This window comes from Corynebacterium sp. HFH0082, from assembly GCF_000411235.1.
In the GTDB taxonomy this organism is placed as follows: Bacteria; Actinomycetota; Actinomycetes; order Mycobacteriales; family Mycobacteriaceae; genus Corynebacterium; species Corynebacterium jeikeium_D.
This window is the reverse complement of record NZ_KE150404.1, coordinates 1,626,705-1,682,636: the sequence shown is the minus strand read 5'-3', so window position 1 is coordinate 1,682,636 and position 55,932 is coordinate 1,626,705. Positions and strand designations below refer to the sequence as shown.

55 protein-coding genes and 9 tRNA genes (2 of these 64 running past the window's edge) are annotated in these 55,932 nt (G+C 56.9%); 28 read left to right on the top strand and 36 right to left on the bottom strand.

Features of this window, described 5'->3' with window-relative positions:
• The 5 genes from secD to ruvC all read right to left on the bottom strand — a co-directional run.
• Positions 1-275, bottom strand: partial view of a protein translocase subunit SecD gene (secD, locus tag HMPREF1206_RS07310; RefSeq protein WP_016422685.1) — the 5' portion only. The gene continues 1,651 nt to the left of window position 1, outside the view; only the first 275 of its 1,926 coding nucleotides appear in the window; the start codon lies at positions 273-275; the stop codon falls past the left edge of the window.
• Between the two features lie 310 nt (positions 276-585).
• Positions 586-1,047 carry a preprotein translocase subunit YajC gene (gene yajC, locus HMPREF1206_RS07305; RefSeq protein ID WP_042388673.1) on the bottom strand — a complete coding sequence of 154 codons (462 nt, stop codon included), beginning with the start codon at positions 1,045-1,047 and terminating at the stop codon, positions 586-588.
• A gap of 68 nt (positions 1,048-1,115) precedes the next feature.
• Complete coding sequence (ruvB, locus tag HMPREF1206_RS07300; RefSeq protein ID WP_016422683.1) at positions 1,116-2,228, bottom strand: Holliday junction branch migration DNA helicase RuvB; 1,113 nt, start codon at positions 2,226-2,228, stop codon at positions 1,116-1,118.
• A gap of 66 nt (positions 2,229-2,294) precedes the next feature.
• On the bottom strand, positions 2,295-2,915 hold the full coding sequence (ruvA, locus tag HMPREF1206_RS07295) for a Holliday junction branch migration protein RuvA (protein WP_016422682.1): 621 nt from the start codon (positions 2,913-2,915) through the stop codon (positions 2,295-2,297).
• A gap of 82 nt (positions 2,916-2,997) precedes the next feature.
• Positions 2,998-3,555, bottom strand: coding sequence for a crossover junction endodeoxyribonuclease RuvC (gene ruvC / locus HMPREF1206_RS07290; protein WP_016422681.1), 558 nt, complete (start codon positions 3,553-3,555; stop codon positions 2,998-3,000).
• 115 nt (positions 3,556-3,670) lie between these two features.
• Between ruvC and HMPREF1206_RS07285 the strand changes: the two genes are divergently transcribed.
• The gene (locus tag HMPREF1206_RS07285) at positions 3,671-4,135 is read left to right on the top strand and encodes a DUF3817 domain-containing protein (protein ID WP_016422680.1); all 465 of its coding nucleotides are present in this window, start codon (positions 3,671-3,673) and stop codon (positions 4,133-4,135) included.
• A 154-nt stretch (positions 4,136-4,289) separates the two neighbouring features.
• Here HMPREF1206_RS07285 and HMPREF1206_RS07280 read toward each other — a convergent pair whose 3' ends face one another.
• The 14 genes from HMPREF1206_RS07280 to HMPREF1206_RS07215 form a co-directional block, all read right to left on the bottom strand.
• Positions 4,290-5,042, bottom strand: coding sequence for a YebC/PmpR family DNA-binding transcriptional regulator (locus tag HMPREF1206_RS07280; RefSeq protein WP_005511479.1), 753 nt, complete (start codon positions 5,040-5,042; stop codon positions 4,290-4,292).
• 79 nt (positions 5,043-5,121) lie between these two features.
• On the bottom strand, positions 5,122-5,742 hold the full coding sequence (gene pdxT / locus HMPREF1206_RS07275; RefSeq protein ID WP_016422679.1) for a pyridoxal 5'-phosphate synthase glutaminase subunit PdxT: 621 nt from the start codon (positions 5,740-5,742) through the stop codon (positions 5,122-5,124).
• Positions 5,742-6,620, bottom strand: a complete 879-nt coding sequence (locus HMPREF1206_RS07270; protein WP_016422678.1) for an acyl-CoA thioesterase II — start codon at positions 6,618-6,620, stop codon at positions 5,742-5,744. Before HMPREF1206_RS07270 ends, pdxT begins: the two co-directional genes overlap by 1 nt.
• Positions 6,621-6,622: 2 nt before the next feature.
• On the bottom strand, positions 6,623-7,525 hold the full coding sequence (gene pdxS / locus HMPREF1206_RS07265; RefSeq protein WP_005511452.1) for a pyridoxal 5'-phosphate synthase lyase subunit PdxS: 903 nt from the start codon (positions 7,523-7,525) through the stop codon (positions 6,623-6,625).
• A 139-nt stretch (positions 7,526-7,664) separates the two neighbouring features.
• A complete protein-coding gene (locus HMPREF1206_RS07260) occupies positions 7,665-8,168 on the bottom strand; it encodes a hypothetical protein (protein WP_016422677.1) in 504 nt (167 codons plus the stop codon).
• 53 nt (positions 8,169-8,221) lie between these two features.
• On the bottom strand, positions 8,222-9,364 hold the full coding sequence (locus tag HMPREF1206_RS07255) for a glycosyltransferase family 4 protein (protein ID WP_016422676.1): 1,143 nt from the start codon (positions 9,362-9,364) through the stop codon (positions 8,222-8,224).
• Between the two features lie 2 nt (positions 9,365-9,366).
• Positions 9,367-10,269: a phosphatidylinositol mannoside acyltransferase gene (locus tag HMPREF1206_RS07250; RefSeq protein ID WP_016422675.1), complete on the bottom strand. Its 903-nt coding sequence runs from the start codon at positions 10,267-10,269 to the stop codon at positions 9,367-9,369.
• A gap of 11 nt (positions 10,270-10,280) precedes the next feature.
• Positions 10,281-10,982, bottom strand: a complete 702-nt coding sequence (pgsA, locus tag HMPREF1206_RS07245; RefSeq protein WP_016422674.1) for a phosphatidylinositol phosphate synthase — start codon at positions 10,980-10,982, stop codon at positions 10,281-10,283.
• Positions 10,976-11,611, bottom strand: coding sequence for an HIT domain-containing protein (locus HMPREF1206_RS07240; protein ID WP_042388668.1), 636 nt, complete (start codon positions 11,609-11,611; stop codon positions 10,976-10,978). Before HMPREF1206_RS07240 ends, pgsA begins: the two co-directional genes overlap by 7 nt.
• A 150-nt stretch (positions 11,612-11,761) precedes the next feature.
• The gene (gene thrS, locus HMPREF1206_RS07235) at positions 11,762-13,756 is read right to left on the bottom strand and encodes a threonine--tRNA ligase (RefSeq protein ID WP_231367222.1); all 1,995 of its coding nucleotides are present in this window, start codon (positions 13,754-13,756) and stop codon (positions 11,762-11,764) included.
• A 159-nt stretch (positions 13,757-13,915) separates the two neighbouring features.
• The gene (locus HMPREF1206_RS07230) at positions 13,916-15,142 is read right to left on the bottom strand and encodes a Dyp-type peroxidase (RefSeq protein WP_016422671.1); all 1,227 of its coding nucleotides are present in this window, start codon (positions 15,140-15,142) and stop codon (positions 13,916-13,918) included.
• Between the two features lie 286 nt (positions 15,143-15,428).
• Complete coding sequence (locus HMPREF1206_RS07225) at positions 15,429-16,037, bottom strand: copper chaperone PCu(A)C (RefSeq protein WP_016422670.1); 609 nt, start codon at positions 16,035-16,037, stop codon at positions 15,429-15,431.
• Between the two features lie 4 nt (positions 16,038-16,041).
• Positions 16,042-16,632, bottom strand: a complete 591-nt coding sequence (locus HMPREF1206_RS07220) for a copper resistance CopC family protein (RefSeq protein ID WP_016422669.1) — start codon at positions 16,630-16,632, stop codon at positions 16,042-16,044.
• Positions 16,633-16,817: 185 nt separating this feature from the next.
• Positions 16,818-16,892: transfer RNA gene (locus HMPREF1206_RS07215), tRNA-Val, on the bottom strand.
• Positions 16,893-17,251: 359 nt separating this feature from the next.
• On the opposite strand from HMPREF1206_RS07215, the gene HMPREF1206_RS07210 reads away from it, so the two are divergent.
• The 8 genes from HMPREF1206_RS07210 to HMPREF1206_RS07175 all read left to right on the top strand — a co-directional run bounded on the left by HMPREF1206_RS07210 (position 17,252) and on the right by HMPREF1206_RS07175 (position 18,150).
• A tRNA-Gly gene (locus HMPREF1206_RS07210) sits at positions 17,252-17,324 on the top strand.
• A gap of 66 nt (positions 17,325-17,390) precedes the next feature.
• Positions 17,391-17,461, top strand: a tRNA-Cys gene (locus tag HMPREF1206_RS07205).
• A 32-nt stretch (positions 17,462-17,493) separates the two neighbouring features.
• Positions 17,494-17,568: transfer RNA gene (locus tag HMPREF1206_RS07200), tRNA-Val, on the top strand.
• Positions 17,569-17,595: 27 nt separating this feature from the next.
• Positions 17,596-17,668, top strand: a tRNA-Gly gene (locus HMPREF1206_RS07195).
• A gap of 66 nt (positions 17,669-17,734) precedes the next feature.
• A tRNA-Val gene (locus HMPREF1206_RS07190) sits at positions 17,735-17,809 on the top strand.
• 27 nt (positions 17,810-17,836) lie between these two features.
• Positions 17,837-17,909 (top strand) — tRNA-Gly (locus HMPREF1206_RS07185).
• Between the two features lie 66 nt (positions 17,910-17,975).
• Positions 17,976-18,050 (top strand) — tRNA-Val (locus HMPREF1206_RS07180).
• Positions 18,051-18,077: 27 nt separating this feature from the next.
• Positions 18,078-18,150: transfer RNA gene (locus tag HMPREF1206_RS07175), tRNA-Gly, on the top strand.
• 319 nt (positions 18,151-18,469) lie between these two features.
• Here HMPREF1206_RS07175 and HMPREF1206_RS07170 read toward each other — a convergent pair.
• A complete protein-coding gene (locus HMPREF1206_RS07170; protein ID WP_016422668.1) occupies positions 18,470-18,967 on the bottom strand; it encodes a ferritin in 498 nt (165 codons plus the stop codon).
• A 103-nt stretch (positions 18,968-19,070) separates the two neighbouring features.
• Between HMPREF1206_RS07170 and HMPREF1206_RS07165 the strand changes: the two genes are divergently transcribed.
• Genes HMPREF1206_RS07165 through msrB form a run of 3 tightly spaced genes read left to right on the top strand, consistent with a single transcriptional unit; the run spans position 19,071 to position 21,701 of the window.
• Positions 19,071-19,883 (top strand): dihydrofolate reductase family protein, encoded by an 813-nt coding sequence (locus HMPREF1206_RS07165; RefSeq protein ID WP_016422667.1) that lies wholly within the window; start codon positions 19,071-19,073, stop codon positions 19,881-19,883.
• Between the two features lie 11 nt (positions 19,884-19,894).
• A complete protein-coding gene (locus tag HMPREF1206_RS07160) occupies positions 19,895-21,283 on the top strand; it encodes a glycosyltransferase family 87 protein (protein WP_224792280.1) in 1,389 nt (462 codons plus the stop codon).
• A complete protein-coding gene (msrB, locus tag HMPREF1206_RS07155; protein ID WP_016422665.1) occupies positions 21,276-21,701 on the top strand; it encodes a peptide-methionine (R)-S-oxide reductase MsrB in 426 nt (141 codons plus the stop codon). Before HMPREF1206_RS07160 ends, msrB begins: the two co-directional genes overlap by 8 nt.
• Before the next feature lie 91 nt (positions 21,702-21,792).
• Here the strand turns inward: msrB and hemQ are convergent, their stop codons facing one another.
• From hemQ to hemE, 3 genes are all read right to left on the bottom strand, one after another.
• Positions 21,793-22,491, bottom strand: a complete 699-nt coding sequence (gene hemQ / locus HMPREF1206_RS07150; protein WP_016422664.1) for a hydrogen peroxide-dependent heme synthase — start codon at positions 22,489-22,491, stop codon at positions 21,793-21,795.
• 86 nt (positions 22,492-22,577) lie between these two features.
• Entirely contained in the window at positions 22,578-24,056 is a 1,479-nt protein-coding gene (gene hemG, locus HMPREF1206_RS07145; protein WP_016422663.1) for a protoporphyrinogen oxidase, read from the bottom strand.
• Positions 24,057-24,161: 105 nt separating this feature from the next.
• Positions 24,162-25,271: a uroporphyrinogen decarboxylase gene (gene hemE / locus HMPREF1206_RS07140; RefSeq protein ID WP_016422662.1), complete on the bottom strand. Its 1,110-nt coding sequence runs from the start codon at positions 25,269-25,271 to the stop codon at positions 24,162-24,164.
• A 170-nt stretch (positions 25,272-25,441) separates the two neighbouring features.
• Here hemE and HMPREF1206_RS07135 point away from each other — a divergent pair, with 170 nt between their 5' ends.
• Positions 25,442-25,996 (top strand): DUF3000 domain-containing protein, encoded by a 555-nt coding sequence (locus HMPREF1206_RS07135; protein WP_016422661.1) that lies wholly within the window; start codon positions 25,442-25,444, stop codon positions 25,994-25,996.
• Between the two features lie 40 nt (positions 25,997-26,036).
• Complete coding sequence (locus tag HMPREF1206_RS07130) at positions 26,037-27,338, top strand: HRDC domain-containing protein (protein ID WP_016422660.1); 1,302 nt, start codon at positions 26,037-26,039, stop codon at positions 27,336-27,338.
• Here HMPREF1206_RS07130 and HMPREF1206_RS07125 read toward each other — a convergent pair whose 3' ends face one another.
• From HMPREF1206_RS07125 to dut, 3 genes are all read right to left on the bottom strand, one after another.
• A complete protein-coding gene (locus HMPREF1206_RS07125) occupies positions 27,339-28,604 on the bottom strand; it encodes a class I SAM-dependent RNA methyltransferase (protein ID WP_016422659.1) in 1,266 nt (421 codons plus the stop codon).
• A gap of 134 nt (positions 28,605-28,738) precedes the next feature.
• Positions 28,739-29,518 carry a DUF3710 domain-containing protein gene (locus HMPREF1206_RS07120; protein WP_016422658.1) on the bottom strand — a complete coding sequence of 260 codons (780 nt, stop codon included), beginning with the start codon at positions 29,516-29,518 and terminating at the stop codon, positions 28,739-28,741.
• Between the two features lie 118 nt (positions 29,519-29,636).
• The gene (dut, locus tag HMPREF1206_RS07115) at positions 29,637-30,089 is read right to left on the bottom strand and encodes a dUTP diphosphatase (RefSeq protein WP_016422657.1); all 453 of its coding nucleotides are present in this window, start codon (positions 30,087-30,089) and stop codon (positions 29,637-29,639) included.
• Between the two features lie 166 nt (positions 30,090-30,255).
• On the opposite strand from dut, the gene HMPREF1206_RS07110 reads away from it, so the two are divergent.
• Complete coding sequence (locus tag HMPREF1206_RS07110) at positions 30,256-30,732, top strand: DUF3093 domain-containing protein (protein WP_016422656.1); 477 nt, start codon at positions 30,256-30,258, stop codon at positions 30,730-30,732.
• Positions 30,733-30,841: 109 nt separating this feature from the next.
• Here HMPREF1206_RS07110 and HMPREF1206_RS07105 read toward each other — a convergent pair whose 3' ends face one another.
• A complete protein-coding gene (locus HMPREF1206_RS07105) occupies positions 30,842-31,138 on the bottom strand; it encodes a DUF4193 family protein (RefSeq protein ID WP_016422655.1) in 297 nt (98 codons plus the stop codon).
• Between the two features lie 203 nt (positions 31,139-31,341).
• On the opposite strand from HMPREF1206_RS07105, the gene HMPREF1206_RS10980 reads away from it, so the two are divergent.
• Positions 31,342-31,950: a LytR C-terminal domain-containing protein gene (locus HMPREF1206_RS10980; RefSeq protein ID WP_160310020.1), complete on the top strand. Its 609-nt coding sequence runs from the start codon at positions 31,342-31,344 to the stop codon at positions 31,948-31,950.
• Positions 31,951-31,959: 9 nt separating this feature from the next.
• Here the strand turns inward: HMPREF1206_RS10980 and HMPREF1206_RS07095 are convergent, their stop codons facing one another.
• Complete coding sequence (locus HMPREF1206_RS07095; RefSeq protein ID WP_016422653.1) at positions 31,960-32,937, bottom strand: inositol monophosphatase family protein; 978 nt, start codon at positions 32,935-32,937, stop codon at positions 31,960-31,962.
• A gap of 34 nt (positions 32,938-32,971) precedes the next feature.
• Between HMPREF1206_RS07095 and ppgK the strand changes: the two genes are divergently transcribed.
• Both ppgK and HMPREF1206_RS07085 read left to right on the top strand, forming a co-directional pair.
• Entirely contained in the window at positions 32,972-33,727 is a 756-nt protein-coding gene (ppgK, locus tag HMPREF1206_RS07090; protein ID WP_042388657.1) for a polyphosphate--glucose phosphotransferase, read from the top strand.
• A 395-nt stretch (positions 33,728-34,122) separates the two neighbouring features.
• Positions 34,123-35,685: an RNA polymerase sigma factor gene (locus tag HMPREF1206_RS07085; RefSeq protein ID WP_016422651.1), complete on the top strand. Its 1,563-nt coding sequence runs from the start codon at positions 34,123-34,125 to the stop codon at positions 35,683-35,685.
• A 318-nt stretch (positions 35,686-36,003) separates the two neighbouring features.
• On the opposite strand, the gene HMPREF1206_RS07080 is transcribed toward HMPREF1206_RS07085, so the two are convergent.
• The 4 genes from HMPREF1206_RS07080 to HMPREF1206_RS07065 form a co-directional block, all read right to left on the bottom strand.
• Positions 36,004-37,611, bottom strand: a complete 1,608-nt coding sequence (locus HMPREF1206_RS07080) for a DASS family sodium-coupled anion symporter (protein ID WP_016422650.1) — start codon at positions 37,609-37,611, stop codon at positions 36,004-36,006.
• Between the two features lie 282 nt (positions 37,612-37,893).
• A complete protein-coding gene (locus tag HMPREF1206_RS07075) occupies positions 37,894-38,334 on the bottom strand; it encodes a hypothetical protein (protein ID WP_016422649.1) in 441 nt (146 codons plus the stop codon).
• A 39-nt stretch (positions 38,335-38,373) separates the two neighbouring features.
• Positions 38,374-40,119, bottom strand: coding sequence for a DEAD/DEAH box helicase (locus HMPREF1206_RS07070; protein ID WP_016422648.1), 1,746 nt, complete (start codon positions 40,117-40,119; stop codon positions 38,374-38,376).
• Positions 40,116-40,364, bottom strand: a complete 249-nt coding sequence (locus tag HMPREF1206_RS07065) for a DUF3039 domain-containing protein (RefSeq protein WP_005509477.1) — start codon at positions 40,362-40,364, stop codon at positions 40,116-40,118. Before HMPREF1206_RS07065 ends, HMPREF1206_RS07070 begins: the two co-directional genes overlap by 4 nt.
• Before the next feature lie 174 nt (positions 40,365-40,538).
• Between HMPREF1206_RS07065 and HMPREF1206_RS07060 the strand changes: the two genes are divergently transcribed.
• From HMPREF1206_RS07060 to galE, 6 genes are all read left to right on the top strand, one after another.
• Positions 40,539-41,078 carry a DUF3099 domain-containing protein gene (locus HMPREF1206_RS07060; protein ID WP_016422647.1) on the top strand — a complete coding sequence of 180 codons (540 nt, stop codon included), beginning with the start codon at positions 40,539-40,541 and terminating at the stop codon, positions 41,076-41,078.
• Positions 41,079-41,116: 38 nt separating this feature from the next.
• Positions 41,117-42,682 (top strand): methyltransferase, encoded by a 1,566-nt coding sequence (locus HMPREF1206_RS07055; RefSeq protein WP_016422646.1) that lies wholly within the window; start codon positions 41,117-41,119, stop codon positions 42,680-42,682.
• Positions 42,683-43,117, top strand: coding sequence for a D-aminoacyl-tRNA deacylase (gene dtd, locus HMPREF1206_RS07050; protein ID WP_016422645.1), 435 nt, complete (start codon positions 42,683-42,685; stop codon positions 43,115-43,117).
• Positions 43,118-43,253: 136 nt separating this feature from the next.
• On the top strand, positions 43,254-44,243 hold the full coding sequence (locus HMPREF1206_RS07045) for a sigma-70 family RNA polymerase sigma factor (RefSeq protein ID WP_016422644.1): 990 nt from the start codon (positions 43,254-43,256) through the stop codon (positions 44,241-44,243).
• Positions 44,244-44,546: 303 nt separating this feature from the next.
• Positions 44,547-45,227 carry a metal-dependent transcriptional regulator gene (locus HMPREF1206_RS07040; protein WP_016422643.1) on the top strand — a complete coding sequence of 227 codons (681 nt, stop codon included), beginning with the start codon at positions 44,547-44,549 and terminating at the stop codon, positions 45,225-45,227.
• Positions 45,224-46,207, top strand: a complete 984-nt coding sequence (galE, locus tag HMPREF1206_RS07035; protein WP_016422642.1) for a UDP-glucose 4-epimerase GalE — start codon at positions 45,224-45,226, stop codon at positions 46,205-46,207. Before HMPREF1206_RS07040 ends, galE begins: the two co-directional genes overlap by 4 nt.
• Positions 46,208-46,233: 26 nt before the next feature.
• Here galE and HMPREF1206_RS07030 read toward each other — a convergent pair whose 3' ends face one another.
• Entirely contained in the window at positions 46,234-47,346 is a 1,113-nt protein-coding gene (locus HMPREF1206_RS07030) for a DUF4192 domain-containing protein (RefSeq protein WP_105563755.1), read from the bottom strand.
• A 229-nt stretch (positions 47,347-47,575) separates the two neighbouring features.
• Here HMPREF1206_RS07030 and HMPREF1206_RS07025 point away from each other — a divergent pair, with 229 nt between their 5' ends.
• A complete protein-coding gene (locus tag HMPREF1206_RS07025) occupies positions 47,576-48,778 on the top strand; it encodes a PAC2 family protein (RefSeq protein ID WP_016422640.1) in 1,203 nt (400 codons plus the stop codon).
• 42 nt (positions 48,779-48,820) lie between these two features.
• Complete coding sequence (locus tag HMPREF1206_RS07020) at positions 48,821-51,340, top strand: RNA helicase (protein WP_105563753.1); 2,520 nt, start codon at positions 48,821-48,823, stop codon at positions 51,338-51,340.
• A 78-nt stretch (positions 51,341-51,418) separates the two neighbouring features.
• Here HMPREF1206_RS07020 and HMPREF1206_RS07015 read toward each other — a convergent pair whose 3' ends face one another.
• Complete coding sequence (locus tag HMPREF1206_RS07015) at positions 51,419-52,351, bottom strand: hydrogen peroxide-inducible genes activator (RefSeq protein ID WP_016422638.1); 933 nt, start codon at positions 52,349-52,351, stop codon at positions 51,419-51,421.
• A 105-nt stretch (positions 52,352-52,456) separates the two neighbouring features.
• Here HMPREF1206_RS07015 and HMPREF1206_RS07010 point away from each other — a divergent pair, with 105 nt between their 5' ends.
• Positions 52,457-53,053 (top strand): peroxiredoxin, encoded by a 597-nt coding sequence (locus HMPREF1206_RS07010; RefSeq protein ID WP_016422637.1) that lies wholly within the window; start codon positions 52,457-52,459, stop codon positions 53,051-53,053.
• A gap of 5 nt (positions 53,054-53,058) precedes the next feature.
• A complete protein-coding gene (locus HMPREF1206_RS07005) occupies positions 53,059-53,583 on the top strand; it encodes a carboxymuconolactone decarboxylase family protein (protein WP_016422636.1) in 525 nt (174 codons plus the stop codon).
• A 127-nt stretch (positions 53,584-53,710) separates the two neighbouring features.
• Here the strand turns inward: HMPREF1206_RS07005 and HMPREF1206_RS07000 are convergent, their stop codons facing one another.
• On the bottom strand, positions 53,711-54,928 hold the full coding sequence (locus tag HMPREF1206_RS07000; protein ID WP_016422635.1) for a hypothetical protein: 1,218 nt from the start codon (positions 54,926-54,928) through the stop codon (positions 53,711-53,713).
• Positions 54,929-55,070: 142 nt separating this feature from the next.
• Positions 55,071-55,932, bottom strand: partial view of a neutral/alkaline non-lysosomal ceramidase N-terminal domain-containing protein gene (locus HMPREF1206_RS06995; protein WP_016422634.1) — the 3' portion only. Its footprint extends 1,241 nt past the window's final position; 862 of the gene's 2,103 nt are visible here — the last part of the coding sequence; the start codon falls outside the window, past its right edge; it ends in the stop codon at positions 55,071-55,073.

Below are 55,932 nucleotides of genomic sequence, written 5' to 3'. Positions count from 1 at the left end.
ACTTGAGCGCCACTGACGCCCATGCCGTTTACGCGGTTCTCCAGAATCTTGCGAGCCTGGTCGAGCTGATCGCGGGTCGGCTTTTCGCCCTGCGGCACCAGGGTTACTCGGGTACCGCCCTGCAAATCGATACCCAACTTTGGCTTGGCCGATCCGCCGCCGGTGAAAAAGACGAGTGCGTACGTAAGGATAAGGAAGCTGACAAACAGCGCCAACAGCCACTGTGGCCAGTTCCTCTTGAATGTATTCGCACCAGATCTGGATTTGCTGTTCAAAGCAAAGTCTCCTGAATCGTGACGTTTAGGTACTTGAACGTTTCGGGTTGAAACGCGTGTCTATAACTGCACCGCGAACTCGCGCAATACCAGGCAGGGGCATTGCGGGCGTCGCTAAGCAAAGCTATAAACACCAACCGCTAGAGGATAACCGATTTAGCGGCCTGCGCCGGTTTTGACTTGTACCTGTTTAGTGAAAATCTTCCCACGCTTGCCGACGGCGAAACCTGGGTCGCGTCCTTCGCCCTGCGGCGCACGCTAGAGCTTGATGGCATGCAAACCAGCGGGGCGTGGACGTGCAAAACTGCTACTACTTTTCGGTAGAAGTCGAGCCATCTGTACCCGGGTTATCCGAATTGCTCGTTGTATCCGGGTTCGCGGCCTGCTCGTTGCTGTCCGAAGCCGCATTATCAGCCGGGCCGTGGCCGGTAATTTCTTGCACATCGCCAATGTGGTCGTCCGGCGCATCGGAAACTCTGCCACGCTGGTCGCGGTGAGCGTAGCTAGCTCCCGCGCCGGTAGTGAGGTTGCGGGCAATAGCGCCCTTCTCCCAACGGGTGACGATGCCGTCAGCGATGATTAGATCAACGGTTGTGTCGGTGGTATCAACGACCACGCCGTGCATGCCGGAACCGGTGATGACCTCCGCGCCAGGGGACAGCTTATCCTGCATTTCCCGGATGGTGCGCACCTGCTTGTTCTGCTTGACAATCTGCCAAATCGGCAGCGCCAGGAACAAGAAAATAAGTAGGAGGAGAATAGTTTGATCCATGTCTGCCGAGTTTAACGAATTGCCTGCTCGCAATTCCACACTGCCCTGGGACAGGATTAGGGGGAAAGCTATTCTCCGATAGTGCCCTCCGGGGGCTGTAGCCCCAAGTGCCGCCATGCTCGGGCAGTTGCCACGCGTCCACGGGATGTGCGCGCAATCATTCCTGCACGTACCAAGTAGGGTTCGCACACTTCTTCCACGGTCGAGGGCTCCTCACCCACTGCCAGTGCCAGCGAGTTTACCCCCACAGGCCCACCGCCGTGTCCCTTGACCAGAGCTGTCAGCACTGCCCGATCCAGACGGTCGAGCCCCAGCTCATCGACATCGAAGACAATCAATGCCGCCTTGGCCGCACCAAGATCAATAACGCCACCGGAGTGGACATCGGCGAAATCGCGGACGCGACGCAGCAGGCGGTTGGCAATTCGCGGTGTACCGCGCGAACGCGACGCAATCTCCACTGCAGCCTCCGGGCTGATGTCTACCCCGAGGATCCCAGCGGCACGGGTAACCACCTTTGTCAGATCTTCGACCTCATAGAACTCCATCTGCGCGGTAAAACCAAAGCGGTCACGCAGTGGGCCAGTCAGCATACCCGAGCGCGTCGTCGCACCGACCAACGTGAATGGTGGAATCTCGAGTGGAATCGACGTAGCTCCAGGCCCTTTGCCTACGATGACATCAATACGGAAATCTTCCATTGCCATGTACAGCATTTCTTCCACTGGCCTGGCAATGCGGTGAATCTCATCGATAAACAGGACATCGCCCTCGAGCAGGTTCGACAGCATTGCTGCCAAATCGCCAGCGCGAATAAGCGCCGGACCGGAGGTCATTCGCAGGGAGCTCCCCATCTCCTGCGCAATAATCATGGCCATGGTGGTCTTACCCAGCCCGGGAGGTCCCGACAACAGAATGTGGTCCGGAGTCACATTTCGCCCCCGTGCCCCGGAAAGCACTAAATCCAGCTGTTCGCGGACCTTGGGTTGGCCGATGAACTCCCCTAACGACTTTGGTCGCAGGTTCGATTCCGCATCGGCTTCCTCGACCTGAGCGCGGGCATCGACATCACGTTGTACACCATTTCCACCACCGCCAAAATGGTCGTTGGCTTCCCCACCTAAAGAGTCCCTGAAGGGATTGCCCGACACGTTAAACTCCGTGCGCTCGATATCGCTCATAGTCCCCTCATCCTAGTGCACTGCCAATTTTCATCATCAATGTAGCTGCAGGTCCTCGACCTGGATTTACTTCTCACCCAATGTCTTTAGCGCCGCCTTCAGCGCCATTGAAGTATCCAAGGTCGGATCAATCCGAACAACGGTCTCCGCTGCCTCATTCGCGTCAGCTTCCGGGAACCCAAGCCCGATCAAAGCACCAACGACCTGATCCAGATCTGCCTTCAAAACAAGGCCAGGTGCTGCTCCGTTTGCAGCTTCCTCCGGCGGCGATACCGCCCTGTCCGCGAAAACCTCGACTTTATCTTTCAATTCAACCAACAGGCGCTCCGCCAATCGCTTGCCGACGCCGTTAGCTGCTTGCAAGGCCTTCGCATTCTTTGAGGCGACCGCATTGGCAATCTCCGCCGGCGACAGTACCGAAAGAACAGACATCGCGACCTTTGGCCCCACCGTCGAGACAGTGCGCAGGAGCGCAAACATCTCACGTTCCTGTGAATTGGCAAAACCAAAGAGCGTAATCGCGTCTTCACGAACCGCCATTGTGGTCAACATAAAAGTCTGCTCATACCTCACCAACTGGGAAGCTAGCCTGCCTGTAATGGTGACCAAATGCCCGACACCACCGCACTCGATAACGCAATAGTCCGCACCGAGGTCGATAACTTCACCGCGAAGAGATGCAATCACTTCTCACAATTCCTTTCACTACGGCTTCCCTAAAGACACCGCGATAAACGCCAAACTCACAAGTGTTCTCTAGCAAGCTCCCCTACCGCGAGGGATTCTCACGGCGAGAAAGCTCCAACTCCCGCTCCTCGTGCTGCTTCGCAAGCGCAGCCAAGGTGTCGCGCTGGCGTTGCAGAACCGGACCACGCCAACAGTGGCAGATAGCGATAGCCAAAGCATCCGCTGCATCTGCAGGTTTTGGCGGAGTTTCCAACCCAAGGATTCTCGTCACCATCATGGTCATCTGCTTCTTATCAGCTCGACCGTTGCCGGTGAGCGCCTTCTTTACCTCCGATGGCGTGTACATATGCACTTCCAAGCCGCGTCTCGCCGCAGCGAGGACAAGGACACCAACCGCGTGCGCCGTCTGCATCACGGTGGACACGTTGCCGCGCTCGAATACCCGTTCCATCGCAACCACGTCCGGCTCGTACTCATCCATCCACTGCTCCACGGCATTGGAAAGCCGTAAAAGACGATCCTCCAACGACGCCGTGGTTGGTGTGCGGGCGACCCCCACAGCAATGGGAATGACTTTCCTGCCCTGAGTACCTTCCGCAATGGAGAGACCACAACGAGTAAGGCCAGGGTCGATGCCCATCACCCGCAGAGATCCAGCTCGATAATTCACTCCTCCACTAATATCATATTTCGAACAGCTGTTTGTATCGTAGCTAGAAGGAGTACCAACCGTTGGTTCTGATACGTTTAACACCATGAATTCACCGAAGAAGCTCTACGGCGTTCTCGCTGCAGCTGAAATGGTCACGTGGGCTCTGCTGCTTTTAGGCCTGGCGCTGAAGTACCTGTTCAAAGTCACTGACGCCGCCACCACTATCTTCGGCAGCATCCACGGCTTTACGTTCCTGTGCTACGTAGTCACCACCATCATGGTGTGGATCAACCAGCAGTGGAGCTTTGGCCGCGGTGTCATCGGCCTCGCCTCTTCTATCATTCCATTCGCAACCTATCCGTTTGAACGAAACACCCTGAAGGCAGGCCTTCTGGATCGGCCCTGGCGCTTTACCGACGAATCCGAGGAGCCACAGGGCATATTCGAGTGGGCACTCGCCATGATTATTCGTCGCCCCTTTATCTCGGCGTTCGTCATCTTGATTGTTCTCGCGGTGGTCTTCACACTGTTGCTGATGGCCGGACCTCCGACTCAGTGGTTCTCCTAGGACGCCCATAAAAACCAATCCCCATCGGACTGCTTTCCGATGGGGACTTCCTGTTGACACCAGCTCGCCGAGCAATTCAGCGTTGCCGACTGCCCTACCACGGGCACCCTTTAACGCCGAGAAGCCAGTCAGCAGAACCGTCGACAAAAAACGCCTAGTCGTCGAGTTCGGCGATGACCTCGTCGCTGATGTCGGCGTTCGAGTAGACGTTCTGCACGTCGTCGGACTCTTCGAGAGCGTCAATCAGACGGAAGAGCTTGCGTGCGCCGTCAGCATCGAGAGCGACTGTGGTAGAAGCGCGGTAGTCCTGATCTGCGGAGTCGTACTCCATTTCGGCATCGACAAGAGCGGTGCGGACATTCATCAGATCGGTAAAGGCGGAGACAACCTCGAACTTTTCACCCAGGTCGTTGACTTCCTCTGCACCGGCATCGAGAACCGCCATGAGCAGGTCATCCTCGGTCAGCTCGCCCTTCGGCAACTCGACGACACCCTTCTTTTCGAAGAGGTACGCCACGGCGCCGTTGTCCGCCATGTTGCCGTTGTTTTTGTTGAACGCCGAGCGCACATCGGAAGCAGCACGGTTACGGTTATCCGTCAGGCACTCCACAATCAAAGCGACGCCACCAGGTGCATAGCCTTCGTAGACAATGGTCTCCCAGTCAGCACCGCCGGACTCCTCGCCGGAACCACGCTTGCGGGCACGCTCAATGTTGTCGTTGGGAACCGAGGCCTTCTTGGCCTTCTTGATCATGTCATCGAGGGTGGGGTTACCAGCAGGATCACCGCCGCCGGTACGAGCCGCGACCTCGATGTTCTTGATCATCTTTGCCCACTCTTTGGCGCGCTTGGCGTCATTAGCAGCTTTCTTGTGCTTTGTGGTTGCCCATTTTGAATGACCCGACATGTGCTAGTTCCTACCAATCCTCTCGTCAATACCCATATAGCTGGGAATTAGTCAGGTGTTCATTATACAAACTGGGGATTTAAATTCCGACAAGCTCTCGCAAAAAGAACTCGTGGAGCCGAGTCTCCCCCGTCGACTCCGGGTGAAAGCTGGTGGCCATCGCAGCTCCCTGCCGTACTCCGACCACTGTACCGGCGGTCTCTCCAGCCGATTCTGGCACCCGCGCTAGCACCTCAACGTCGTCGCCGACACGCTCGACCCATGGGGCGCGAATAAAGGCGGCGTGCACAGACGACTGGTCACCACCAATCGCCAGCTGCGGGATATCCAAGTCAGTTTCAAAGGAATCCACCTGACGGCCAAATGCGTTACGACGGACCGTGATGTCAATCGCTCGCAGGTTTACGGCATCCGGACGGGTATCGAGCACTTCGTCGGCAAGCAAAATCATGCCTGCGCAGGTGCCATATGCCGGAAGGCCATCGCGGAGGGCTTCCCGCAGCGGGCCTTCAAGCTCATTGAAGACCATCAACTTGCTCATGGTCGTGGACTCGCCGCCGGGCAAAATTAAGCCGCTAAGTCCCTCCAGGTCACGGGGCAAGCGCACCTTTCGGTGCGGGACGCCGAGCTGGTCAAGGACATATCCGTGTTCGGCAACGTTGCCCTGAAGAGCGAGGATACCGATTGTTTCCTGTGTCATTAATCTAGGTTCTCACTGCGAGCATCGAAGTTCGTCGCCACTGGCACGGGCTCGACACCCGGGGCCAGGCTTCGGGTCAGCCCTTCCTGCGTGACGACGGCCACGAGCTCGCCCTTTTGGTTAAAAATGCGACCGTGAGTCAGTGCGCGACCCGCATGCGCTGATGGTGAAATCTGGTCGTAGAGCAGCCATTCATCCGCACGGAACGGACGCATAAACCACATCGCGTGGTCGAGGCTGGCTTCCTGGACCTCAACGCCTGGATGCGGAACGAGTGCCGATGACAGCAAAGTCATATCCGACATGTACGCCAGCGTGCAGACGTGGAAGGTCTCGTTATCCGGCAGGCGATCCTTGCACCGGAACCACACCAGCTGCTGAGACGGGGTGTATTTGTTGTGTTCGAACTGATCATCCGGCACTACCCGGATATCCCAGTCCGCCCACTCGCGCATTAGTAGACGACGTGTGTTCGTCATCTCAGAGGTGTCGGTGACCACATCTTCAGGATCTGGCACCTTGCGCATCACGTCAGAGTGCTCGAGTCCCTCATCCCCCTTACGGTGGAAGCTGACCTGCATGACGAAAATCGTACGGCCATCTTGCACAGCTTCGACGGAACGGTGGCAGAAAGACCGGCCATCGCGAATTCGCTTGACCATGTACACCGTCGGGATATGGGGGCGGCCCGGGCCTACAAAGTAGGCGTGGAGGGAGTTCACCGCGAAGGTATTACCCACCGTGCGCGTCGCCGCGACGAGGGACTGGCCGGCAACTTGGCCACCGAAAGTGCGCTGTAGGATTGACTTAATGACTGGGCCACGGAAAATGTCCCGGTCAATCTGCTCCAGATCTAATACCTCGCGGATGTTAGCCATTTTTACCAGCCACGCTCAGCGAGTCGGTGCGGCTGCGGAATCTCGTCGACGTTGATACCGACCATTGCCTCGCCGAGCCCGCGGGAGACATCAGCGATGACCTTCGGATCATCGTAGTGCTGAGTTGCCTGGACGATAGCCTTGGCGCGCTTCTCCGGATCACCGGACTTGAAGATACCGGAGCCAACAAAGACACCCTCAGCACCGAGCTGCATCATCATTGCAGCGTCAGCCGGCGTTGCAATGCCACCTGCGGTGAAGAGTACGACCGGCAGCTTACCGGTCTCAGCGACCTCGCGTACCAGCTCGTACGGTGCCTGCAGCTCCTTGGCGGCAACGTAGAGCTCGTCCGGAGCCATAGAACGCAGACGGTTAATTTCAGCGCGGATGGTGCGCATGTGAGTCACAGCGTTGGAAACATCACCGGTACCGGCCTCACCCTTCGAGCGAATCATGGCAGCGCCCTCGTTGATGCGGCGCAGAGCCTCACCCAGGTTGGTCGCACCACAGACGAACGGCACGGTGAAGTCGAACTTGTCGATATGGTTCGAGTAATCGGCCGGGGTCAGAACCTCGGACTCGTCAATGAAGTCAACACCGAGGGACTGCAGAACCTGTGCCTCAACAAAGTGGCCGATACGGGCCTTGGCCATAACCGGGATGGAGACGGCATTGATAATGCCCTCGATCATGTCCGGGTCGGACATACGCGACACGCCGCCCTCTGCGCGAATATCGGCGGGGACGCGCTCCAGCGCCATCACGGCAGTTGCGCCGGCATCCTCAGCGATCTTGGCCTGCTCCGGAGTAACGACGTCCATAATGACGCCGCCCTTCATCATCTCAGCGAAACCACGCTTCACGCGTGCAGTGCCCTGCCCGGAGTTGTTCTCAACCGTGCTCAACGAACCCTACTTCCCTAATACAACTGGTGAATGTGACTGTTTGTAGTCGTTTAACACTATAACGCCTGGACTAGACAGTGCTGTTCATTGAGTCAGAAAACACGGCGAACTTCCAGCACAACGGCGGGATTTCCCACAATTAAGCTGTTGTCAGTCCATCTGCAACATCGAAATATTCCGGTTCAGGTGCAGTACCCGCCAGCCGCAGCGCGCGCACTAGCGGCCTGGCTCGCAGTGCTTTCGTATCCGTCACCGCATCATTGTAGAAACGGCGGGCGAGCTCGAGCCGCGTGTGGGCGTCAGAAAGCTCAATTGCCATCGTTCGGTCCACAGGCTGTTCCTCATAGAGCGCCACAATTTTCCTAGTCAGTTCGTTTTCCACGTCAGCGCGCTGTCCAGTGTTGTTGGCTCGAAGTGGTGTGGCTTCCACCTTCGTCACTACGCCGGCGAGTTCCGGGTAGGCGGCACGAGCGACTGCAGCCCTTCGCCCCAACGCTGCTTCCAGTGAGGAACGCGCCAAGTCGGTGCGAATGTGCATACGGTTCAAACGCGTCGCTGTCGATGAAGCCACCAAACCGCTAACGAGTACGACAATCAGCGCAATGACCAGGACAACGACCCAGATTGGAACGGTTACGTCCACCGAAAACCCACTTTCACTCCGCTGCGTTTAATCAGCTGCCACGACGGAAATCTTTATGGCGCAATGACGACCTTTTCGCCATCCATGCGCACCGTATCGTACACACGCAGAACGCCGTCGGCGACCTGCGACCAGTCATACTCCCAAGCCCGTTTATGCCCGAGTGCGCGAAGCTCCTCCCCCAACTTTGGCTGCGTCAAAAGGCGTACGACTGCATCCGCAAGGTCTACGGAGTTACCGTTTTCAAAGTGAAGCCCGTAATGGCCGTCGTCAAGCACGAGTTTGAACGCATCGATGTCGCTGGAGATCACCGGCGCACCCGCCGCCATCGCCTCTACCAGCACGATGCCGAAACTCTCCCCACCGCGCTGCGGGGCAATGTACGCATCCGCATCGGCGAGGATTGACGCCTTAGCATCCTCCGAGAGTCTGCCGACGAAATGCAGGACATCTGCGTTTCTGCCCGCTTTACGACGAGCTGCCGCGACATCACCATCACCAACGACACAGACCTCAAGCTGTGGAATCTCCGCACGTATTGCTGGCAGCGCGTCGAGCAGAACGTCAAAGCCCTTGCGGGATTCGTCGAAGCGTCCGAGGAACACAAGCCGATAGAACCCCTCACGCCGCGGCGGGATCTCGGGCAACGATGAGGCGGCCGGGCAGGACTCGAAATCTCCAATACGGACACCATTGGGAATGAGTACCGGGTCGCCGCCGAGTTGCTCAACCTGCCAGCGACGTGCCACTTCCGAGACAGCGATGCCTCCCCGAATGCGTTCAAGGTACTTCCGCAAAAATGGCGTGGCCAGCTTCAATGCCAAGGAGTCCGTCGCCGCAGAGTGATAGGTCGCGACAATTGGACCGACCGAGTTTACTAACGACAACATTGAAAAACTGGGCGAATTCGGCTCATGGATATGAAGAATGTCAAAGCTACCTTCCTCAATCCATGTGCGGACTCGACGGCTCGTGCGGGGACCAAAAGACAGCCGAGCGACCGAGCCGTTATACGGAATCGGGATGGCGGCACCACCTCGAACAACGAAATCCGGAACGTCCGCCTGCACGCTAGCCGGGCCGATAAGACTGATCTCGTGGCCGCGACGGATGAACTCCTCACACAGGTCAATCGCGTGAGCTTGAACCCCACCTGGGACATCGAACGAGTACGGGCACACCATTCCGATTCGCACGGCTACTTTGACCTCTTCTTATCCGCTGGCCACAATGGCTGCATCATGTGCCAATCCGCTGGATGCTGAGCAATATCAGATTCAAAAACTGTAGCGATGTCCTGGACAATGTCAGCTAGATTGCGCCCCTCAGTCGGCACGAAGGGATGCGTTACAAAACGCCAACCATCGCGCGTGTAGGACAGGCCCGCGGGCATAAGCCGAGCGCCCGTGTCCTGTGCCAGCTTTGCTGCGCCGACCGGCATTGTCGTCTGCTCGCCAAAAAAAGTGACCGGGACCCCGTGGCCGCCGAAGTCACGATCAGACAGCAGGCACACAACGCCACCTTCTTCCAATCGCTTCTGGAGTTCCGGCATCGCGGGTTTGCCACCGGTAAGCGGGAGAATGTGGAATCCGAGGGATTCGCGGTACTCCACGAAAGCGTCGTAAAGCACCTCTGGCTTCAGCCGTTCCGCCACGGTACTGAACCGGCCATGCCGGGAAACGAGCCACATACCTGCCATATCCCAGTTACCAGAATGCGGCAGCGGGATGACGATGGAATCTCCTGCCTCGAGGGCCTCAGCAACTCGTTCGAGTCCATCGCTGGTGGACTCGACCGTGTCTGCCAACTCTGGCGACGCGATGGAGGGCAACCGGAATGCCTCCACCCAATAACGTAGATAGGAACGCATGGAAGCCCGAATAAGACCTTGCGGCACTTCCTCAGGTGGGCAGCCCATAACGCGAGCCAAGTTCTTGCGAAGCTGGCGGGTAGTCGCGGGATTTGCTGCTACACGATCGGCGGCTATGTTGCCGATACGGTAGGCCACGCGTTCCGGCAGCAGACCAAAAATCTTCCACCCGGCCATATAGCCGAGCGCAACGAAATCATCTTTCGAGCGAGGCAGGAAGAAACTAGTCATTGTATCCTCATTTAGTTGTAGGAATCAGCCGAACCCGTGGACTTCGGAGCAGAGTCAGGGTTAATAGATGAACTATCAGCTGCGCCTTCTGGCGGGGCGATGGGATCCAACGCTCCTGGCTGCTTAGCCACCATGTACAAGCGCTGGACGACGGTGAATACCGACCCAATCGCCAGGAGCCACATCGCGACGTAGAGGACATAGTCCACGCCAAGCCCCTGGAGCCCAATGCCGATTAGACCGATAATCAGGCGCTCCGCACGTTCGACGAGACCACCGTTGACCTTAAGGGCGCTGGCCTCTGCCCGAGCCTTAACGTAGGAAATGACCTGGGAAGACCCCATGGTAATCAGTGTCAGAATAAGCAGCACTGGATCCGCGTCATGGTGATACACCACCCAATACGCTATCGCCCCGAACAGTGCAGCATCAGTAATGCGGTCACAGGAAGCATCCAGCGTCGCTCCGTATTTCGTTCCCTGCCCTCGAAGTCTGGCCATCGTGCCATCGAGCAGGTCAAAAGCTGTGAAAATAGCGATTGAAACCGCAGCTGCAAAAAGATGGTTGGTAGGAATCAGGATTACCGCAAGCAGAACGGAAACTGCAGTTCCCACCAGGGTGACCGTGTTCGGGCTAATCCCGACCCGCAAAAGTGCAGCGGCTACCGGTTCAACTACTGGGCGGATTGGAGCCCTGCCACGGACACTCAGCATGCTGCCCCATCCTCCTGATTGAGGGCACGCCAGCCGTCGGCAAGCAATTCGCGCGTCTGACGAAGCGCCTGCGGTAGCACCTTGGTGCCGTCGATCACGGTCATGAAATTGCTGTCGCCGGACCAGCGCGGCACAACGTGCATGTGCAGGTGGTCAGCAACCGAACCGCCGGAGGCCTTGCCCAAGTTGAAACCTACGTTGACGGCGTGCGGACGCGAAACCGATTTGAGAGTACGAACCGCATGCTTAGCAAACCGCATCATCTCGGCCGTTTCTTCGTCGGTCAAGTCCTCAAGGTTGGCGACTTCGCGATATGGAACCACCATGAGGTGCCCTGGGTTGTACGGGAACAGATTCAGAACGGCGTACACCCACTCGCCGCGAGCGATAATGAGTGCTTCCTCATCGCTTTGCTTCGGCAAATCAACGAAGGGGTTACGGGATGGCTTGGAGTTATGTACACCACGCTTGACGATGTAGTCCAGCCGGTACGGTGCCCATAAGCGCGTGAGCCGATCCGGTTCGCCGTAACCGCTGTCGACGTATACGCCATCAGACGATTCCTGCTGGCCGGCATTGCCCTGCTGCTGCGGAGGCAACTCTTCACTTCCCGACTGATTCACTGCCATCCCCTTCGTTGCGTGACCGGGCCCCATTCGAGCCCCGACCACATATGTTTCTCTGCTGTAGTTTACGACTTCGCGGTCAACTTCTTTGGATTACCACGCGTGGTTCACCAGTTAAAACAACGCGGTCGAATAAGAGAGCGTTAGCGACCTCTAGAGAGCAGAGACATTCTCCTTGTTCGGCTGTTCGTTATTCCGCGAAGCAACCCAATCACAGATGATGTCCACAGCCTTCTCAACTGCCACCCCGTTAATCTGGGTGCCATCGAGGAACCGGAAGCTGACGGCACCTGCCTCAATGTCGCGGGCACCAGCCAGAATCATGAACGGAACCTTGGCCTGGGTGTGGTTGCGAATCTTCTTCTGCATGCGGTCATCCGACGTATCCACGTGGACGCGGATGCCACGAGACTTCAGCTGTGCAGCAAAGTCCTCCAGGTGCGGGATACAGTCATCCGCAACCGGGATACCAACAACCTGTTCCGGCGCCAGCCAGGCGGGGAAAGCACCCGCGTAGTGCTCCAATAGGACGCCAAAGAAACGTTCGATGGAGCCGAACAGCGCACGGTGGATCATAATCGGGCGCTTCTTGGTGCCGTCAGGTGCGGTGTACTCGAGCTCGAAGCGCTCCGGCAGGTTGAAGTCGAGCTGAACGGTCGACATCTGCCAGGTGCGGCCGATGGCATCGCGGGCTTGGACGGAAATCTTCGGGCCATAGAAAGCGGCTCCGCCCGGATCAGGAACGAGCTCGAGGCCAGAAACATCGGCAACGCGCTGGAGAATTGCCGTGGACTTCTCCCAAATTTCATCCGAGCCGACGAACTTCTTTTCGTCCTTCGTAGACAGTTCCAGGTAGAAGTCATCCAGGCCGTAGTCACGAAGAAGCGAAATGATGAAGTCGAGGACACTAGTGAGCTCTTCTTCCAGCTGATCCTCGGTGCAGTAGATGTGGGCGTCGTCCTGCGTAAAGCCACGGGCTCGGGTCAGACCGTGGATAACACCCGATTTCTCGTAGCGGTAGACGGTGCCGAACTCGAACATACGAATCGGAAGTTCACGGTAGCTGCGACCACGCGATGCAAAAATGAGATTGTGCATCGGGCAGTTCATCGGCTTGACGTAGTAGTCCTGCGGAGCCTTGGTGCAGTTGCCGTGTTCGTCATATTCGCCGTCGAGCTGCATCGGCGGGAACATGCCATCCGCGTAGAAGTCCAGGTGACCGGACTTCTTGAACAAGTCGCCCTTGGTTACGTGCGGGGTGTTCACAAAGTCATAGCCCGCTTCGATATGACGGCGACGGGAATGCTGCTCCATCTCGTTGCGGATGATGCCGCCCTTGACATGGAATACCGGGAAACCAGAACCAATCTCATCTGGGAAGCTGAACAGATCCAGCTCAGAGCCCAAGCGGCGGTGATCGCGCTTCTCAGCCTCGAGCATGCGGTCAAGGTACTCATCTAGCGCTTCCTTGGACTCCCACGCAGTGCCGTAAACACGCTGCAGGTTATCGCGAGACTGGTCACCACGCCAGTACGCAGCGGAAGAACGCGTGATCTTAAAAGCAGGGATGTAGCGGGTGGTCGGTACGTGCGGGCCGCGGCAAAGATCAAACCACTCGGTCTCACCGGTACGCGGATTGACGTTGCGGTATCCGGTCAAGGTCGTGCCTGCACCACCGACGTCGACATTGGCCTCATCATCTTCGGACACCTTGCCGGCCGACTTTTCAACAATCAGCTCGAGCTTATACGGCTCGTCGGCAAGCGCTTCCTGCGCCTCATCAGCAGACTCGAACGCGAAGCGTTCGAACCGCTGACCAGACTTGATGATCTTCTTCATACGCTTTTCAATGCGCTTGAGATCCTCCGGCGAGAAAGGCTCATCGACACGGAAGTCGTAGTAGAAACCATTGTCGATGGCAGGGCCGATGCCCAGCTTCGTCCCAGGGAACTCCAACTGCACGGCCTGAGCCATCACGTGAGTCGCAGAGTGGCGAATGACATCACGACCGTCCGGAGTATTCGCCGGAACGGGCTCGAAGACGGTTTCCACTTCTGGCTTAAAGGACAGATCCTTCAAATTGCCTTCAGGATCGCGGACACAAACGATGGCGTCAACGCCCTTGTTCGGGAAACCCAGGTCTCTCATCGCCTCGCCCGCAGAAACTCCTACGGGCACGGAAAACGGTGCTGGGATTGCAAATTCTTCTGACACGGCGTGCGTGTACTCCTTTTCAAAGTGTCTTCGAAAATCACATACCTGGTGACCTTCGTCAGTCGTTCACACACTTTACCGCACGGTCAAAACTCAGGCCTCGAAAAGGTCCTGCGCCCAGTACTCCTCCTCAGAAGTTCCTCGCGGCATAACAAACACGGCGGATCCAATGTGGAAAATCCACTGATTGAGACGGTCGTTCTTGGACAGCCGCTCCTGAATCGGATTGAACTGCTCCAACGGGTCCTTCTGGAAACAAATGAATACCAGGCCGGTGTTGGTCTCGAATCGACCATTCGGTTCCGGTGGCAGGTCATAGTTGTAGACCCGTCGCAGAATCCGCTGATTAGGTTTCTCCTTCGGAGGCATGGACAGTGCAACATGGCTGTTCGGATCCGTCAGAGGCAGACCATATTCATCAGTCTTCGCCAGGTCGACGGTCTCAAACTCGTCCTTACCTCCAATTGGCGCACCGGTGCCGATATCTCGGCCGGTAATAACAGTGCGGCTTTCGCGGTCCAAGACATCCCAGCCTGGAATATCCATTTCGATACGGCGGACAACCATCGCTGTACCGCCCCGCAACCAATCCGGGCCACTGTCAATCCACACTTGCTTGTCGAATTCTTCACGAGTGCGCGGGTTGACCGTACCGTCCTTCTGACCGAAGAGATTGCGCGGGGTCTCGCCTTCCTGCCTAGAACCATTGGCGTGCTGGAAACCAGCTTGCACCCAATGGACGTCCAAATAAGAGCCCGAATTTCGGATCATCATTCGGGCCGCGTGGGAGACCATTACCGGGTCATCCGCACAAATCTGCAGGCACAGGTCTCCACCGTTCCACTCCGGGCGGAGCTCATCGTTAACGTACTTTGGCAGATCCTCCAGCCACTCGGGCTTCTGGTCTTCCCTATCGATGATTGTGAAGAAGTTTTCCCCATATCCAACTGTGATAGTCAGATTGGCCGGACTCCCCATGAGCTCAGGCTCCAAGTCCGTTCGAGTAGCCTTGCCGGCTGTCATTCGGCGAGCGTCATCGGTCCAGGCACGCATGAGGTTTTGGAGACGATTGCGATTAACCCCCTTCTTTACGTTGAAGGCTATTAGCCATAGATTCGCCTGTGCGGGCGTCGCAATCCCCGCCTGATGAGCCCCATCAAAAGGTACGGTTGCTGTCTGCAAAGGCGGTTTCGGCGGCTCTTCCTGTGGACGTTCCAACCCAATCGCCTGGGCTTCCGGCGCCCCCAGGGCGAGCGCTGAGGCTCCTGCGGCGGTGCCGAGCCCGCCAAGAAAACGCCTTCTAGAAAAGCCTTCGGACATGTTGTGCACTCTTACCTTTCTGATTACTTCAAACTGGAGCACATAAGGTGGCTGGGAATCCAACGATTTTTCAATGGCTTCAACGCAACCACTGGCCTATCCAATTCGACCGTATCGAAAACCTTTTTCGGAAAAAGAAAGGCGCCGGAGTTCGATGCATATGCCGCAATAACCTGCCAACTCCAGCGCTTCTGCCACCATTAGATCCAGTTAATCAATTCCTCGACGTACCTGAGCTCACGCCCGCTTTACGACGAGCCATTGCTTGACCAACTTGTCACAAGAATTAGTGGTGCGAGTGATCCATCTCACCGCCGCCCATATGCTCTGGGTTGTTCAGGTCACCGTCATTACCGTAGTCCTCTTCGCCCGCCGGCTGGACACGAACCTCAACGTCCTGGGTGATGCTAGAGCCGTCGGAAAGCTCAATGACGAGCTTGTACTCAGCTCCCACATCCATAGCTTCATCATTGTCCATGATCATGAAGTGAGTGCTACCCGGTTCGAGAACGAGTTCGCCATTAGCCGGAATCGTCAGACCTTCCGGCACCTCGAACATCTTGCCGTCCTTGGTGTCGTGCTGCTCGAACTTCGTGCCCTCCTTCAGCCCCTCAAGCTTGAAGGAGGAAACCTTGATGTCCTTATCGGTGTTGTTGGTCAGCGTACCGAAGATGGCAGTCATGCCCTTGTCAGCCGGCTTTTCCTTGATGTAGGCATCGGCCAGCTGTACAGCAGCATCGCTCTTCTCCATCTCAGAAGTAGCCTCGGTCGCAGCGGAGGTTGCGGACTCAGTCACCTCAGCAGCAGTGTTATCGTCGGATGAGCAACCTGCTAAAGCAAGGGTCAGAGCTGCGGAACCAGCAATCAGTGCAGTTGCAGTGCGATTGAGTTTCATGTGCCTATTTTGCCTTTCGATTAATAACGGTGACGACAGCGGCGATGATGACGATAAGTCCACCACCGAGGCCATAAGCCCATAGCGGTATTGACTTCGTTTCCTCGGCGTGTGCACCGGTTTGACGAGATTCTGCCCCAGCTTCGGCTGCGCCAGCAGCATCCGGATCAGCCACTGAGAAAGAGGTCTTTCCTCGGGTGGAGTGACCATCAGAGGAGGTAATCTGGAAACCAATAATGTAGTTGCCAGGCCCTGGATTAATCTCCTCAGGAATATCCAAAGAGACCTCATTACCCACTACTTCTGGCTCGTGGGAGTACAGGACTTCCTTGGCATCTGCATCACTAATTGCAACGGTGTTGAAGTTGTTCTTGGGGTTGCCGGAGAACTTGAGAGAAACGTGGTGCGGAAATTCATCGAGAACCTGCTTGTCGCCTGGATTCGATGACAGGACGGAATCATGAGCACTCGCAGGGACTGCATTGATAACGGACGCGCCGGCAAAGACCGCAAGCGCCGCAGCGGCGGCTACCGCACGTCGGAAACCCGACTTTGAGAACCGAAACGTTTCGCCTGAAGCGACCCGGGGACTCACTAGAACAGTTCAACTCCTTTAAGCGGGACAGTTCGAGAAGAACAGCAGTAGTATGACCGCTGCCCTTGTACCTATTGTCGGATGGTAGCCCAGAAAAGTTCCCGAGAGAGACGAATATAGTTCAGGTCACACAGCAAAACCCCGGCCGCGCCGTTTTTATACGATGCGTCGACCGGGGTTTTAAATGGTAGTCCCAACTGGGTTCGAACCAGCGACCTTTCCGGTGTGAACGGAACGCTCTTCCACTGAGCTATGGGACTGGGACAGAAAAGCACTAAGCCTTTGCTGCTCTGCGGAATAAGTTAGCACGCGTTTTGGAGATTTCCCTAATTGAGTTGCGTTGCGTTTGCGATTGCGCAGTTCGAAGATTTTTTACCGCATCGATGGAACTCCATGACGATAGCGACTCGATAGGCGCCCAGTAACAAACCCGCGAAAGCGAATAAATGACATTGTTGCGATTCAGAGGCATCAAAGATTGGTCTTTAGCCCTACGCCCACAGGGACAATACAGATGTTCACCTGGTAATTTGTAATCAATCGCACAATCACGCTAAAGTATCTTTCGCACCGCAAGGGAGCAATTGAGATTTTCTTTTCGCCCTCCTTGCAACGCGATGCGGATGTAGCGCAGCTGGTAGCGCATAACCTTGCCAAGGTTAGGGTCGCGGGTTCGAGTCCCGTCATCCGCTCTGGTTTCTCAAGAAGTTAGGCCCTGTGGTATAACTTCGAGGCAACCACTGAGGCGGCAGCCTCACGGTGGAATGGCCGAGTGGCGAGGCAACGGCCTGCAAAGCCGTGTACACGGGTTCGATTCCCGTTTCCACCTCAGCAGAGATTCCTTACCGGTTTCGATGTATTGCGCGATTAGCTCAGTGGGAGAGCGCTTCCCTGACACGGAAGAGGTCACTAGTTCAATCCTAGTATCGCGCACCACGTAAGCCCTTATGGGCGAACGTATTTGCGGATGTAGCGCAGCTGGTAGCGCATAACCTTGCCAAGGTTAGGGTCGCGGGTTCGAGTCCCGTCATCCGCTCAGTGCAAAGCCCCCTTCTCTCAGAAGGGGGTTGCGCATGAAAGCTTTTATATAGCTTTTAACCCAGCGCGATTAGCTCAGTGGGAGAGCGCTTCCCTGACACGGAAGAGGTCACTAGTTCAATCCTAGTATCGCGCACCACGTAAGCCCTTATGGGCGAACGTATTTGCGGATGTAGCGCAGCTGGTAGCGCATAACCTTGCCAAGGTTAGGGTCGCGGGTTCGAGTCCCGTCATCCGCTCAGTGCAAAGCCCCCTTCTCTCAGAAGGGGGTTGCGCATGAAAGCTTTTATATAGCTTTTAACCCAGCGCGATTAGCTCAGTGGGAGAGCGCTTCCCTGACACGGAAGAGGTCACTAGTTCAATCCTAGTATCGCGCACCACGTAAGCCCTTATGGGCGAACGTATTTGCGGATGTAGCGCAGCTGGTAGCGCATAACCTTGCCAAGGTTAGGGTCGCGGGTTCGAGTCCCGTCATCCGCTCAGACTAACTCCCTCCCGGGTATCCGGGAGGGAGTTTTCGTTTAACCTCAGTCAAGCAACCAATTTCATTGAGCCTTACCCCCCCCGTGTTAAGTAGCAAGACATGTCTTTCACCGGGCGTCTCGGCTGCCAAGTTTTCCAATTCGGCGGGCTTTGCTGAGCAGCTCACTCGCTTAGGACTATGAATGATCAGCCCATGGCAGCTCCACGAATTTAGGTTTGACTCATCGATTGAGGCTCCAGCTGAATAGAAATGACCGCCCCAGGCACTTAGCCCTGAAGCGGTCTTTTCTATCAAATTTGTGAACTGAACTCGAGGTTACGCTGCGTCGCGAGCGCCGAGCTCCTTGTCCAGGCGCAGCAGGCCAGCGCCATCGTCACCCAGAATCTCCAGGCGACCGATGATGCCGCGGACGGTGTCCTCTTCCTCAATCTGCTCAACTACGAAGCTATCCAGCAGCGGACGAGAGTCGATGTCACCTTCGCTGTCAGCAAGGTTGCGCAGGTTACGGATAGATGCCGAAACCTTCTCCTCGTGCTCGAGCGCAATGCGGAATGCATCGATAGCGGATGTGACCTTCACCTCCGGCGCCTCGACGGCGCCGATCTGCGGGCGATTGTCGCGAGCGTCAAGGTGGTTAATGAACTGGTTGGCGTGATCGATTTCTTCCTCCGCCTGTGCACGCATCCACTCTGCCATACCAGAAAGGTCCAGCAGGTCCAGCTCGATAGCGAGCTGACGGTAGACGTGCGAAGCGGTGAGCTCCATAGTGATCTGGTCGTTGAATGCCTTTTCAAGGGTATCTGTGAGTCGCATACCTCCACTATAGGCAAAACCCTCGTAAACAACAACGATTATGGCGCTGCCCTTATAAGCCAGGCCTTGCCTACTTTGCAATCGTGAGCTTAACCTCAGCGGTATGGCTACACTCACATCCGCAAACCCATCTACCGATGAACTTCTTCACTTTCTTTCCCGACCAGCACAAACGACACCTGCTTCAGCGCCGGAGCTCCCCGCCACTCCCACAGTCACCGCCATCGCCGTCACCAGTATGGACGGACGTGGCGCCATCGAAGGCACCTCAGGACAGCTTGGCAATAACACCGACGCCACAATTTTCAACACGCTTCGTGCGCTTGCCGACGTCGTTTTCGTCGGCACGGGCACCATTGTCGCAGAAGACTACGGCCCAGTTGAGATACCGGAGCACCTAGAGGCCGTTCGTCAAAAGCTTGGTCGCTCTGAGCATGTGGCAATGTCCACGCTCTCGCGTTCCTTGGACTTGGACGTAGAGTCCGACTTTTTTACAAACGCAGAAGCGAATCCTCCGATAATCTTCACCCCTACTGAGGACACTTTTAATAGCGAAGAGGAAACAGCCGCGCACGAGAACAAAGTTAAAAAGATAGAGTCAGCCGGGGCGCTCGTCGTTAAGCTCCCTAACCCCTCAGTAGGTGCGGCGATAACGTGGCTGGCCGAGCACGGCTACCGCGACATTGTCGTAGAGGGTGGTCCGACGATGTATCGAGAGGCGTTGCAGCAAGGGTGCGTTGACGAAGTGTTCCTGACGTTGTCGCCGACGTGGGTGGGTAACGGTCCCCTGACTTTCGGCGAGAACGCCCCTGAAGAGGAATCGAACTCGACGAACCCGCAGGCTTTTGAAGTGCGGGGTATCCTACGTTCCGACTCACACATCTTCCTACGCTATTCCCGCAGCTTCACCCAGTAGGGTGGAGTATTGTGAGTAAACCAAAAATCGACGTGAGCGCAAGCGCAACGGCATTAACGCAAACGTCCAAGGACACGCCAGGAACACCTTCGGTGGCTCCACGCCCTCTGTCTCGGCAGGTGTCGCGAGGACTCAGCGCTTTCTTGTGGCCTATCGCAGCTGTGGTAATTTTTCACCGCACCTGGGTTTTGCCGAAAGACGTGTCTGGCACAGATGACTTTACGACGGTCTGGTCAGCAATTAATCGATTCGTGTCGCAGGTACCCGTTTATTCGGAAGACTACGTAACAGCCGATCCGCACTATCTGTATTCCCCAGGCGCTACCCTACTTTTAGCCCCGATTGATTTGTTCGGCTCGCTTGAATCGGGCCGAATCTGGTTTGCGGTATTTCAGTCAGCTGCAATCATTGCGGCAATTGTGTTGCTACTCAGGTGGCTTGGTATTGCGCGCTCTGGCCCCATCATTCCAGCGTCGATAGCACTGCTTTACCTCACGGAACCCGTTACCAACACGCTTGATTTTACGAACGTCAACGGTTCACTGTTCCTTGCATTAGTGCTGTTTTTTATTGCACTGACCGAGCGACGCAATATCCTGGCCGGCCTGATTATCGGTATCGCAATCACTATCAAGCCCGTATTCTTGCCAATGCTGTTCCTACCGTTCATGCGCAGGCAGTTCTCTACGATACTGACCAGTATCGGGGTGGTAATTGCAGCCAATGCCGTTGCGTGGCCGCTCATGGTCCAACCACGTGACTACCTAGATATCACTATCCCCTACCTGGGAGTTGTCCGTGACTTTGCGAATGCTTCACTGACTGGGCAGCTTGTTTGGCTGGGTGCCCACCCGACATTGATCTTGCTGTGGCAAATCTTTTTCGGCATTTTTGTCTTGGTATCTGTCGTTCTCCTTCTTCGCTGGCTCGAAAGGGATGAGAAATTCTGGATTGCTACAACTTCCGGAGTTCTCTTCACCGGCGCGTTCTTCCTTTCCAGCCTAGGACAGCAGTACTACTCGATGACGCTCTTGCCAATGGTTCTCACCGTGCTTCGCCCATTGGTTTTGGATTGCGACAATGAAGGAAATATTGGTTCGACTGTCATGTTGAATTGGGGCGCAGGACTCGGAGTCGTACTCTGTTTCTTCTACGCCAATTGGTGGATTGATGAGGATGACCTATTTTTCCCGTGGTTCACGGTTGCAATCGGCGGTATTGGATGGGCCGTTCTTATTCTCTCCATCACGGCAGCACTGATTCGAATGACGATTGTGGATGCCGTCAATGGGCGTAGCTTTGCATCCGGCTTCAGCTGGCTGGGTGACTGGAAGATCGCAGGCGGGAAGTTTAATCAGGAATCTGATCTCAAGTCTGAGGAGGCTATTCAGAATGGATAATTCGCATAGCGAAGACTGGAATCTAAGCGAAGAAGAATGGCGCGAACTCCTCAGTGTCGCAGAGTACCAGGTTTTGCGTCAGGCAGGTACTGAACGCGCCTTCACCGGTGAGTACACCGATACTAAAACTCAAGGTGTATACCGCTGCCGGGCTTGTGGTTACGAGCTGTTTCGCTCGAACGAGAAGTTCGACTCTCACTGCGGTTGGCCATCTTTCTTCTCTCCACTAGCAGGAGACCGCATTATTGAGCGACGAGATACGAGCCTCGGTATGGTCCGCACCGAAGTGCTGTGCAGTCGTTGCAAGTCTCACCTCGGCCACGTCTTTGAGGGAGAGGGATACAATACTCCAACCGACCTGCGTTATTGCATCAATTCAATTTCACTCACGCTGGAACCGGACAAGACGGCTGAATAACCGGATAAAGAAACAGCGCCGCTGGTCACAATCCCGTCAGTTAACGGGGCTTGACCAGCGGCGCTGCTGATTTTCTCGTAGATTGCACGGGCTACGGCAGAACGTTGATAATCTCCGCGATGTCATCGACGCGACGGCCCGTGTGGAACGGAATCTCTTCGCGGACGTGCAGACGAGCCTCGGTGTAACGCATCTTCCACATCAAGTCCACAATGCGGTCGAGCTCCGGCCCCTCGAATGCAAGGATCCACTCGTAGTCGCCGAGTGCGAACGCCGGGACAGTATTGGCGCGCACATCCGGGTAGTCACGACCGGCCATACCGTGTTCAGCAAGGATGCGGCGACGCTCGGTTGGCTCCAGCAGGTACCAGTCGTAGGAACGGACGAATGGGTAAACCGCAATCCATCGTCCTGGCTCTTCACCCATGATGAACGACGGCAGGTGCGACTTATTGAACTCAGCTGGACGGTGCAGCGCAGCGTTCGACCAGTGCGGGGTGGATGCCTGGCCCAGCGGAGTCTCGCGCAGGAAAGCGTTGTAGAACGCCTGCAGATCTTCCAGTTTCTCTGCGTGAATCCAGAACATGAAGTCAGCTTCAGCACGCATGGCCGAAACGTCGTAGAAACCACGGATGATCAGATCGGTGTCTTCGTAACGAGCCAGGAATTCCTTGGTCTTAGCCACTGCCTCTTCGCGGTTTTCTCCGAGTGCGCCCGGGGTCACCTTGAAGGTAGACCACATGGTGTAGCGGATGGTGTCGTTGAGCTTCTTGTAATCGAGCTTGGTCATCAGTTCTCTCCTAGTTCGGTTGAAAAGTCTGTTCAAAAATTCAATGGTTCGGCGCCAGTTTCGTACTCAGCACCAATCTCGCAGCTTTATCCCAGCTCCGCAGCAATCTTGTTAGCCGCAGCCTTGGCGTTGGAAATACACTCCGGAATGCCCGGGCCACTGAGCCATGCCCCTGTTGCTGCAAGCTTAGGCACCTCGTCCAACTCGTGGCGAGCAAAATCCATCAAACCTCCATGCCCCATATCGAAGCGTGGAATCCCTGCCCACCAACGCTGGACGAAAACCGCTGTCGGTTCAGCATCAAAGCCAGTCGCCTTAGCCAAATCCGCCTTTGCCCTGGCGATGAGGTCTTCGTCGCTGCGATGCACGTGCGAGTCATCATCAAAACGGCCGAAACTTGCCCTCACAACGGCACCGTAGCGCTCACCAATATGTGGCCACTTTCGGGACGACACTGTGAAAGCTTTCGCGGACAGGTCCGCACCAATCTCACACAACACGCCGTTGATCTCCGGCAGTCCGTCCGATGTGTCGAAACACATACCGACCACCGCCGAGTTCGACGTGTCTACCCCACCGATAAGCTCTGCCGCCTCTGGAGCAAGGCTGCTCAACAGCTCTGATGTGGTTGCAGAAGGTGCCGCCAGGACAACACCGTCGACGTCGATCGTGTTAACGCTCGTGCCGCTTTCCGACGGCGCTTCCACTGTCACCTCAAAGCCATTGTCATGCTGCCGCAAGCCAGCAGCCTTCGTCGACAAGAGGAGTTCGGCTCCCGATTCGTCGGCAAGCGTGTTGTAGAGGACCTCGAAGCCATCTCGGAACGTTTGGAAGACTACCGGTTGCTTCGTCTTCGCAGAGTCTGTCGCAGCCTCACTGCTCAGACGCGCCTGCTGCGCCTGCTTACGTGCTTCCAGAACGCGCTGGACAGCGCCGGTGAGGCTGACATGATCACCGACACTGGCAATTTCATCAAGCGCTGCCGCCAGCTGTGGGATGGTCGCACGCAGGCCCAGATTGTATGCGGTGGTTGAGTAGACGCCCCCGAGCAGCGGGGAGACGATGCGGTCAACCACTTCTTCACCGAGACGCGCCGCGACCAGCTGGCCGACATTCATGTCGTCGCCCAGTACCCAGTGCAAGGCTGGAGTGAGCTCGGGGTTCGACTCAGCATCAATCTTGGCGAGGGTGGCCTCGCTGAGGAGGTAGCCCAACCCTTCTGAACTTCCTGGAATACCGGTGACCGTGTTACGCGGAAGGTCCTTGAGTTCACCGCCAATGTAGAGCTTGGAAGGCAGCCCCGAAGGGGCGACTAGCTGATCTGCCAACCCGAGTTCCTTGAAAAAATCGGTGGCATCGTGACGGAACGCCAGGTACGCCTCAGCGCCCGCTTCGAGAGGGCCGTTAGTTCCTGTTCGAGTCTTCAGCTTGCCGCCGACCTGTGCACTGGACTCGATGACAATTATTCTTGCGGCGGGTCCGAGCTTTTTACGCAACTCATACGCTGCGCTCAGGCCGGAGATACCGCCACCTATGACGGCAATGGTAGAAGGTTGTGCAACCACGGTATTTCGTACGCTTTCTCTATGCCCGCGCCTCGAGCGGGCACGGTCGATAAGACTTGTAGGAAATTAGCTAGTGCGTGTTTTACACGCCTGTTGCGTCGGCTTTTACGTTGCGTGAATGATCTCAACGGCGCGCGTAATCGCGTCGGCATCGGTATTCGGTAGCACCCCGTGACCCAAGTTGAAGATATGTCCACGGGCGTCACCACGCTTAATTGCACGGTCCGTCTCAGAGCAGATGCGCTGAATCTCTTGGGTCATTGCATCTTCACCGGCAAAGAGAATCGCCGGGTCAAGGTTGCCCTGCAATGCAAGGCTGTTTTCCGCCGGGTCTGCGCCTCGGTGAACGTCGGAAAGCGTGGCACGAATGCGGTTGGCAGCAACGTCCAGTGGCACGCGCCAGTCGACGCCCATGACTTCTGGGCCGGCTTCAGCCATCGCACCGAGAAGCTCGCCGGTGCCCACACCGAAGTGGATGCGCGGAATGCCGGCGTCGGCGACAGCCTGGAAGATTTCCTTCGAGTACGGCAACACAAAGCGGCGGTAATCACGCTCGGTGAGATAGCCAGCCCAGGAGTCGAAGAGCTGAATAGCGTCCACACCAGCGCCAATCTGCGCGCGCAGGAAAGCAATCACCATCGGAGTGATTTTCTGCATCAGGTGATCCCACAATTCAGGGTCCGAGTGCATCAGCGCCTTAGTGCGCTCGTGATTGCGGGATGGACCGCCTTCAATCAGGTACGACGCCAAGGTGAACGGTGCACCGGCGAAACCAATGAGTGCCTGGGTATCAGTCAGCTCTTGCAGAATGAGGCCGATACCCTCGGCCACCGGAGCGAGTTGCTCTTCCGTGACTTCCGGTAGAGCCTTGATGTCTGCTTCCGAGCGCACCGGAGTATCCATTACTGGACCGCGGCCAGGAACAATATCCAGGTTGACACCCGCAGCCTTCAGCGGCACGACGATATCGGAAAAAAGAATCGCAGCATCAACGTCGTGCCTACGTACCGGCTGCATAGTAATCTCAGCGAGCAGTTCCGGACGGAAACAGGAGTCCAACATACCGATGTCCTTGCGCACCTCACGGTATTCAGGCAGTGAACGACCGGCTTGCCGCATAAACCACACCGGGCGGCGCGACGGAGTTCGACCGTAAGCTGCATCAAGAATCGGGGCATCAGTCAAAGTGCGACGATTGTTCATACGGACAATCATGCCCCACTTACCTTAGAAATTGATGTGTGGGGTACTAAGAACAGGGAAATCGCTCGCCCTGCTGTGCGTTTTCGACGAACCGCTTGGTCGCTTCCCACTCTTTTCGGCGCGCCTCCCACTAACGCAAGCGTCATATGGCTAAGTTCAGGCGCGTGAATGGAACCGATTCAATGCCACAGAACTTCCGCGCCGCGGTCCAGTCAATGCACTCTGCTGAACTGCGACCTGAGATTGCTCTGGGCACCGTTCGGCCACCGCAGAAGCTGGCACCGTTTAGCCACGCTGTCTCGCTTGAGGTCACGCAGCCCGAAGCTGATATCGTCCCCGAGTCCTCGGACGACGATGCCTTTGGTCGTTTAATTTTGCTCCATGACCCCCGCAGTGAGGAAACCTGGGACGGTGACATGCGCTTGGTTGCATACATCCAGGCGGATATGGACGCCTCCCTCGCGGAAGATCCGCTGCTTCCCCAGGTTGCCTGGCAATGGCTCACCGAGGCTCTGGCTGAGAACAACGCCGAACTGTCGAACTTGGGTGGCACGGTGACTACTACGAACTCTGTCCGCTATGGCGAGATCGGCGGCAAGCCACAGGCCTTTCAATTAGAAATGCGCGCATCGTGGACTGCTCGTGGCACCGACCTGCGCACCCACGTTGAATCCTTCGCTCAGGTACTAGCGAACGTCGCTGGTCTGCCACCCGTCGGCGTTTCCCTGCTGGGCTGATACCGGCGACTGCTGATACCGACGACCGAAGAGGCGTGCGATGAGCTCCGACGTGGAAACTAGTCCCGACGTAGAAGTAAGACTTGCCCCAGCCGAGGGAACTCCACGCGTGCTTTCTGCCATCGACGACATTATTGACGCCGGTGAGCAGCTGGCCAAAGGACACGGTTGGCTCGCAGTCGATACTGAACGAGCTTCGGCATATCGCTACGACGACCGCGCCTTCTTGCTTCAATTTCGCCGCCGTGGAGCGGGCACCTTTCTCATCGATCCCGAAGATGGTCGCAAGGCGATGGCCGTTTTCGGTTCCTCAGTCAACGACCTGACCTGGATTATTCACGCCGCTCATTCTGACCTTCCCTGCCTCGCAGCTCTGGGTCTCTACCCCACCAAAGTCATTGACACTGAGCTGGCCGGCCGCCTTCTCGGCCTGGAGCGAGTCAACTTAGCAGCTCTGACAGAGCGACTCCTCGGAGTTGGACTTGCCAAGGGGCACGGTCGAGAGGATTGGTCTACTCGTCCACTGCCAGCAGATTGGCTGGACTACGCAGCCTTGGATGTCGAGCTGCTCATCGAACTCGCCGAGGTTCTTTGTCAGGCGCTGACTGAGCTCGACCGTTTGGAATGGCTGGAACAGGAATGCGAACGCGAACTCGCTCTAAACCGTAAATACCTCGATGGTCTGCACGTCGGACACTCGTGGCAGGGGCTCAAAGGGATTGGGAAGCTGCGCACTCCCGAACAACTTCACGTCGCCCGTGCACTGTGGACTGAGCGTGACGAAATCGCGCAGCGCCGTGATGTCTCCCCAACACACGTCATGGGTCACAGCGTTCTACGTACAATCGCAGAACAACTCCCCGGTACGCAGCGTGAACTAACTGCAATCCGTGGATTTCCACGTCGCCGTCGCGGTGCCGCGGACGCTTGGTTGAAGGTCGTTAATGAAGCCCGTCAGGAACCCAGGTCGTCATGGCCGAAGCCCCAGAAGCAGGCTCCCAACCAGATGCCCCACTTTCGCCGTTGGGCTGAACATGCCCCACAAGCCGCCGAGATTTTCGAAACCACGCGAGACTGCATCGACAACGTCTGTGCCCAAATACACCTGCGCAAAGACACACTCATCACTTCCGCGCAGACACGTGAACTGGTGTGGTGGATTCACAGTCGCGCAGTCGGCTCATTCGTATTCCGCCACCACGACAACTACGCTGGCGGCCTGCCAGCCGTTACAGAAATCTCCGCTCACCTCAGGGAACAGGGTTTCCGCCCATGGCAGGCACATTTGCTTGCCGACGTGATCGGCGCCAACGTTCTTGCGCCCATGCGGCAGCCACTCTAGCTACAGCTGCTCCAGCACCGCGATGGTTTCAAAGTGATGCGTTAGACCAAATGCGTCCACGACCTCGAGGTGTTTGAACGCGTAGCCATAGTCAGCCCAGTACCGGGCATCGCGGGCAAAAGTCGCCGGATCGCAACCGAAATGTACGACCGTGCGTGGCTTTGCCTCAGCAATAGCGGCAATGGCATCCTTACCAGCACCGGAGCGCGGAGGGTCGAGAACGACGATATCCGGGTTTGGTGTTTCCGCATTAGCAACTTCGCGGCGCACTACCTTGGTGACATCCCCGGTTACGAACCGGACTGGTGCCGCAGGCGACGCATTTCCACTGTGGTCAGCTGCAGTGAAAGCCTTGCGCCCCGCCGTCGCGGCCGCGGCAAAACCCTCGACAGAGAGAATTGAACCCTCTGCGTCAACTAGCTTGCGCAGTGCCGCCGACAGAACGCCTGCGCCACCGTAAAGATCCCAACCGCAGGAGAAAGACTGACCAACCAACAGGTCGATGATGCGCGATCCATAGAACTCAGGGGCATGGCAATGGGCTTGCCAAAAACCGGTCGTCGGCACATCGAAAGTAATTCCGTGAACGGTGTGCTGTGTAGTTGGCTCGCCTTCAATCAACGTTTGCGTGCGGTTCCTGCCGCTGCCGGAAACGTATACAGCACTTCGGTTACCCTCCGTGTCCATGGCCACATGGAGTTCTCCTGGCTTCGGCTTCTTGCTCCCTCGACCGCGAGCAGGCTTAGCAACAGGGATGGTTCCGGCCGTCGAAAAGCCAGCGATGAGATTGGGAACTGTTTGGACGCACTCGGAGCCGATGACGAGCTCGTGGGAACGGGAACGACGTAATCCCGCTCGTCCCTGGGAATCCACACCCAGCCGCACGCGCGTGCGCCAACGGGAGGTCGGAGCCAGTGGAAGAACATCGATAGCTGGCAGCTCGTCGGCGGTGAAACGTCCAAGACGGCGCAGGCAATCGGTCAAGACATCAGCCTTGAGACGCGCCGCGTGCTCAGGATCAATAAAACCCCAGTCGCAACAGCCCGCGCCCTGCTGAGCTGCTTCGCAACGCTGCGAAATTCGATGCTCTGAGGCATCCAGAACCTCAACGACATTGCCGCGCCAAAGCTTGGCATCAGGTTTGGCAATTTCGACAACAACGCGTTCGCCGGGGATACCGCCGGTGACGAAACCGATACGTCCGTCATAGCTGGCAATGAATTCTCCGCCGGCAGCGGGACGGTCAATAGTCACTTCGATGTTCACGCAGTGTGATACTACCCGCTGACAAGAGAAAAGCCGCCGTCGGGTGACGGCGGCGGGCAGTGCACAGTGGCACCTGCAGATCCTCTTCTACCTTGTCAAGCAGCTAGCCTCTCTCTGCTGGCGGGTTAACCAAACTAATTGGTGGAACCATCCGGGTTGATACCAGTAGCGCCTGGCACCTGTCCAGGTTCACCTTCAGCTTGAGCAGCCTGGGTCTGCTGCTGGTATGCCTGACGAATCTGCTCGGCCATCTGGGACGGCAGCGTAACCGGAAGCGGCTGACCTGCTGGCATCGGGTTCTCACCGCGAGAGACGAAGCTACGGGCAAGGAGACCGCGGGCGAGATTCGCAAGTTCCTCCGCCCGATCAGCCGGACCGGAGGCCGTCATGCGAAGCATCCAACGCGGGCCGTCGGCGCCGATGATTCGCATTTCCATATCGGAGGTGCGACCTACGACCTCAGAACCCCACGGCCCCTGCTCGACATGGACATCGAGGCCATCGGACTCAAGACCGTCCTTGATTTCCTGAGCGGACTCCTCCCAGAGGCCACCCGACGTCGGAGCAGCGAATGCTACAGGAGTTACGCGGCCATGCTCAGTGGCGACGTGCAGCATGGTTGGACCTGTCGGCCCCATCTCCACCTGAATATCACCAACGTGAGGAATAGGCAGCAGCATCGAACCGAGGTTCAGGCTGGCCTTCGCGAAGTCCGAAAAACCAAACTGCGTCGGGCTAGCGCTGTTGATATCGAAGGGGCCGTTTGCTGGTGCGTTCTCCGCGGCGGTTTCCGACGCGTCGTCATGCACGGTTGCGGTAGCCTCCTCAGAAGCTGGCGCCGCAGAGTCGGTGGCAACGGTCTCTGCCTCAGCAGCTGGTTCTTCTGGCTGGTTCTTCTTTCCAAATGGCCACATGGTGGTTTATTGACACCTCGCTAAAAAGAAATCTTTGTATACGCTTTTGTAAACGCTTTATTGAGCTCTTCACGCATTGAACCACACTTGGTAGGGTCCCCGCGCTGTCAGAGGCGTTTTAAAGCGTCGTGGACACTCCGGTTGACCCGTGACCTCCCACGCCGCGTTCAGTTTCATCGAGCTCATCGACTTCCACCAGCGGGCTGAGCTCGACCTTCTGCACAACCAATTGGGCAATTCGATCGCCCTTGGCGATCTCCACCGCATTGGTCGGGTCCAAGTTGATCAGGCAGACTTTAAGCTCACCACGGTAACCGGCATCAATCGTGCCGGGAGCGTTGACGATGGACAGCCCCTTTTTGAAAGCCAATCCGGAGCGAGGATGAACCAATCCCACTGTGCCCGCCGGCAAAGCAATGGCAATACCGGTTCCCACGAGCGCCCGCTGCCCTGGTGCTAGGATGACATCCTCCACTGAGCTCAAATCCACACCGGCATCATCGGCATGCGCACGCTGGGGAATCACAGCGTCTTTAGCGAGCTTTTTCACTTGCACCGGGGCATAAGTCATCTCTTTGTATATCCTTCGCTGTCGCGTCTTTTAAGAACCGCACTTCGGCCTTGTCAGTACCGAGCATAGCCGTGCCCTAGAATGGATAACCGTGAGTGGAAAAGATAACCTGCAGCCTCGTCGCGACGACAGCTCAGCATCCGTCTCTGAAGGTGCGGCAATAGCAATGAGCTCGAGCGGAGATTCATCGATTGTCTATTCCGAAAAGCTCTGGGTTCCCTGGTGGTTCTGGGTACTCGGCGCTGCTGCCGTTTTTGTATGCACGGCCCAGATTGGCTTTAACCGTTCACCGTTTTGGCTTGTCATCGGCGGCATTATTTGTCTGGCCGTGGGCGTGTGGGTGCTGTTGACTATGTCGAAGACCACGGTGTCCGTGGAAGTGGACAGCACTGGTGAACGCTGGCTTCACGCTGGCACGGCAGTTTTGCCAGCAACGGTTGTTGCCAAATCCCTGGTGGTCCCGAAGTCCGCGCAGCGCAATGCGTTGGGCCGTCAGCTCGATCCAGCAGCGTTCCTGGTTACACACACGTGGATTCCCACGATGGTGCTGCTAGTCCTCGACGATCCGGACGACCCCACCCCCTATTGGCTGGTCTCCACCCGCCACCCCGAGGCACTGCTTGACAGTCTCTTCGACCGCTAGGTCAAATCTCTCACCGCCGCTACACGCTTGCCGACGGCCCCAGCGCCGCCAGAACCGTGGTAGTGGCGGTTTTCCTTTTTCCTAGGAAGCTATCCCGGCTGTGCGGGGATTAGGCACAGTCCTGACAGATGGGGAATCCATCGCCGTTATCGATTGCGATCATTGAGCGGTGCATCACCATGAAGCAGGAGCCACAGGTGAATTCATCCTCCCCCTTCGGGGCAACATCCATATCGAATTCTTCACCCGCGATGTCGGCAACCGGCAACTCGAACGGCTCAACAATTTCGCCGTCGTCAGTGTCGTCGATTTCCTTCTCAGCAGATGCAGCCTGAAGGCCCTCGAGGGAATCGGTCTCCAGCTCTTCGGTTTCACGAGTACGCGGGGCATCGTAGTTTACAGCCATGTCCCAAACCTTCTTTCTGGACCTTTGCTAGACATTGTGAACTGACTTTTTCTCGGAGAATACAACGCGTTGAGACGATTGACACCCTGTACTCTCCAGCGCCTTTCTCAGCGGATATTAAGGCAATTCACGCAATCTGTCATCTCTGCAGGTCAGAATAGGTTTCTATGCCCATAAGCCGAGGAGAGGATAACATGATGGCTATGAGTTCAGGCCCCGCGAGCACTTCGAGCACATCACATCGACGAAAAATTGTTCCCTACGTGGTGGTTTCCGTCGTTGCTGTAGTGATTGCCGCTACGTTGTGGGTATTGGCATTCCGCAGCCAACCGGCAAGTTATCCGGTGTCCTGTTCCCTCCCCGCGGCTGGGGCCCCTGTTTCCTCCACCACGCTAATCGGAGAGCACGTCGTTCCACCGTCGGATGTTCATGTGCGCGTTTATAATGCCAACGGCAAAGTCGGCCAGGCTACAACCGTCGCCGAGCAATTGCGGCAGCTCGATTTTGTCCTCGATGAGCAGGTTCCCTACGGCAACGACCCTATTGTGGAAAACCAAGACCTCGGTTGCTTCGGCCAGCTGCGTTATGGCGAGGACTTCAATGGCCACGCCGCGGCGCTTCACGCTCTTTTCCCCTGCTTTGAGCTCATCCACGATGGTCGGCCGGATGCAACCGTCGATGTGTCGTTGGGTAAGGGGTTTAAGGATCTCGAAGTAGCCAGCCAGGTTGAGGAAACGATGTCCGCATTGAACCGTGGCGAACAAGCCGACCTAGAGGGTTTGAGCTCGTTAGGCTCGAGCACCTGCTCCTAGACCGACGCACTAATTCCTAGCCTTCGCGATAGCACCATCCAATGCCTCGAAGAACGCATCGGCAACTTCAGAGTTCGCCGCACCGACACCAAAGTCGAGCGGGTCTCCCTCCGGCCGGCCAGTAACGTTGGCACACTGAGTGAATTCCGGGACCCTAATCCTTGCGCCTGCTTCAGCCGCAATCAGAGCACCAGCTGCATAATCCCAAACCTTGATGTCGTGTTCGTAATACGCATCAACACGGCCGTGCGCCACCATGCACAAATCCAGCGCCGCCGATCCCATGCGCCGAATATCTCGACACTCCCCCAGCAACTGCGACGCTATCCGGCCCTGCACCTGCCGGAGACTAGCGGAATAGCTGAATCCCGTTGCCACAAGTGTCTTTTCCAGCTCGGCCGTTGGGGAACAACTAAGCGTCTGCACAGTGCCGTCCCGTCGAGAAACCTGAGCGCCCTCTCCCTTAGCTGCACTGTAAATCTCTCCCGAGGACGCATTTGCCACTGCACCCGCCACTACCTCATCGCCTACGGCGCAAGCGATACTCACGGCACAATTGGGCAGGCCGTAAAGGAAATTCACCGTGCCATCAATGGGGTCTACAATCCAGGTCACCGCTTCGCCCTCGTTGGCAGCCTGCGCTGGGGAACTCGCGCCGTCGTCAAGCCCGCCTTCTTCGCCCAAAATGCGGTCAGAGCTGCTAAACGTCTTGATAAGCGAACGAATGAGCTCCTCAGATTCACGGTCGACGACGGTGACGGGGTCAACAGCTGAGGACTTCGTTTCGGAACTTGCTAAAACGCCATCGGAGCCGAGTTCGACCCGACGACTGGCGATGTGCGCCGCGGCTGCGCGGGCGATAAGTACCGCGCGGTCACGCAATTCCCCGACGCTGGGCCGCACGGACCCGGGGCTATTCGGTGCAGCAGACCCCCTATTATCCGCGCTGTTAGCGAGTTGTTCGGTGCCATGCGAGTTATTGCTCATGCCCCCATTGTGTCTGTTTCGTACAATTTGAGCTATGGGACAACGAATTGGATTTGGCATCGACGTGGGAGGCTCTGGAATCAAGGGTGGCCGCGTAGACCTTGAAACTGGGCAGCTTATTGGCGACCGCATTAAAATTTTCACGCCACAGCCGGCAACTCCGGAAGCGGTTGCGGAGACCATTGCAGAAATTGTGGACATTGCGAAGTGGGATTCCGATGTCGGCATCACGATTCCGTCCGTCGTACAGAATCAGATTGCCTTGCTGGCCGCCAATATTGACGGTTCTTGGGTTAATACGAACTGCCAAGAGCTCTTCGCTAAATACCTGCCCAACAACAAGGCGCACGTGCTTAACGACGCTGACGCTGCCGGCCTCGCTGAAGTCCAGTTTGGCGATCCGGGCAATAAGACAGGCGCCGTGTTGTTGCTAACTTTTGGTACAGGCATCGGCTCCGCGCTTATTCATGACGGACTGCTCTACCCCAATTCGGAGTTAGGCCACCTCATCATTGATGGCATGGAGGCCGAACACTTTGCATCCGCGAGAGTTAAGGATGTGGAGGGGCTCGGCTTCGAAGAGTGGGCTGAGCGCGTGAGCAAGGTGCTTAAGACCTACGAGGCGCTGTTTTGGCCGTCACGGATCATCGTCGGCGGCGGAATCAGTCGCGAACACGAAAAGTGGATTCCGCTGTTGACATGTAAGACTCCAGTTGTCCCCGCAAGTTTGGATAATAATGCGGGTATTGCTGGCGCCGCCTTTGCAGCTGACCAGGGACTTTACCCTTAACCACTTTCATTTCTTATATGGGGATTGGTAGCTACGTGTCGGGCGTGACACGTGCTTGAAGCCATGCCCCGTGGCGGCGATTTTAAGAATTGGTTTACAATAAGAAGTTGACTCACGGCAAGGTTGAATAATCAACAGGCTCGAGGAGGATTGGGAAAATCGAATTCCAGCGCACTGCTTCGATGAGGATTTTCACCGATTACTTCTTCGCTAGGAGCCAGAAAGCAACACTGATGACCGTGGCACGAAAAGGTCAGCTCTGAATGTTTTCCATTCGGCTAGTTGGCTATAGACGAAGTAAAGGCGCACCACTGGCGCGTTGAGCTTCTCTTCGACCGAGAGAAGCTGGCGGCGGCTTTGGCGGCGCACACAACGTACATCGTGAAAGGGCGTTCGTGGCAGGCAACGAACTGGGGCAAGCTCAGGACCAATCCACCGGGAGTGGCACCGGTTCAGCTACTCCTGCAAAGAAGGCTGTAAAGAAGGCCATCAAGAAGGCAGTGAAGAAGACCGTGGCAAAGAAGACTGCCGCGAAGAAAACTGCTGCCAAAAAGACGGCTGCTACCAAAACTGCGGCGAAGAAGACGACCGCTAAGAAGGCAGCGGCCAAGAAGACCGTGAAGAAGGCGGCCAAGAAGTCCGTCGCTAAGAAGACCACGCGTAAGGCCGCCGCCAAGAAGGCAACTAAGCGGACAACGGCTGCGAAGGCCACCGCGGCCAAGGCTGCTGCAGCGAAGGCGAAGGACGCGCAGGCTCTCGACGCAACTGAGAACGAAGAGCTCGAGGACGAGGAACTCGACCACGACTTGGAGCAGGAGCAGGACTACGACCCGGATCTGGATGATGATCTCGAAGACGATGATCTTCACGACGATCTGGATGATGACGACCTCGAAGACGACGACCTCGACGATGATGAAGAAGAGGACGACGAGGACGAAGACGAAGACGAGGATGAAGAGGACGAGGGCGACGAGGTCTGGAACGAGGACGAGTCCGCTCGTCTGCGTCAGGCCCGCAAAGATGCTGCCCTCACCGCCTCCGCCGACTCTGTCCGCGCCTACCTCAAGCAGATTGGTAAGGTCGCGCTGCTGACTGCCGAGGAAGAAGTCAGTCTGGCAAAGCGCATCGAGGCCGGTCTGTACGCGCAGTACAAGATTGACGAGGCCAAGGAAGCCGGCGAGCGCATCGCTTACGCTCAGAAGCGCGACTTGCGCGAGATTTCTCGTGACGGTCAGCGCGCCAAGAATCACCTGCTCGAAGCCAACCTCCGTCTTGTGGTGTCCCTGGCAAAGCGCTACACCGGCCGTGGCATGGCTTTCCTCGACTTGATTCAGGAGGGCAACCTCGGCCTGATTCGCGCCGTCGAGAAGTTCGACTACACCAAGGGCTACAAGTTCTCCACGTACGCAACCTGGTGGATTCGCCAGGCAATTACTCGTGCAATGGCCGACCAGGCTCGAACCATTCGTATTCCGGTTCACATGGTTGAGGTCATTAATAAGCTCGGCCGTATCCAGCGCGAGTTGCTCCAGGATTTGGGCCGCGAGCCCACTCCGGAAGAGCTCGCTAAGGAGATGGACATCACCGAGGAAAAGGTTCTCGAGATTCAGCAGTACGCTCGTGAACCCATTTCGCTGGACCAGACCATCGGTGACGAGGGCGACTCCCAGCTCGGTGACTTCATTGAGGACTCAGAGGCAGTCATCGCTGTGGACGCCGTCAGCTTCACGCTCCTCCAGGACCAGCTTGGCGACGTTCTGGAGACTCTCTCCGAACGTGAAGCCGGTGTCGTCCGCCTGCGCTTCGGCCTTACCGACGGCATGCCGCGTACGCTTGACGAGATTGGCCAGGTCTACGGTGTGACACGCGAGCGCATCCGTCAGATCGAGTCCAAGACGATGTCCAAGCTGCGTCACCCATCGCGTTCGCAGGTTCTGCGCGACTACTTGGAGTAAAGCTTTAACCTGAAGTTGTTCAGGGGCTAACAGCTAGCCCCAGAGAATCGGGCTTGAATGAGGTTTCACACCTTATTCGGGCCCGGTTTTTCTTTTGGTGTCAGCGCTAGTGAGTTACTGACTGCGTTTATGTCAAAAATGACCTGAAAAATGGCCTGAAAGTGTCATAAACTCACGCAGTTTCACATTTGCAGCCAAAAGCCCCGAACCACCAAAGTGGAACGGGGCGAACGGGCATCTAAGCAACGCTAGGCGGAGAAGCCCGGTGGCGGTTCAGCGCACTGCCCCACCATCCACTACGGGCTACTACCTACCCAGCTAGTACACGACGCCGAATACCCACTGCAGGAGCGTCAGCGATGCCACAGAAATCACGATCAGTGCGACGACGTTCAGCCAGACACCGGCCTTGACCATGTTGTCCATGCTGACGTAGCCGGAGCCGTAGGCGATGGCGTTCGGCGGTGTTGCAACCGGCATCATGAATGCCGAAGTAGCTGCCAGTGCAACTGGAACTGCGAAGATCATCTGGTCGTGGCCCAGACCGATTGCCATCGCACCAACCAGCGGCAGGAAGGTCGCGGCCGTCGCGGTGTTAGAGGTGAACTCGGTCAGGAACAGCACAACGGCGCCGACGACAACCACGAGTGCAGCCACTGGCATCCAGCCGAGAGTAGACAGCTGCTCGCCAATCCAGTCCGACAGCCCAGAGGCACCGAACTGTGAGGACAGCGCCAGGCCACCACCGAACAGCAGCAGCACACCCCACGGCAGCTCCAACGCATTTTCCCAGCGCATGAGCTTCACGCCATTAGGGCCACCCGGAATAAGGAACAACGCAATACCCACGGTCATTGCGATAACCGCATCGGCAATCTTGGTGTCGGGCAGCAGCACCGGAACAAAGACCCACGCCAGTGCCGCCGCGATAAACACCAGGAGCACTCGGCGCTCTCCAGTCGACATACGGCCAAGGCGCTTCAACTCGTCACGCATGAGTTCGCGCCCACCTGGAATATGCGTAATCTCCGGCTTAAACAGAGCATTTGTCAGCAAAAACCATGCACAGAGCATGAGCACAACCGCCACCGGGACACCCAGCAGCATCCACTGGCCGAACCCAATGTTGACACCCTGCTCCGCCATGTAGGCCGCCAGCATCGCGTTCGGCGGAGTACCAATAATCGTGCCCAGCGAGCCAATCGATGCCGCGTAAGCGATACCCAGCATCAGCGCGATACCGAAGTTTGACTTTGGCATCGGGTCATAGCTTGACGACGACTCCTCGGCCTCCTCCAGCGCATCCCCACCGGGGGTTTCAGCGACGGATTCACTCGCAGAGCCCGTATCCTCTGCAGGAACCTTTTCATCGTGCAGCATTCGGACAATGAGGCTCAGGACGGACACACCGATTGGCAGCATCATCACGGCCGTGGCCGTGTTGGAGACCCACATCGACAGGAAGCCAGTAGCCACCATGAAGCCGAGAATCAGCATCTTTGGTGACGACCCCATGAGCACCAGAACCCACAATGCGACGCGCTTGTGGAGGTTCCAACGCTGCATCGCCAGCGCCAACAGGAAGCCGCCCATAAAGAGGAAGATGGTCGGGTCTGTGTACTTGCCCGAGAAATCCTTAATCTCCGCGAGGTTGAGAATCGGGAATAGAGCCAGCGGCAGCAGAGCCGTAACGGCAATCGGGATAGCCTCGGACATCCACCACACGGCCATAAGCACTGCTACACCTGCGGTTGCACGCAGGTTGTGATCGAGCTCAGCCGGCATAAAGAAGTACACGAGCAGGGCCAGGATGATACCGAGTCCTAGACCGGTGCGCTTACGGAAAAGCTCTCGGCTGAGGTATCCACGGTCTTGTTGGCCAGGTGACAGTTCCGGGGAGTTGTCGCGCGTAGATGTCGCTGCCACGATTCACGCTCCTATTTAATAATCAGCAGACATCCTGTATTGCACGCATGTTCAAACGTTTACCGCATGTAGGGGATGCCAAATGTGGGTACTTTCTGACACCAATATCATTACCAACACTCGGCCAAATATGAGATTTCACTAAGAAACCCCCGGCCGAAACTGCAGGCAGTTGGGCTTCGGGGGTGGATTACGGGGTTAGCTCATTTCCTGATTGCGTATCTGGCGTTGACCGAAAACTCCGGGCACAAAGTAAGACCGCCATTGATGTCGCTTCCGAACTCACTCCGATTGCTTCTTTGGCTGATCAGTACCCATCTGCTTAGAGATGCACTCGGCATACTCTCCAGAGGTGCGCTCGAACTTCTCGCACTTCGACATCGCATCTGATGTCGACGAATACAGCATCAGCGACACCACGGCGGCTGCAATACCCGTCACAATGCCGACCACGCCCAATCCGAACGAACCGCTGATGACCGCGTCTCCCCCAGCTGCCTGCACGCGCTTCTTAGCACTCATTGCCTTCGCCATCGCGATAATGCCCAGAACAATGCCAAAGACCCCGAGGATGCCACCAACAATCATCCAGGACATCAAGAGTCCGCCGACGCCAAAGATCAGTGCCAGCACGCCAATAGTCCGACCGTCATTGCCTGGTACAGCCGACAAACCACCGCCGGTCAATTCCGACGGCCTCGACTTATCACTGCTTGCCGACATTCTTCTCTCCACCATAGATTGCTCAGTTCGTTTGAAACCCTACCAATTACGCAGGTAGCTGATGCGATCACGCAACTGTTCCTCCGTACATAGCGCAGTCGGCGGACCACCACAGGCGCGCCGAACCTCGTTATGCACTTGACCATGTGGCTTACCGGTTCGCGCCGCTGTCATCGACACCAACGTATTGAGCTCCTTCCGCAACTTCGGCAACACCTCACTAGCCACCTTCTGCGGCCTTGGGTACGCCGATCCTTCAATCCGGTGCACCGCGCCCCCTTCGCCCCCGCTTGACGACGATTCCCTCGCCTCCTCGCGGGCTTCCTTCTCTCGGGCACTGGCGGCTTTAAGCTGTTCATCCTGCCGCTGACGCAGCAAGAGTCGCATCTGATCGGCGTCGAGAAGCCCTGGCAAACCCAGGTAATCGGCCTCTTCGGCGGAACCGGCAACGGTTGCGGTGCCGTAGGAGGAGCCGTCGTAGATGAGGTAGTCGAGTTCAGCATCCGCGCCAATGGATTCGTAGGCCGGCAGCAATTCGTCGGGCTCATCCTTGCGACGATTGGCCTCAGCGACCAAGTCATCTTCCCAGCCTTCCGAAGGCCGATCCGGCTTGCCGAGCACGTGGTTGCGCTGCACCTCCATCTGCGAGGCCAAGTCGAGCAGCACCGGAATCGACGGCAAGAAGACGGAAGCAGTCTCCCCCGGCATGCGGCTTCGCACGAATCGTCCGATAGCCTGCGCGAAGAATAGTGGAGTCGAGGAACTGGTCGCGTACACGCCGACCGCCAGCCTCGGCACGTCCACACCTTCGGAGACCATGCGCACGGCTACCATCCACTCATCGGTGGACTCGGAGAAAGTCTTGATTCGTTCCGACGAGCCCGGTTCATCCGAGAGCACTAACGCCACCGGCGTAGAGGCAATCTGCTCGAGAATGCGTTTGTACGCACGGGCAGTTGCCGCATCGGAGGCGATAACTAGGCCACCCGCGTCCGGGATATGCTGCCTCATCTGCGAGAGCCGGGTGTGCGCTGCCCGCAGCACAGATGGCATCCACTCGCCCTTTGGGTCAAGCGCGGTGCGCCAAGCACGCGTGGTCTCCTCTGGGCTCATCACGGTGCCCAGTCGCGCAGCGAACTCATCACCCGCGCTATCACGCCAGCGAGCTTCACCGGAATAAGCCAAAAAGACCACTGGGCGCACGACGCCGTCGGCAAGCGCATTGGAATAGCCGTACGTGTAATCGGCGACGGAACGCGAGTAACCATCGCCGTCCGGCGAGTAGCGAACAAACGGAATCGCCGCGTCATCGGAGCGGAACGGCGTACCAGTTAGGCACAGGCGGCGTTCGACATCGCCGTAAGCTTCGGAAATACCGTCGCCCCAGCTCTTGGCATCGCCGCCGTGGTGCACCTCGTCCAGAATCACCAATGTCGGCCGAGCGGTGGCTACGGCATGGTGCTTAAACGGATGCACTGCGACTTGGGCGTAGGTCACAACAATTCCCTGGTAGGAGGGGTTTACCACACCCTTGGCGTTAGAGAATTTGGGATCCAACGCAATCCCCGAACGAGCAGCAGAAGCAGCCCACTGCACTTTCAGGTGTTCAGTGGGAACTACGACGATGATGCGCTCGACAATCCGGCGCGACAGCAACTCACTGGCGATACGCAGGGCGAAGGTCGTCTTACCTGCGCCCGGTGTCGCCACTGCAAGGAAGTCCTTGGGGTTAGTCGCCAGGTATTTGTCGAGAGCCTCCTGCTGCCATTTACGAAGCCCGCTCACTTGCGACGCAGGGATTTGTAAATCCGCTCGCAGTCAGGGCATACCGGTGAACCCGGCTTCGCTGACTTCTTCACAGGGAAGGTTTCACCGCACAGAGCAACGACGTAGGAGCCGTTGACCGCGGAGTTCACGATCTGGTCCTTCTTGACGTAATGGAAGAACTTCGGGGTATCGTCCCTCGTCGACTCATCGACGCGGGTATCGGTGCGTTCAATCGTCTTTGTCGTCTTCAATGGAGTGCTCACAGATTCCAATTGTGCCCCATCGGTCAAATTATGCCCAGTGACCCAGGTGCTGGCCGCTGCTGACTGCTGCCTTCCACAGCCATCCACAACATCGCTACGACTACGCGAGCATGCGGCTGCAACGGACATAGCTAGTTGAGACGACCCCACGCCACAGGCGTATGCTAGACAACCATGGCGCGAATCAATGACCGTCGCGACTCCGCGCTGCCGAAACGCGGAAGTTCCCGGCGACGCAAGAAAGACGCGGCGTTGATTACCGACGCCCGCGGCTCTCGGATTCGCAACTATGACCACCGCCGCCACGTCTACGCGGCTCTGCAATGGTCTCGCATTCCGCTGCTGCTTCTTTCCGGCGCTTTTTATCTGTGGTGGGATGTGCCGTGGATTGCAGCGATTCTCATGGTCGTCTCCGTACCCATGCCGTGGATCGCGGTTGTCATCGCCAATGGCGTTGGAGAACCCGCTGACAAGCGTAAGCCGCGCGTCTACAAGCCTGGAGTTGTACGCGAGCAAAACCGCAAATGGGAGGAGCAGCAACGCCAGCGCGCCCTCAAGGAAGCAGAGATGCGCGCGCTCGGTTCTGCCGCCAGTACCGAAGACACCGACGCACCGACGCAGTCCGGTAACGAGACCACCTCAAATCCCTTCGATGACGCAAATGTCATCGATATGCCGGAAGACGACGATTCGTCGTCAAGCTCCCCTAACTAGCCCCTCCGCCCCGCTTTACGACGAAGGTAGTGCCTACGATGACCTTTTCCCCCTCCACCTTCACCCCACCGACTGATCAGCAGCTTCGTGATTTTGTCGACTGTGCGGAGGAATTTGCCACCGCGCTCAGGCGCCTTGAGTTTTCCAGTGAGTCACTGCGTCGAGTCCTAGGCGCCGAGGGACTGGCCGCGCTGGACCGCGGTGAGCCCGGCGTTGTCGATGTTCTACTTACCGAAACTGAGGGCGTTTCTGCGGACACTGTGACCGCGTTGCGTCTTTTCATCCTGGGCGATTTCGCCGACGCACAGCAGCTATTTGGGGCTGAGCTGACAGCCAAGTTACTGGGCAGCGGCATACTTGCCGGCACCGCCACCAACGCACAGGTGTGTATCGATGTGCGCCCGGTCGAGATTGCGGGAGTCGACCGTATTGTCTTTTCCGACCGCGATGCCTCTATGAGCGATCACGTTCCTGGACCCGATCATGTCTTGGGCGTAGGGCGGGCTTCCCGCTCCCTCCTCGATATTTCGCCGACCTCGGCGGTGGAATCCGTACTCGACCTCGGTGCCGGTTGTGGCGTCCAGAGTCTTGCCCAGCCGGATGCAAAGTCGATTGTCGCGACGGACATTCACCCCCGGGCGCTGTTTTTTGCCCGCGCTACTTTCGCCGCAAATGGCTTCGACCAGGCGCAGGCCGTCGAAGGTTCGTGGTTTGAACCGGTTGCAGGCAAGAAGTTTGACCGCATTGTGGCGAACCCGCCGTTCGTCGTAGGGCTGCCAAGTGTGGAACATGTTTACCGTGACTCAGGATTGAATCTGGACGGTGCCACCGAACTTATGATCCGCGGTCTGGCCGACCATCTCACCGACGGCGGCACGGCGCATCTGCTCGGTGCTTGGGCCCATATCGAAGGCGAAAGTTGGCAACAGCGCATCGCCTCTTGGCTCCCTGCTGAAGGCCTCGAAGTGTGGGTAACACAACGAGATGTCGCCACGCCGGCGGAATACATCGGCACCTGGCTTCGAGACGAGTCCATCGACCCCCGCAGCCCAGAAGGCTGCGAGCGCTCCCGTGCCTGGCTGGAGCACTTCCGCAACAGCGGCGTGACAGGCATCGGGTTCGGCTACATCACAGTCCAACGCATTGCCGGCCCGACTTCCGCCGTGTGCGAAGAAATGCCGCAGCCTTTGGCCGCTCCCTTCGGCGCCGAAGCCCAGGAGTATCTCGGCCGCGCCGAATGGCTTCGCGCACAAACTGCTAACACCATCCTCGAAGCTGCCTTTACTGTGCGACCCGGCGTCGCCTTAGAACGCGTTTCGCTTGCCGACGTCGACAGCGGCCAGGGCTTCACTGAGTTCGATACGCGCATCTCACGCACCGACGGCCCCGCCTGGACACACTCAATCGATGAGTCCGTCGCAACCATCCTGGGTGCACTGCATCCCGAAGCTGCCCTGGGCTCCGTCATCGACATCATGGCAATGTTTGGAGCCTTTGATGAGTCCGAAGTCCCTGCAATCAAGGACGCCCTAGTTCCCATCGTCGTTGACTTGGTTCGCCATGGTCTGATTCTCCCCGCCGAGCTCTTGGAGGATAAACAGTAAATGAAAGCCGTTCTCACCCGAGTTAAATCCGCGTCAGTCACTGTCGACGGCTCCGTTGTTGGCCACGTTGACGGAGGCGATACCGGCGCCATTTTGGCGCTCGTAGGTGTTGGCCGCGAGGACACTGCCGATGCTTGGGAAACGATGGCCCGCAAGATTGCGGAGCTGCGCATTCTGGATGGCGAGCTCAGCGCTGTCGACGCTGGCGCCCCGGTGCTCGTTGTTAGCCAATTCACGTTGATGGGGGCGACAAAGAAGGGACGGCGGCCGTCGTGGGTAGACGCGGCTCCGGGCCCAGAGGCCGGACCCGTCATAGAAAAAATTGTCGAGAACTTGCGCAATCGTGGCTTGACGGTCGAAACGGGACAATTTGGAGCGATGATGGAGGTCGCATCCGTCAATGATGGACCCTTTACAGTTCTCATAGAATGCTAGTCGCGGCAGTTTTTCTTAACATTATATTTGCATGGCAAAATTACCCTATTGACATTCATCAACTTTCACGGGAACATTTCCGTAACTCCGTGCGTTGTAGTTATCGAGTCCACTTAAAAATCCAGGAGGCAGATTCATGAAGAGTGCCGATATTCAAAATGACGAACTGGAAGGTCAGCCACGGGACAAGGGGCGCCGCACTGGCAATAACTCCAATCCGTCCGCCGATTTGGTTCGTGTGTATTTGAACGGCATCGGAAAGACTGCTCTTCTCAGCGCTGAAGAAGAGGTGGAACTTTCTAAGCGCATTGAAGCCGGTGTATACGCCGAGCATTTGCTGCAGACCGGCGCGAAAATGACCCGCGCAAAGAAGCGTGATGTCAAGATTTTGGCAAAGGAAGGTAAGGCTGCACGCGCCCACCTACTCGAAGCCAATCTCCGTCTTGTGGTCTCGCTGGCGAAGCGCTACACCAACCGCGGTATGCCTCTGCTGGATCTAATCCAGGAGGGCAACTTGGGCCTCATCCGCGCCATGGAAAAGTTCGACTACACCAAGGGTTTCAAGTTCTCCACTTACGCAACGTGGTGGATTCGCCAAGCTATTACCCGCGGTATGGCTGATCAGTCGCGCACCATTCGCCTCCCTGTTCATTTGGTTGAGCAGGTCAACAAGATTTCTCGTATCAAGCGTGAGCTCTACCAGCAACTCGGCCGTGAGGCTACGAATGAGGAATTGGCAGAGGAATCCGGCATTCCAGAAGCCAAGATTGAGATGCTGCTGCGTCAGTCCCGCGACCCGGTGAGCTTGGACATGCCGGTGGGCACTGATGAGGAAGCTCCTCTGGGAGACTTCATCGAGGACTCAGAGGCAACTGATGCCGAGGAGGCAGTTGTCGCTTCCCTGCGTCACCACGATGTCCGCAAGGTTCTGTCCACTCTCGAGATTCGAGAGCAGGAAGTTATTAAGCTCCGCTACGGTCTCGACGATGGCCTGCCCCGCACGCTGGATCAGATTGGCCGCCACTTTGGCCTGTCTCGAGAGCGCGTCCGCCAGATTGAGCGGGAAGTTATGTCCAAGCTCCGCGAGGGTGACCGTGCTGACAAGCTGCGTGAGTACGCAAACTAACGCCACATGGCGGTGACATCGATAGGGTTCCTAATTTCAGCCCTGAGATAGAGCTGGACTTCAATGCCGACCCCGTGCCGGAGTTTCATCCACACTGGCGGTCGGCGTTTTCGTCTGCACGTCGAACTTTCGACATCGCGTACGCTCCCTTCCGTCTCAGCAGCGCCCACCGAACCAAGCTTTTCGCTGCCTAATCAGCACCAAAGCCACTAGATTTGCGAGCCCTAACATCTTTCTTGCGCAAGTGTGGTTATCCTAATACTTGAGTGAAAACTTTTAAGACTGTGTTATCGGAGGAAAACCGTGAGGGATTTGGTTGACACCACGGAAATGTACTTACGTACGATTTTCGAACTCGAAGAAGAGGGCATCATTCCTTTGCGTGCTCGCATTGCCGAACGCCTTGAGCAGTCGGGGCCGACCGTTAGCCAAACCGTTGCGCGCATGGAGCGCGATGGCCTTCTCGTAGTTGCCCCAGATCGCAGCTTGCAGCTTTCCGACGAGGGCCGCAGGCTGGCCACGGCTGTCATGCGTAAGCACCGCCTAGCTGAGCGCCTACTTACGGATGTCATTGGCCTCGAATGGGACAAGGTTCACGACGAAGCCTGCCGCTGGGAGCACGTAATGAGTGACGAGGTCGAGCGCAAACTTCTCGACGTGCTTGACTCTTACACACGCTCCCCATTCGGCAATCCGATTCCCGGTTTGGGAGACCTCGGTGGGACTCAGTCACCAGAGTCGTTAGAGAACGTTCGCCGACTGTCCGATCTAAACCCCGGCGAGTACACCGTTGAGATCGTCCAGATTAACGAAATCCTGCAGGTCGAGCAGAGCTACATGAAGCGTCTCCACAAGGCTGGAATTATGCCGGGTACTGAGGCACTTGCCGAGGTTGCCGCCGGCCGCGTGACTCTCGCCCGTGGTGATCATTCTCTTGACATTCCGGATACTCTGTCTCACGCAATCATGGTGATTATCAAATGAAACTCCTCGTCACTGGTGGTGCCGGCTACGTCGGTAGCGTGTGCTCGGCAGTATTGATTTCTCTTGGCCACGACGTCACCATTCTGGACAACTTCTCTGTTGGCAACCGTGATGCGGTGCCAGAGGGCGCGACCCTAGTCGAAGGCGATGTGGCGGACAAGGCCTACGAGGTTCTGTCCTCCGACAGCTTCGACGGCGTCGTTCATTTCGCTGCGAAATCGCTTGTTGGCGAGTCTGTTGAGGTTCCTTCCGACTACTGGCACAACAATGTGGGCCAAACCCTGAAGCTACTCGACGCAATGCGTGATACCGGTACGAATAACCTGGTGTTCTCTTCGACAGCTGCAACCTACGGTGAGCCAGAGAAGACACCAATTACCGAAGACATGCCAACCGCACCGACCAACCCTTACGGTGCCACCAAGCTGGCCATGGACTACGCCATCTCGTCTTACGCCAAGGCATACAACATCGGCGCTACCAGCTTGCGTTACTTCAATGTGGCGGGTGCCTGGGGCGGTTTTGGCGAAAACCGTGAGGTGGAAACTCACCTCATCCCCCTGGTACTGCAGGTTGCGCTCGGTCACCGCGACAAGATTATGGTCTTTGGCAATGACTGGCCGACTCCGGACGGCACCGCGGTTCGTGACTACATCCACATCAAAGACCTCGCCGATGCGCACGTCTTGGCACTGGAGTCCAACACGCCGGGAACCCACCGTATCTTCAACCTCGGTTCTGGCGACGGCTTTTCGGTTCGCCAGGTTATTGAGACCTGCCGTAAGGTCACCGGTCACCCGATTCCTGCTGAGGATGCACCGCGTAGAGCCGGTGATCCGGCAACCCTTATTGCCTCTTCTCAGCGCGCCATGGACGAGCTCGGATGGAAGCCCAATCATACGGAGCTGGAAACCATCGTCGCCGATGCATGGGAGTACACCAAGAACCTCGGCGACCGAGCCCACTCGGCGCACCGCTAGGTACTGCAGCACAGCTTGCAGGGTCGCTAATCAATACGCGGCATTTTCACCTTGTATACCCTGCGCAGCACCTCTTGTGCCGCACCAAGAATTGTGCCAACGCACCTCGGCACAATTTGATTGGCGACCGCAATTTCCAGCAACTGAGTCAGTGAATGATTCGGTTGCTCCCCCGCTGCCTCATCGAGAGCTGTTTGCGCATAGTTCTCCAGCCCAGCCGCGAACTTTGCGATGGCAAAACACGCTAAAGCGTTAGCACGCAGGCTGCCGCGGTGGACGATTGCGGCCTCGCGCCAGATTTCTCCCATTGATTGCGCCAACTGCGTAGTAATGAAAATCATGGACATATCGCGCAAGGTGACGTTGGTCAGTGCTGCAGCAATGGCATATCCCGCGGTTTCATCGCGAACCGCCTCATGTGCATCCATCACACCATCGGCCACGTTTTCCACGGCGGCTTTTAGCATGTCGAAATGCTCGATGAGCGCGGGATTGTCCGAACCAATTTTGAGCTTCCTCGGCTGCTCAACGGCTGTCGCTCGTTCCCGGAGGCGTTCAATCAGAGCCCTGTCTTTACTGTCGTGGAATTGGCCACCTCGAAAATAGCTGCGGTACTCCTCATAGTTTTTGAAAATCTGCTCTCCCTGCCGGGAGATCAGATTTGCATTGTCGGTCATCAGACTGTCACCGACAATGCCGACGATCTCTCCCTGCTCGTCCGTGACAACTTCCCCCGCAGCAATAGTGGCAACGCCCGCCAAACGCACCTCATGCAGGCCGCCTTCTCGCAGCCAGCCTGTAATAGGTGTGGAGTCCTTTTCAATCCCCCAGGATTCGTCGATGATAAACACATCTGCGTGAGTGCATCCTTCATCGAGCAGGAAGTCCGCGGCTGCCCGCACCAAGTCAGGATTGTTCTCCATCGAGGCCACATCCTTAATCAGCATCGGGCCAGCATGCGCTGTCGGATCAAACTCGACCTTGCCATCGATGAGATCTTCGACCTGCTGACGATACAACGCCGCAATCACTACCTGCCCCCGCGGATAGAATCCAACGATTCCCGGCAGGTTCGTCAGAAAAACACTCGGCTCAATTTCAGGCTTTTGTCCTGCACCGAAGTTCTGTTTGTTTCCCATTAATTCCTTACCCCTTTTCCCCCATTGGAATAGCTCGACAGCGGACAATCCTCTCGCCATCTGGTGGCTCTCATTGTTATCGAATCCGCAACAGCCTTGCTTGTGCGCGACCGGAAAAATCGGCCCATCTGTGGACTACTTTCTACTTGTGGATAACTGGAATAGTTTCTGCGGTATCGTGGTTGTTTACTTCAAATGACGAAAAATGTGATGCAGGAGGTAGTCGTACGTGAGTGATCCGACCGACAAGCCTCAGGGCAATATGTACGAGGTAGTTTTTCCGGTTCCTGACGTAACGGGAAGCGAGGGCCATCTGACCCTGGTCATTGCACTTAGCGGTTATGCGGATGCCGGTAATGCCGTCTCGGAATCAGCTAGTTTCCTCTTGGATGCTCTCGAGCACCGTCCATTGGTGAACTTTTCTATCGACGAGCTGATTGATTATCGTTCTCGCCGTCCCTCTGTGACGATGAACCACGACCAGATTGTGGATGTATCCGATTTGAACCTGTCACTCAATGTGGTTCGCGACAACGTCGGTAAGCCGTTCTTGCTGCTTTCTGGCCCTGAGCCAGACATGCGGTGGGAGGCTTTCTCGACTGCCGTTGCAGAGTTGGCGGAGCGCTACGATGTCGGTCGGACTGTGTCGCTGTACTCGGCTCCGATGACGGTTCCGCACACCCGACCACTGGGCATCATCGCCCATGGCACAGATAAGCGGAAACTCGGTGATATGCATACCTGGGGAAACCGCGTCACAGTTCCGGGTGCTGCGAGCCTGAACATTGAGTACGAGCTCGCAAGCCGCGGTTGTGATGCCTTTGGTTTCACCGCACAGGTGCCACACTATGTCGCGGCCTCTGAGTATCCGCTGGCGTCACTGCGGCTGTTGCAGGAGGTAGCAAAACTAGCCAAGCTCGAGCTCCCGCTTGAGGCGTTGGAGAAGGAATCCGCGCGGGTGGCGGAGCTGCTCAATACGCAGACGAATGATTCCGGCGAGGTCTCTCAGCTGGTCAATCTTCTCGAGGAACAGTACGACCAGGAAGTTCAACGTCGTCAAGAGCTGGAGACTTCTCCCCTGCTTGGACCTAACGGCGAGATGCCTTCGGCCGACGAGATTGGCGCTGAGTTCGAAAGGTTCCTCGCTTCTCAACCGCTGCGCCCAGTAGAGGATTCTTCCTCGCTTGACGACGAGGCGGAGACCCCGGCCAGCTCGGATTCCTCGGCAACTACATCAGAGGACACTGACGCACACTCGGAAGAATCCGAGTCGGCCTCGGCGGATGATAGGTCTGCGGAGTTTTCTGCAGACGGCACTGCCGAACAGCCTGAGTCAGAACAGCCTCGGGAAGAGCAGGCGGAAAGCGAAGAATCCGGTGAACCGGAACAACCTCGCCGTCGGCGCGGCTGGAAGCCCTGGTTCCGCTTCTAATCCGGGGTTACCGCTAGGGTGGGAAGCGTGTCACTATCTGAAATGCTTCCCGACCTAGCTGAGGTTCCAGAGTCCCTTTTCGACGATGCGATTATGGACTCGTTCATTGCCTGGACCAGGGATCAGGGCATCACGCTCTACCCGGCCCAGGAGGAGGCCGCTATTGGTCTCGCTGGTGGCGACCACGTCATCCTTGCCACTCCGACAGGTTCGGGCAAGTCCATGGTGGCTATTGCTGCCCACTTCTGCGCCCTCGCTCGTGGCCAGCGCAGCTTTTACACAGCGCCTATTAAGGCCTTGGTCAGCGAGAAGTTCTTTGCCCTCTGCGAGGTCTTTGGCGCTGAGAACGTCGGTATGATGACCGGCGATGCCACCGTCAACGGTGGTGCACCCATCATCTGCGCAACTGCGGAAATTGTCGCCAATATCGCCCTGCGCGACGGGGCCGACGCCGATATTGACCAGGTGGTAATGGATGAATTCCACTTCTATGCGGATCCCGATCGCGGGTGGGCATGGCAAGTGCCCTTGCTCGAGCTTTCCCGTTGCCAATTCCTGTTGATGTCCGCCACTCTCGGCGATACTCAAAAGTTTGAGACGGATTTGAAGGAACGCACGGGACTCGACGTCAACCTCGTTACAGGTACGACGCGCCCGGTACCGCTGGATTTCCACTATGTCTACACACCAGTTCATGACACGCTGGCGGAGTTGCTGGAATCCGGCAAAGCCCCAATCTACATCGTCTTTTTCTCCCAGCGCCAAGCAGCTGAACAGGCTCAGGCACTGACCGGTCTGAAGCTGCTGACGAAGGAGGAGAAGGAGCGGATTCGCGAAGAGATTGGCGATTTCCGGTTTACCACGGCCTTTGGTCGAGTTCTTTCCAAGTTGGTGCGCCAGGGCATTGGCGTCCACCATGCGGGAATGCTGCCGAAGTACCGTCGTTTGGTTGAGCGTCTCTCTCAGACTGGTCTGCTGAAGGTCATCTGTGGCACGGATACCCTCGGCGTCGGCATTAACGTGCCTATTCGCACGGTGCTGATTACCGGTTTGGCCAAGTTCGATGGCCGTCGTAGCCGTATTCTCAAGTCACGCGAGTTCCACCAGATCGCTGGACGCGCCGGCCGTGCTGGCTACGACACCGAGGGCACCGTAGTTGTCGAAGCACCTGAACACGAAATCGAAAACGCCAAGCTGCGGCGCCGTGCCGGCCAGGATGAGGCCAAACTGAAGAAGTTGCGGCTGAAGTCCGTTCCCAAGGGCGAAGTGACATGGTCGGAGAAGACCTTCGACAAAATCGTTTCTCAGCCACCGGAGCCGCTGACCAGCCGCTTTGCAGTTACCAACGGTATGTTGCTCAACGTCATTGCACGTGGTGGCGATACCTACGAACACATGCGTCATCTGCTGCGCACCAATCACGACACCCGCCACCAGCAAAATGAGGCTATTCTGACCGCAATTGAGCTCTACCGCGGTTTGGTCAACGCGGGAATCGTCGTCATGCATGGCGAGGGCGATGACTGCCGCCCCGAGCTGACAATGGAGCTGCAGCGTGACTTCGCGCTCAATCAGCCGCTGTCGCCTTTCGCCATCGCCGCGCTCGAACTGTTGGATAAGGACAGCCCGAACTACGCACTCGATGTCATCAGTGTGTTTGAATCAATTCTGGAAGACCCTCGCCCACTGCTCATCGCGCAGCAGAAAAAGGCACGCGGTGAAGAGATCGCCGCGCTCAAGGCCGAAGGCGTTGATTACACCGAACGTATGAACATCGTCGAAGACATCACATGGCCGATGCCGCTTGCCGACGAGCTGGAGGGTGCATTCGACACCTATGCTCAAGGCCACCCGTGGGTGCGTGAGTTTTCGCTGTCGCCCAAGTCTGTGGTGCGCGAGATGGTGGAAAAGGCCATGACTTTCTCGGACGTGGTATCTGAGTATGGAATTGCCCGCTCCGAAGGTATTTTCTTGCGCTACCTCACCGATGCCTGGCGCACTTTGCGACATACTCTCCCACCGGAAGCCGCTAACGAGGAGCTCCGGGACATTGTGGAATGGCTCGGCGAGCTCGTTGTACAGGTGGATAACTCCTTGGTGGATGAATGGGCGCAGATGGCCGATCCGGACAAGCCATTGGACGAGGAAACTCTCAAGGAAGCGGCTTTTGGCACCGACGAGTCGCGGCCCCTTACGGGCAACGAACGCGCATTCACCCGTATGGTGCGCAATCTCATGTTCCGCCACGTGCAGCTCTTTGCCTTTGAAAAGGAGGAGGAGCTGGCCGACCTGGACAACTACCTCGACGACGCACCGGATTGGCCTGCCGCGATGGATGACTACTTCGATGAATACGATGACCTAGGCATCGATGCAAAGGCTCGCGGTGGCGATATGATTTCGATTGACCGCCAGGCTGGTGAGGGCTTGTGGCACGTGATTCAGATACTCGATGATCCCGAGGGCGACCACGGTTGGCGCTTTGAAGCGGATATTGACTTGGCTGCATCTGATGAATACGGCGAGGTCAGGTTGGCATCGCTGCGAATTATTCAGGGATAGACGCGAAAAACCGGGCTGGAACTGCCAGCCCGGTTTTTGCTTATTTCGTACGCTACTGCGGCATGCGCCAAGAGAGCTTTAGGCAACAGCGTCTATGTATGCTTGCCGTACCAGTTCGGCAATTCGATTGAACTCGCCGCCGCGTACCGATGATGCGCGGTGAACCAGCCCAATGGTGCGTCCCGGCCGTGCCGGACCTTCGAATCGCGCAACAGCCAGGCCGGGTCGGTCGGCCTCAATCTTGACAGCCGATTCCGGTACAAGCGACTGCCCCAACCCACCGGCAACACACTGCACGACGGTCGATAGAGAAGCCGCCCGTGTTTCCAAGCCGGAGGTCTCGCCGTGAACAGCATCGACCTTGCGACAAATATCCAACACCTGGTCACGCAGGCAATGACCGTCGTCAAGCAGGAGCAAGTCCAAGTCCCTGATCGCCTCAAGCTTTACGTCTTCTTTACCGGCCAGCGGATGATCCTCTGGCACGACGATGTAGAACTCCTCGTCGTAGAGGTAAATCTCTTCAAAGGAAGGCACATCAGACGGCAGTGCCATGATCGCTGCATCAATGGTGCCGGAGCGAAGTGATTCGATGAGACGCTCGGTCGGCTCTTCGACGATCCTAGGCTTTAGATCTGGCAGCTCGTCACGAACCAACTGGAGGAAGTTGGGCAGCACGTATGGAGCAACCGTAGGGATAACACCAATGGATAGTGGTCCGGACAAATCATCTGTACGGCCAGAGGCGCGAGCAACGATCTCGTCAACAATTTCAGATGCTTGGCGGGCATATGGAATCAGACCGCGACCGAGTGGCGTCACCAGCACTCGGCGAGTCGAACGCTCTACAAGCTGCACCCCCAGTCCCTGCTCAAGGGTAGAAAGCGCTTGTGACAGGCTGGGCTGTGAAATGCCGAGGCGGGCAGCGGCTTGACCGAAGTGACCGGTATCGGCAATCGCGACAAAGGCACGTAACTGAGGCAAAGTAGGCCGATAATCTCTATTACGCATACCTATAAGCCTACACGAGCTTATTAACTTTTTCCTCTTGACGGTTCGGGGATCCATAGGCATAATGGTGTGTGACCCCAAAAGGAATACATTCAGGAGGATTCCATGGCAATTTTGACTGTTGGCGACAAGTTCCCCGAGTTTTCTCTGACCGCTCTGAAGGGCGGCAACCTGCGTGATGCAAACGCTTCTTCTCCGGATGACTACTTCGAGCAGGTAACCAATGAGTCCTACGAGGGTAAGTGGAAGGTCGTCTTCTTCTACCCGAAGGACTTCACCTTTGTCTGCCCGACTGAGATTGCTGCATTCGGCAAGCTGAACGAGGAATTCGAGGACCGCGACACCGTTATTCTCGGTGGCTCTGGCGACAACGAGTTCTCCCACTTCAACTGGCGTGCAACTCACGAGGAACTGCTGGACATCCCGTTCCCGATGTTCTCCGACATCCGTCATGACCTGATGCGTGCACTCGGCGTCGAGAACGCTGACGGTGTTGCAGACCGCGCAACCTTCATCATTGACCCGGACGGCATCATTCAGTTCGTCTCCGTTACCCCGGACGCTGTCGGTCGTAACGTTGACGAGGTTCTGCGTGTTCTCGACGCTCTTCAGTCTGAAGAGGTCTGCGCATGTAACTGGCAGAAGAATGACCCGACCAAGAACATCGACAAGATGGACGTTCTGAAGCAGGAGCTGAAGTAACTCATATGAGCATCGATAACCTTCGTTCCGGTCTACCGGAGTACGCCAAGGACATGAAGCTGAACCTTGGCACTCTCACCCGTTCTACGGAACTTTCCGAGCAGCAGCTGTGGGGTACCCTGCTTGCATCCGCTGCTGCCACCCGCAACGAGACCGTTTTCTCCGAGATCGCCGAGGAAGCCAAGGAGCACCTGTCTGACGAGGCTTTCGAGTCTGCACTTGGTGCGGCCACCGTTATGGGCATGAACAACGTTGCTTACCGCACTCGCCACATGCTCGGTGATGACTACGCACAGGTCAAGTTCGGCCTGCGCATGAACATCATCTCCAATCCGGGTGTCGAGAAGGAAGACTTCGAGCTGTGGTCTCTGGCAGTTTCTGCCATCAACGGCTGTGAAGCTTGCGTGACTTCTCACGCAAAGGTCGTCCGCGATGCTGGTCTGACCAAGGAGCAGGTCTGGGAAGCTGTGAAGATTGCAGGCACCGTCTCTGGTGTTGCACAGGCTGTCTTCGCTGAGGCTACCCGCTAAATATTCAGAGCTTAGGTTCGGCTTTTGATAGCCGAACGCTCCCCCGCAGGATTACCTGCTGACGAAATAGCGCCCGAGGAACCAATTTTTATCGGTTCCTTGGGCGCTTTTTCTTGTACGTTTTTGGCTACTGCTGTGGCGGGTAATAACCCGGATTCTCCTGGGCTTCATTAACTACTCGACGGCCACCGATGAGCTGACGGTAGATATGTACTTGCACGAGGAGAGCAAGCGGGACTGTGTACAACATACCGATATAGAAGAGCATTGCACCTGCGGAAGAAACAATTGACGTCAGAATGAATGCAACGAGCATCGTCCAATACTGAGGCTTCACCAAGCGCCATGCGACGACCGGAGCCTCAAGTGCTGTTGCTCGACCATCAAAAACAAGAAGCGGCATAGTCGCTGTGATTGGCATGATGAAGATGGACAGCACAAGTACCAACAGGTAGCCGATGGGAATCATCGCAGCTGCAGCTTCACTGCCGTTGGCAGACAGCGATACTCCAGCGATGAAGAGCACCATCCCCGGAAGCATGGCGAGCAGCCCCACCAGGAACGTGACAATGTAGGCACCGATAAGAGATCCCCACCGGTTTACACGGAAGAAAGTACCGTAGCTCGGCACTCGGCCGTCGACAGCTTCGAATGCACCGCGCAGCATAAATGCCTGCATCGCGAACATGCCCACGGCAAATAGGAGTGCCATCGCGCCGAGAGTCGCGAACATTGACCCTAGATCCTCAAACGGAACATCGCCTGGATAGTTCGGCTCAAAGTCCGGATCGAAGTCACCAGTCGCAAAGAGAATTGCCGCTGCGCCAACAATCAGTGCGACTAGTACGGCGAAGAACGTCAGCATGATGCCAAGCCAGGAAGCAAAATTGCTGTTTAGACTACGAAACGCCGCGGAAAAGGCACTTCCAATGTCGACCTTCGTCGGCCCCTGTGCCACAGGCTTCACCGGCGGCTCATCGCCACCTGGCATGTTGACTCCGGGAGCAAGTGCACCGGCTGCAGAAGCCCCGCTGGACTGGTGCTGCCAGTAGCTCGAGTCCGCACCATAGGGTTGCCCGCCGTAACTATCGCGCGACTCGCCAGTTCCATAAGAAGGAATTTCGCCATAAGCCTGTTCACGGCCGTAAGTCTGATTCCACTGTGGCGAATCCTCTGGTCCACGCGGGCCATGTTGTGCGTCCGAATCGAACCCGTAAGGGTTGTAGTCCTGCGAACCATTGTTGGGAAAACCGTGACTCTGGGAGTCATAGTTATTGGACTCATTGTCCCGGCTGCCGTCACCGTAAGAATCGTTGTTGCTATATGGATCGTTTGAGGTATTCATGAAGCAAATTGCTCCTGCCAAATTGACGGATACATACAAATAACGCGCACAACGGACTATACGTGAGACAAGCCCTTGATGAGTTTTTAAAGGCCGAAGTATAAGTCACATTGTGCGCATGGACGTATTTAATTGGACGTTCTTACACGAGCTCCACCGCGGCGACTCCCTCGAACTCGTTCAGCGAATCACCGGCACCCAACGCGCTACCACGCACGATGATGTCATACTTGCCCGGCGCGACTCCTCCGGTCTCCCAAGTGACCTTGGCGGTGGTGTAATTACCGTCCTTGGCAAATTCAATGACAGTTGCCTGGTCCCAGTCGTCAGAAACGATCTCACCGCGGTCATTCTTGATGAGTAGGTAGCCGTCTTCCAGTCGCAAGTCGTTATTCGGATTTGCCGCGACGAATTGGGCAACGGCCTGCTGCCCTACCGTGACGCTTGCAGTCGATTCGAGCACGTCACCAAAATTCTTGCCCATTGGTACGGAATCGATAGTCTTTCCTCCTGCTGGCGACGGCGGGATGATGCCAGTGAGATCACCTGCAGCACTGCCCGGGTCGACAGCCATGCCGTCGGCAAGCGCGTGGGCGAGATCGTGATAGATGGAGATCATCGCACTGAGCGTGTACTTGCCGAAAGCCGTTGCGCCGCCCTCGTAGTCCTGCTGATCGTATTCCTCTGGGGTAACGACGTAGTGTCCATAGCTGTTGGTGTAGCCCTGGCAGATGACAGTGTCGATTGGAACGCCGAGGACATCGGCGACGTGCTGACGCATGCGGTAACCCGACATCGTGGTGGGTTCAAGGCCGTTGGTAATCAAGGTGAAGCCACCGATGCGGGTGATGGAGAACATGTGGGTCTGCTGGAGAAGACCATCGATGTAGCCCACTGGCAGCAGGCATTCTTTCTCGCCCTGAATCTCCCCGATATTTTTCGGGAGTACGACGTTATTGAGCTGACGTACCCACGGTGTGCCTCCACGCTGGCCCTCGTTGAAA

Excerpts from the sequence above, each read along its gene's own strand:
- HMPREF1206_RS07285 (WP_016422680.1), top strand. The coding sequence starts at position 3,671 with ATGAATTCACCGAAGAAGCTCTACGGCGTTCTCGCTGCAGCTGAAATG.
- HMPREF1206_RS07075 (WP_016422649.1), bottom strand. The coding sequence starts at position 38,334 with ATGTCGGCAAGCAGTGATAAGTCGAGGCCGTCGGAATTGACCGGCGGT.
- HMPREF1206_RS07230 (WP_016422671.1), bottom strand. The coding sequence starts at position 15,142 with ATGTCCGAAGGCTTTTCTAGAAGGCGTTTTCTTGGCGGGCTCGGCACC.
- HMPREF1206_RS07010 (WP_016422637.1), top strand. The coding sequence starts at position 52,457 with ATGGCAATTTTGACTGTTGGCGACAAGTTCCCCGAGTTTTCTCTGACC.
- ppgK (WP_042388657.1), top strand. The coding sequence starts at position 32,972 with ATGGGACAACGAATTGGATTTGGCATCGACGTGGGAGGCTCTGGAATC.
- dtd (WP_016422645.1), top strand. The coding sequence starts at position 42,683 with ATGAAAGCCGTTCTCACCCGAGTTAAATCCGCGTCAGTCACTGTCGAC.
- ruvC (WP_016422681.1), bottom strand. The coding sequence starts at position 3,555 with ATGGGCATCGACCCTGGCCTTACTCGTTGTGGTCTCTCCATTGCGGAA.
- HMPREF1206_RS07105 (WP_016422655.1), bottom strand. The coding sequence starts at position 31,138 with ATGGCTGTAAACTACGATGCCCCGCGTACTCGTGAAACCGAAGAGCTG.
- HMPREF1206_RS07170 (WP_016422668.1), bottom strand. The coding sequence starts at position 18,967 with ATGCGACTCACAGATACCCTTGAAAAGGCATTCAACGACCAGATCACT.
- HMPREF1206_RS07135 (WP_016422661.1), top strand. The coding sequence starts at position 25,442 with ATGCCACAGAACTTCCGCGCCGCGGTCCAGTCAATGCACTCTGCTGAA.
- HMPREF1206_RS07020 (WP_105563753.1), top strand. The coding sequence starts at position 48,821 with ATGCTTCCCGACCTAGCTGAGGTTCCAGAGTCCCTTTTCGACGATGCG.
- HMPREF1206_RS07250 (WP_016422675.1), bottom strand. The coding sequence starts at position 10,269 with ATGACTAGTTTCTTCCTGCCTCGCTCGAAAGATGATTTCGTTGCGCTC.
- hemQ (WP_016422664.1), bottom strand. The coding sequence starts at position 22,491 with ATGACCAAGCTCGATTACAAGAAGCTCAACGACACCATCCGCTACACC.
- HMPREF1206_RS07060 (WP_016422647.1), top strand. The coding sequence starts at position 40,539 with ATGGCGCGAATCAATGACCGTCGCGACTCCGCGCTGCCGAAACGCGGA.
- HMPREF1206_RS07120 (WP_016422658.1), bottom strand. The coding sequence starts at position 29,518 with ATGTGGCCATTTGGAAAGAAGAACCAGCCAGAAGAACCAGCTGCTGAG.
- HMPREF1206_RS07110 (WP_016422656.1), top strand. The coding sequence starts at position 30,256 with ATGAGCTCGAGCGGAGATTCATCGATTGTCTATTCCGAAAAGCTCTGG.
- HMPREF1206_RS07280 (WP_005511479.1), bottom strand. The coding sequence starts at position 5,042 with ATGTCGGGTCATTCAAAATGGGCAACCACAAAGCACAAGAAAGCTGCT.
- ruvB (WP_016422683.1), bottom strand. The coding sequence starts at position 2,228 with ATGAGCGATATCGAGCGCACGGAGTTTAACGTGTCGGGCAATCCCTTC.
- pdxT (WP_016422679.1), bottom strand. The coding sequence starts at position 5,742 with ATGACACAGGAAACAATCGGTATCCTCGCTCTTCAGGGCAACGTTGCC.
- HMPREF1206_RS07030 (WP_105563755.1), bottom strand. The coding sequence starts at position 47,346 with ATGGGAAACAAACAGAACTTCGGTGCAGGACAAAAGCCTGAAATTGAG.
- hemE (WP_016422662.1), bottom strand. The coding sequence starts at position 25,271 with ATGATTGTCCGTATGAACAATCGTCGCACTTTGACTGATGCCCCGATT.
- HMPREF1206_RS10980 (WP_160310020.1), top strand. The coding sequence starts at position 31,342 with ATGAGTTCAGGCCCCGCGAGCACTTCGAGCACATCACATCGACGAAAA.
- msrB (WP_016422665.1), top strand. The coding sequence starts at position 21,276 with ATGGATAATTCGCATAGCGAAGACTGGAATCTAAGCGAAGAAGAATGG.
- thrS (WP_231367222.1), bottom strand. The coding sequence starts at position 13,756 with ATGAGAGACCTGGGTTTCCCGAACAAGGGCGTTGACGCCATCGTTTGT.
- HMPREF1206_RS07015 (WP_016422638.1), bottom strand. The coding sequence starts at position 52,351 with ATGCGTAATAGAGATTATCGGCCTACTTTGCCTCAGTTACGTGCCTTT.
- yajC (WP_042388673.1), bottom strand. The coding sequence starts at position 1,047 with ATGGATCAAACTATTCTCCTCCTACTTATTTTCTTGTTCCTGGCGCTG.
- HMPREF1206_RS07045 (WP_016422644.1), top strand. The coding sequence starts at position 43,254 with ATGAAGAGTGCCGATATTCAAAATGACGAACTGGAAGGTCAGCCACGG.
- galE (WP_016422642.1), top strand. The coding sequence starts at position 45,224 with ATGAAACTCCTCGTCACTGGTGGTGCCGGCTACGTCGGTAGCGTGTGC.
- HMPREF1206_RS07130 (WP_016422660.1), top strand. The coding sequence starts at position 26,037 with ATGAGCTCCGACGTGGAAACTAGTCCCGACGTAGAAGTAAGACTTGCC.
- HMPREF1206_RS07270 (WP_016422678.1), bottom strand. The coding sequence starts at position 6,620 with ATGGCTAACATCCGCGAGGTATTAGATCTGGAGCAGATTGACCGGGAC.
- dut (WP_016422657.1), bottom strand. The coding sequence starts at position 30,089 with ATGACTTATGCCCCGGTGCAAGTGAAAAAGCTCGCTAAAGACGCTGTG.
- HMPREF1206_RS07240 (WP_042388668.1), bottom strand. The coding sequence starts at position 11,611 with ATGGCAGTGAATCAGTCGGGAAGTGAAGAGTTGCCTCCGCAGCAGCAG.
- HMPREF1206_RS07165 (WP_016422667.1), top strand. The coding sequence starts at position 19,071 with ATGGCTACACTCACATCCGCAAACCCATCTACCGATGAACTTCTTCAC.
- HMPREF1206_RS07000 (WP_016422635.1), bottom strand. The coding sequence starts at position 54,928 with ATGAATACCTCAAACGATCCATATAGCAACAACGATTCTTACGGTGAC.
- HMPREF1206_RS07005 (WP_016422636.1), top strand. The coding sequence starts at position 53,059 with ATGAGCATCGATAACCTTCGTTCCGGTCTACCGGAGTACGCCAAGGAC.
- pgsA (WP_016422674.1), bottom strand. The coding sequence starts at position 10,982 with ATGCTGAGTGTCCGTGGCAGGGCTCCAATCCGCCCAGTAGTTGAACCG.
- HMPREF1206_RS07225 (WP_016422670.1), bottom strand. The coding sequence starts at position 16,037 with ATGAAACTCAATCGCACTGCAACTGCACTGATTGCTGGTTCCGCAGCT.
- HMPREF1206_RS07095 (WP_016422653.1), bottom strand. The coding sequence starts at position 32,937 with ATGAGCAATAACTCGCATGGCACCGAACAACTCGCTAACAGCGCGGAT.
- HMPREF1206_RS07055 (WP_016422646.1), top strand. The coding sequence starts at position 41,117 with ATGACCTTTTCCCCCTCCACCTTCACCCCACCGACTGATCAGCAGCTT.